The organism is Streptomyces sp. NPDC033131, from assembly GCF_055578365.1.
This window is the reverse complement of the sequence record NZ_JBVIPA010000038.1, coordinates 1-55,251: the sequence shown is the minus strand read 5'-3', so window position 1 is coordinate 55,251 and position 55,251 is coordinate 1. Positions and strand designations below refer to the sequence as shown.

52 protein-coding genes and 2 pseudogenes (1 of these 54 only partly in view) are annotated in these 55,251 nt (G+C 71.0%); 28 read left to right on the top strand and 26 right to left on the bottom strand.

Annotation, left to right across the window (positions count from 1 at the left end):
* Both ACZ5XS_RS35460 and ACZ5XS_RS35455 read right to left on the bottom strand, forming a co-directional pair.
* On the bottom strand, positions 1-744 hold the 5' portion of the coding sequence (locus ACZ5XS_RS35460) for an MFS transporter (protein ID WP_468658375.1). 459 nt of this gene lie to the left of the window's left edge; only the first 744 of its 1,203 coding nucleotides appear in the window; it begins with the start codon at positions 742-744; the stop codon falls past the left edge of the window.
* Positions 745-817: 73 nt separating this feature from the next.
* Positions 818-2,143 (bottom strand): NtaA/DmoA family FMN-dependent monooxygenase, encoded by a 1,326-nt coding sequence (locus ACZ5XS_RS35455; RefSeq protein ID WP_468658373.1) that lies wholly within the window; start codon positions 2,141-2,143, stop codon positions 818-820.
* 157 nt (positions 2,144-2,300) lie between these two features.
* Here ACZ5XS_RS35455 and ACZ5XS_RS35450 point away from each other — a divergent pair, with 157 nt between their 5' ends.
* Positions 2,301-2,879: an NADPH-dependent FMN reductase gene (locus ACZ5XS_RS35450; RefSeq protein ID WP_468658447.1), complete on the top strand. Its 579-nt coding sequence runs from the start codon at positions 2,301-2,303 to the stop codon at positions 2,877-2,879.
* Positions 2,876-3,376 (top strand): flavin reductase family protein, encoded by a 501-nt coding sequence (locus tag ACZ5XS_RS35445; RefSeq protein ID WP_307672832.1) that lies wholly within the window; start codon positions 2,876-2,878, stop codon positions 3,374-3,376. Before ACZ5XS_RS35450 ends, ACZ5XS_RS35445 begins: the two co-directional genes overlap by 4 nt.
* A gap of 885 nt (positions 3,377-4,261) precedes the next feature.
* Here the strand turns inward: ACZ5XS_RS35445 and ACZ5XS_RS35440 are convergent.
* Positions 4,262-5,455, bottom strand: coding sequence for an MFS transporter (locus tag ACZ5XS_RS35440; RefSeq protein ID WP_468658371.1), 1,194 nt, complete (start codon positions 5,453-5,455; stop codon positions 4,262-4,264).
* A 242-nt stretch (positions 5,456-5,697) separates the two neighbouring features.
* Between ACZ5XS_RS35440 and ACZ5XS_RS35435 the strand changes: the two genes are divergently transcribed.
* Positions 5,698-6,153, top strand: coding sequence for a hypothetical protein (locus tag ACZ5XS_RS35435; protein ID WP_468658369.1), 456 nt, complete (start codon positions 5,698-5,700; stop codon positions 6,151-6,153).
* A gap of 464 nt (positions 6,154-6,617) precedes the next feature.
* Here ACZ5XS_RS35435 and ACZ5XS_RS35430 read toward each other — a convergent pair whose 3' ends face one another.
* Entirely contained in the window at positions 6,618-7,916 is a 1,299-nt protein-coding gene (locus ACZ5XS_RS35430; protein ID WP_468658367.1) for an NtaA/DmoA family FMN-dependent monooxygenase, read from the bottom strand.
* 482 nt (positions 7,917-8,398) lie between these two features.
* On the opposite strand from ACZ5XS_RS35430, the gene ACZ5XS_RS35425 reads away from it, so the two are divergent.
* The gene (locus ACZ5XS_RS35425) at positions 8,399-9,793 is read left to right on the top strand and encodes an MFS transporter (protein WP_468658365.1); all 1,395 of its coding nucleotides are present in this window, start codon (positions 8,399-8,401) and stop codon (positions 9,791-9,793) included.
* Positions 9,794-9,834: 41 nt separating this feature from the next.
* Here ACZ5XS_RS35425 and ACZ5XS_RS35420 read toward each other — a convergent pair whose 3' ends face one another.
* The 4 genes from ACZ5XS_RS35420 to lnt all read right to left on the bottom strand — a co-directional run bounded on the left by ACZ5XS_RS35420 (position 9,835) and on the right by lnt (position 14,882).
* Positions 9,835-11,778: a helix-turn-helix domain-containing protein gene (locus ACZ5XS_RS35420; RefSeq protein ID WP_468658363.1), complete on the bottom strand. Its 1,944-nt coding sequence runs from the start codon at positions 11,776-11,778 to the stop codon at positions 9,835-9,837.
* Between the two features lie 76 nt (positions 11,779-11,854).
* Positions 11,855-12,664, bottom strand: a complete 810-nt coding sequence (locus ACZ5XS_RS35415; protein WP_468658361.1) for a 3-hydroxybutyrate dehydrogenase — start codon at positions 12,662-12,664, stop codon at positions 11,855-11,857.
* 54 nt (positions 12,665-12,718) lie between these two features.
* Positions 12,719-13,201: an NUDIX hydrolase gene (locus ACZ5XS_RS35410; RefSeq protein WP_468658359.1), complete on the bottom strand. Its 483-nt coding sequence runs from the start codon at positions 13,199-13,201 to the stop codon at positions 12,719-12,721.
* A 67-nt stretch (positions 13,202-13,268) separates the two neighbouring features.
* The gene (gene lnt, locus ACZ5XS_RS35405; RefSeq protein ID WP_468658357.1) at positions 13,269-14,882 is read right to left on the bottom strand and encodes an apolipoprotein N-acyltransferase; all 1,614 of its coding nucleotides are present in this window, start codon (positions 14,880-14,882) and stop codon (positions 13,269-13,271) included.
* A gap of 301 nt (positions 14,883-15,183) precedes the next feature.
* On the opposite strand from lnt, the gene ACZ5XS_RS35400 reads away from it, so the two are divergent.
* Positions 15,184-16,194 (top strand): O-antigen ligase family protein, encoded by a 1,011-nt coding sequence (locus ACZ5XS_RS35400; RefSeq protein ID WP_468658355.1) that lies wholly within the window; start codon positions 15,184-15,186, stop codon positions 16,192-16,194.
* A 45-nt stretch (positions 16,195-16,239) separates the two neighbouring features.
* Here ACZ5XS_RS35400 and ACZ5XS_RS35395 read toward each other — a convergent pair whose 3' ends face one another.
* Together ACZ5XS_RS35395 and ACZ5XS_RS35390 are read right to left on the bottom strand one after the other, a co-directional pair.
* Positions 16,240-16,785 (bottom strand): hypothetical protein, encoded by a 546-nt coding sequence (locus tag ACZ5XS_RS35395; RefSeq protein WP_468658353.1) that lies wholly within the window; start codon positions 16,783-16,785, stop codon positions 16,240-16,242.
* 137 nt (positions 16,786-16,922) lie between these two features.
* Positions 16,923-17,708: a glutamate racemase gene (locus tag ACZ5XS_RS35390; RefSeq protein ID WP_468658351.1), complete on the bottom strand. Its 786-nt coding sequence runs from the start codon at positions 17,706-17,708 to the stop codon at positions 16,923-16,925.
* A gap of 57 nt (positions 17,709-17,765) precedes the next feature.
* Here ACZ5XS_RS35390 and ACZ5XS_RS35385 point away from each other — a divergent pair, with 57 nt between their 5' ends.
* Entirely contained in the window at positions 17,766-18,944 is a 1,179-nt protein-coding gene (locus ACZ5XS_RS35385; protein ID WP_468658349.1) for a glycosyltransferase, read from the top strand.
* Between the two features lie 4 nt (positions 18,945-18,948).
* Here the strand turns inward: ACZ5XS_RS35385 and ACZ5XS_RS35380 are convergent, their stop codons facing one another.
* On the bottom strand, positions 18,949-20,181 hold the full coding sequence (locus tag ACZ5XS_RS35380; protein ID WP_468658445.1) for a TerD family protein: 1,233 nt from the start codon (positions 20,179-20,181) through the stop codon (positions 18,949-18,951).
* A 299-nt stretch (positions 20,182-20,480) separates the two neighbouring features.
* Between ACZ5XS_RS35380 and ACZ5XS_RS35375 the strand changes: the two genes are divergently transcribed.
* From ACZ5XS_RS35375 to ACZ5XS_RS35360, 4 genes are all read left to right on the top strand, one after another.
* On the top strand, positions 20,481-20,924 hold the full coding sequence (locus ACZ5XS_RS35375; RefSeq protein WP_468658347.1) for a DUF6643 family protein: 444 nt from the start codon (positions 20,481-20,483) through the stop codon (positions 20,922-20,924).
* Between the two features lie 41 nt (positions 20,925-20,965).
* Positions 20,966-21,793, top strand: a complete 828-nt coding sequence (locus ACZ5XS_RS35370; protein WP_468658345.1) for an MOSC domain-containing protein — start codon at positions 20,966-20,968, stop codon at positions 21,791-21,793.
* Positions 21,794-21,989: 196 nt separating this feature from the next.
* Positions 21,990-22,595, top strand: a complete 606-nt coding sequence (locus ACZ5XS_RS35365) for an Rv1733c family protein (RefSeq protein WP_468658343.1) — start codon at positions 21,990-21,992, stop codon at positions 22,593-22,595.
* A 108-nt stretch (positions 22,596-22,703) separates the two neighbouring features.
* Complete coding sequence (locus ACZ5XS_RS35360) at positions 22,704-25,142, top strand: right-handed parallel beta-helix repeat-containing protein (RefSeq protein WP_468658341.1); 2,439 nt, start codon at positions 22,704-22,706, stop codon at positions 25,140-25,142.
* On the opposite strand, the gene ACZ5XS_RS35355 is transcribed toward ACZ5XS_RS35360, so the two are convergent.
* Complete coding sequence (locus ACZ5XS_RS35355; protein ID WP_468658339.1) at positions 25,112-27,460, bottom strand: hypothetical protein; 2,349 nt, start codon at positions 27,458-27,460, stop codon at positions 25,112-25,114. The two genes, ACZ5XS_RS35360 and ACZ5XS_RS35355, sit on opposite strands and share 31 nt — an antisense overlap.
* Before the next feature lie 290 nt (positions 27,461-27,750).
* Between ACZ5XS_RS35355 and ACZ5XS_RS35350 the strand changes: the two genes are divergently transcribed.
* Together ACZ5XS_RS35350 and ACZ5XS_RS35345 are read left to right on the top strand one after the other, a co-directional pair.
* Entirely contained in the window at positions 27,751-28,581 is an 831-nt protein-coding gene (locus ACZ5XS_RS35350) for a DeoR/GlpR family DNA-binding transcription regulator (protein ID WP_468658337.1), read from the top strand.
* A 63-nt stretch (positions 28,582-28,644) separates the two neighbouring features.
* Positions 28,645-29,118: an SRPBCC family protein gene (locus tag ACZ5XS_RS35345; protein ID WP_468658335.1), complete on the top strand. Its 474-nt coding sequence runs from the start codon at positions 28,645-28,647 to the stop codon at positions 29,116-29,118.
* Here ACZ5XS_RS35345 and cds1 read toward each other — a convergent pair.
* On the bottom strand, positions 29,115-30,236 hold the full coding sequence (gene cds1, locus ACZ5XS_RS35340) for an L-cysteine desulfhydrase Cds1 (protein WP_468658333.1): 1,122 nt from the start codon (positions 30,234-30,236) through the stop codon (positions 29,115-29,117). The genes ACZ5XS_RS35345 and cds1 overlap by 4 nt on opposite strands.
* A 345-nt stretch (positions 30,237-30,581) precedes the next feature.
* On the opposite strand from cds1, the gene ACZ5XS_RS35335 reads away from it, so the two are divergent.
* Together ACZ5XS_RS35335 and ACZ5XS_RS35330 are read left to right on the top strand one after the other, a co-directional pair.
* On the top strand, positions 30,582-30,905 hold the full coding sequence (locus tag ACZ5XS_RS35335) for a hypothetical protein (RefSeq protein WP_468658331.1): 324 nt from the start codon (positions 30,582-30,584) through the stop codon (positions 30,903-30,905).
* A 187-nt stretch (positions 30,906-31,092) separates the two neighbouring features.
* Entirely contained in the window at positions 31,093-31,623 is a 531-nt protein-coding gene (locus ACZ5XS_RS35330) for an ATP-binding protein (protein WP_468658329.1), read from the top strand.
* A 204-nt stretch (positions 31,624-31,827) separates the two neighbouring features.
* On the opposite strand, the gene ACZ5XS_RS35325 is transcribed toward ACZ5XS_RS35330, so the two are convergent.
* Complete coding sequence (locus tag ACZ5XS_RS35325; RefSeq protein ID WP_468658327.1) at positions 31,828-32,112, bottom strand: SHOCT domain-containing protein; 285 nt, start codon at positions 32,110-32,112, stop codon at positions 31,828-31,830.
* Between the two features lie 163 nt (positions 32,113-32,275).
* Between ACZ5XS_RS35325 and ACZ5XS_RS35320 the strand changes: the two genes are divergently transcribed.
* The 6 genes and pseudogenes from ACZ5XS_RS35320 (at position 32,276) to ACZ5XS_RS35295 (ending at position 35,844) form a co-directional block, all read left to right on the top strand.
* Complete coding sequence (locus tag ACZ5XS_RS35320) at positions 32,276-32,866, top strand: TetR/AcrR family transcriptional regulator (RefSeq protein WP_468658325.1); 591 nt, start codon at positions 32,276-32,278, stop codon at positions 32,864-32,866.
* 14 nt (positions 32,867-32,880) lie between these two features.
* A complete protein-coding gene (locus ACZ5XS_RS35315; protein ID WP_468658323.1) occupies positions 32,881-33,462 on the top strand; it encodes a DUF4865 family protein in 582 nt (193 codons plus the stop codon).
* Positions 33,456-34,367: a phosphotriesterase family protein gene (locus tag ACZ5XS_RS35310; RefSeq protein ID WP_468658321.1), complete on the top strand. Its 912-nt coding sequence runs from the start codon at positions 33,456-33,458 to the stop codon at positions 34,365-34,367. Before ACZ5XS_RS35315 ends, ACZ5XS_RS35310 begins: the two co-directional genes overlap by 7 nt.
* A 136-nt stretch (positions 34,368-34,503) precedes the next feature.
* Positions 34,504-34,680: a DUF1272 domain-containing protein gene (locus tag ACZ5XS_RS35305; RefSeq protein ID WP_217240822.1), complete on the top strand. Its 177-nt coding sequence runs from the start codon at positions 34,504-34,506 to the stop codon at positions 34,678-34,680.
* 157 nt (positions 34,681-34,837) lie between these two features.
* Positions 34,838-35,092: pseudogene (locus ACZ5XS_RS35300) on the top strand (IS982 family transposase); the annotation flags it as partial.
* A gap of 32 nt (positions 35,093-35,124) precedes the next feature.
* Complete coding sequence (locus ACZ5XS_RS35295; RefSeq protein ID WP_468658319.1) at positions 35,125-35,844, top strand: DinB family protein; 720 nt, start codon at positions 35,125-35,127, stop codon at positions 35,842-35,844.
* Between the two features lie 120 nt (positions 35,845-35,964).
* Here the strand turns inward: ACZ5XS_RS35295 and ACZ5XS_RS35290 are convergent, their stop codons facing one another.
* A complete protein-coding gene (locus tag ACZ5XS_RS35290; RefSeq protein ID WP_468658317.1) occupies positions 35,965-37,662 on the bottom strand; it encodes a helix-turn-helix domain-containing protein in 1,698 nt (565 codons plus the stop codon).
* A gap of 175 nt (positions 37,663-37,837) precedes the next feature.
* On the opposite strand from ACZ5XS_RS35290, the gene ACZ5XS_RS35285 reads away from it, so the two are divergent.
* The gene (locus tag ACZ5XS_RS35285; protein WP_468658315.1) at positions 37,838-38,080 is read left to right on the top strand and encodes a hypothetical protein; all 243 of its coding nucleotides are present in this window, start codon (positions 37,838-37,840) and stop codon (positions 38,078-38,080) included.
* Between the two features lie 29 nt (positions 38,081-38,109).
* Here ACZ5XS_RS35285 and ACZ5XS_RS35280 read toward each other — a convergent pair whose 3' ends face one another.
* Positions 38,110-38,517 (bottom strand): hypothetical protein, encoded by a 408-nt coding sequence (locus ACZ5XS_RS35280; protein WP_468658313.1) that lies wholly within the window; start codon positions 38,515-38,517, stop codon positions 38,110-38,112.
* Positions 38,518-39,076: 559 nt separating this feature from the next.
* On the opposite strand from ACZ5XS_RS35280, the gene ACZ5XS_RS35275 reads away from it, so the two are divergent.
* The 4 genes from ACZ5XS_RS35275 to ACZ5XS_RS35260 all read left to right on the top strand — a co-directional run bounded on the left by ACZ5XS_RS35275 (position 39,077) and on the right by ACZ5XS_RS35260 (position 41,866).
* Positions 39,077-39,448: a hypothetical protein gene (locus ACZ5XS_RS35275; RefSeq protein ID WP_468658311.1), complete on the top strand. Its 372-nt coding sequence runs from the start codon at positions 39,077-39,079 to the stop codon at positions 39,446-39,448.
* A 98-nt stretch (positions 39,449-39,546) separates the two neighbouring features.
* A complete protein-coding gene (locus ACZ5XS_RS35270) occupies positions 39,547-40,875 on the top strand; it encodes a WXG100 family type VII secretion target (protein ID WP_468658309.1) in 1,329 nt (442 codons plus the stop codon).
* A gap of 26 nt (positions 40,876-40,901) precedes the next feature.
* Positions 40,902-41,399, top strand: a complete 498-nt coding sequence (locus ACZ5XS_RS35265; RefSeq protein WP_468658307.1) for a hypothetical protein — start codon at positions 40,902-40,904, stop codon at positions 41,397-41,399.
* A 2-nt stretch (positions 41,400-41,401) separates the two neighbouring features.
* Positions 41,402-41,866, top strand: a complete 465-nt coding sequence (locus ACZ5XS_RS35260) for a hypothetical protein (RefSeq protein ID WP_468658305.1) — start codon at positions 41,402-41,404, stop codon at positions 41,864-41,866.
* A gap of 328 nt (positions 41,867-42,194) precedes the next feature.
* On the opposite strand, the gene ACZ5XS_RS35255 is transcribed toward ACZ5XS_RS35260, so the two are convergent.
* The 3 genes from ACZ5XS_RS35255 to ACZ5XS_RS35245 all read right to left on the bottom strand — a co-directional run bounded on the left by ACZ5XS_RS35255 (position 42,195) and on the right by ACZ5XS_RS35245 (position 44,743).
* The gene (locus ACZ5XS_RS35255; protein ID WP_468658303.1) at positions 42,195-42,644 is read right to left on the bottom strand and encodes an RpiB/LacA/LacB family sugar-phosphate isomerase; all 450 of its coding nucleotides are present in this window, start codon (positions 42,642-42,644) and stop codon (positions 42,195-42,197) included.
* 179 nt (positions 42,645-42,823) lie between these two features.
* Complete coding sequence (locus tag ACZ5XS_RS35250; RefSeq protein WP_468658301.1) at positions 42,824-44,065, bottom strand: ROK family protein; 1,242 nt, start codon at positions 44,063-44,065, stop codon at positions 42,824-42,826.
* A gap of 36 nt (positions 44,066-44,101) precedes the next feature.
* Complete coding sequence (locus ACZ5XS_RS35245) at positions 44,102-44,743, bottom strand: alpha-ketoglutarate-dependent dioxygenase AlkB family protein (RefSeq protein ID WP_468658299.1); 642 nt, start codon at positions 44,741-44,743, stop codon at positions 44,102-44,104.
* A gap of 66 nt (positions 44,744-44,809) precedes the next feature.
* Between ACZ5XS_RS35245 and ACZ5XS_RS35240 the strand changes: the two genes are divergently transcribed.
* Positions 44,810-45,961, top strand: a complete 1,152-nt coding sequence (locus ACZ5XS_RS35240; protein WP_468658443.1) for a methyltransferase — start codon at positions 44,810-44,812, stop codon at positions 45,959-45,961.
* Between the two features lie 39 nt (positions 45,962-46,000).
* Here the strand turns inward: ACZ5XS_RS35240 and ACZ5XS_RS35235 are convergent, their stop codons facing one another.
* Positions 46,001-46,849, bottom strand: coding sequence for a class II fructose-bisphosphate aldolase (locus tag ACZ5XS_RS35235; RefSeq protein WP_468658297.1), 849 nt, complete (start codon positions 46,847-46,849; stop codon positions 46,001-46,003).
* A 50-nt stretch (positions 46,850-46,899) separates the two neighbouring features.
* Entirely contained in the window at positions 46,900-47,781 is an 882-nt protein-coding gene (locus ACZ5XS_RS35230) for an SIS domain-containing protein (RefSeq protein ID WP_468658295.1), read from the bottom strand.
* A 123-nt stretch (positions 47,782-47,904) separates the two neighbouring features.
* Between ACZ5XS_RS35230 and ACZ5XS_RS35225 the strand changes: the two genes are divergently transcribed.
* Complete coding sequence (locus ACZ5XS_RS35225) at positions 47,905-48,684, top strand: DeoR/GlpR family DNA-binding transcription regulator (RefSeq protein ID WP_468658293.1); 780 nt, start codon at positions 47,905-47,907, stop codon at positions 48,682-48,684.
* A gap of 84 nt (positions 48,685-48,768) precedes the next feature.
* Here the strand turns inward: ACZ5XS_RS35225 and ACZ5XS_RS35220 are convergent, their stop codons facing one another.
* Together ACZ5XS_RS35220 and ACZ5XS_RS35215 are read right to left on the bottom strand one after the other, a co-directional pair.
* Positions 48,769-49,956, bottom strand: a complete 1,188-nt coding sequence (locus ACZ5XS_RS35220; protein WP_468658291.1) for a GDSL-type esterase/lipase family protein — start codon at positions 49,954-49,956, stop codon at positions 48,769-48,771.
* 57 nt (positions 49,957-50,013) lie between these two features.
* Positions 50,014-50,598, bottom strand: coding sequence for a TetR/AcrR family transcriptional regulator (locus tag ACZ5XS_RS35215; RefSeq protein WP_468658289.1), 585 nt, complete (start codon positions 50,596-50,598; stop codon positions 50,014-50,016).
* Positions 50,599-50,745: 147 nt separating this feature from the next.
* On the opposite strand from ACZ5XS_RS35215, the gene ACZ5XS_RS35210 reads away from it, so the two are divergent.
* The gene (locus ACZ5XS_RS35210) at positions 50,746-52,572 is read left to right on the top strand and encodes a glycoside hydrolase family 15 protein (RefSeq protein ID WP_468658287.1); all 1,827 of its coding nucleotides are present in this window, start codon (positions 50,746-50,748) and stop codon (positions 52,570-52,572) included.
* A gap of 24 nt (positions 52,573-52,596) precedes the next feature.
* Here ACZ5XS_RS35210 and ACZ5XS_RS35205 read toward each other — a convergent pair whose 3' ends face one another.
* From ACZ5XS_RS35205 to ACZ5XS_RS35195, 3 genes and pseudogenes are all read right to left on the bottom strand, one after another.
* Positions 52,597-53,583: a hypothetical protein gene (locus ACZ5XS_RS35205; RefSeq protein WP_468658285.1), complete on the bottom strand. Its 987-nt coding sequence runs from the start codon at positions 53,581-53,583 to the stop codon at positions 52,597-52,599.
* Positions 53,584-53,814: 231 nt separating this feature from the next.
* Positions 53,815-53,979, bottom strand: a pseudogene (locus ACZ5XS_RS35200) (phospholipase A2); the annotation flags it as partial.
* Between the two features lie 60 nt (positions 53,980-54,039).
* The coding region (locus ACZ5XS_RS35195; protein ID WP_468658283.1) for an RNA-guided endonuclease InsQ/TnpB family protein at positions 54,040-55,251 on the bottom strand (1,212 nt) is incomplete at its 5' end.

Sequence of the window (55,251 nt, the reverse complement as noted above, 5' to 3'; positions counted from 1 at the left end):
GTGGTGGTGCGTCTTCATCTCGATCGGTGACATGGCCATCACGCCGACCATCACGGCCTGGGCGACAACCATGGAGAGCAGAGCCAGCCGGGCCGCGGGGGTGGTGGCGATCACCCGCAGTGAGCCGGTGACGCGGATCGACCGGGCGGCGGCGGTCGCGACATTGCCCTCCGCCCGGACCGCCAAGGGGTCGGGGCGTAGCCGCACGCCCACGTTGACCATCGCGCAGAAGAAGAAGAACGAGCTCAGGAGCCAGGGACCGGCGTACTTGTCGAGCCCGAACACCGATTGGCCGAGCGCCTGGGCGGGTCCGACGAGAGTCGGACCGAAGATCGCTCCGAAGGTGGCCGCGAAGAGGATCCGGCCCATCGCCCGGCTTCGCTGGTCCGGCTCGGCCAAGTCGGTCGCCGCGTACCGGGCGAGCAGGTTGGTGGCGGAGCCGGCGCCGTACAGCAGGAGGCCGCACAGGAAGAGCGCGAGGGACGAGAACTGCACGCCGGCACACGCGACAAGACCTCCCGAGGCGGCGAGTGCGTAGCCCAGCTGCATGCCGACCCGCCGTCCGCGGAGCGCCATGACCCGGGCGAGCACCTGCGCCATGACTCCCGAGCCCGCGGTGACGGCCGCGGTCGACAGACCCACCCAAGGTGTGGCGACGCCGACGATGTCCTCGACCACGAAGCCGCCGATCGTGACGGCCGCACCGAGCGCACCGGCGCCCACCACCTGCCCCAGAGTGAGCACGCGCAGGCTCCTGCGTTGGATCTCCGCGCGCTCGACCGGGGTTCGGGACATCCCCCAGGACGGGGAAGCCACGTCAGAACTCGAGCAGGTTGTCGCGGAACATCTCATAGGAGTACGAGGTCCGTGTCAGCCCGCGCTTCTGCAACTCGGGCACCAGTCCGTCGCAGACCTCGCTGATGGAGCGCCGCGTGAGGACGTCCTGGGTGAGCAGGAACCCGTCGCCGCCCACCGTGGCCATGACGTCACCCATCTGGTCGGCGACTTCGGACGGCGTCCCCAGCAGCTCGACGCGTTGTCCGGCGCTGGTGGACGACTGTGCGGCGACCTCGCGCAGCGTGCGGTCCCCGTTGTGGGCGACGAACTGCTGCAGCGAGCTCTGGTGGCCGTTGGTCACCAGCTGGGACGCCAGATCCTTGATCGGGGTGTCCAGGTCGAACACCGAGAAGTCGATGTCCGTGGCGTAGCCCATCCCGGCGAGGCGGGTCACCGGGTTGGCGGCCGCCTCCTGCTGGGCAAGCTGCCGGCGGTCCACGGCCGCCTGATGGGTCTCGCCCAGGACCGGTGACACCAGGAACAGCACCTTCACGGAGTCCGGGTCGCGACCGTGCGCCTCGGCACGGGTCCGGACGTCGTCGCGGTACTCCTTCATCTGCTCGACCGTGGTCGCCGAGGCGATGATCGAGTCGGCGTACTTCGAGGCGAAGGCACGGCCCTTGGGCGATCCGCCCGCCTGGACGATGACCGACCTGCCCTGCGGGGAGCGGGCCGAGTTGATGGGGCCCCGTGACTTGTAGAACGTCCCCTCGAAGTCCACCGGGTGGACCTTGGACGGGTCGGCGAAGATGCCGTCCTGGTCGACCACCATGGAACCGGGCTCCCAGGACTCCCAGAGCTTGACGACCAACTCGGCGAACTCCTCGGCCATGTCGTAGCGGACGTCGTGATCCGGCTGGGCGTCGTGGCCGTAGTTCTGTGCCGCACGGTCCGAGCTCGCGGTGACCATGTTCCACCCGGCCCGGCCCCGGGAGACGTGGTCCATCGTCGAGACGAGCCGTGCGAGCAGGTACGGGGGGTACTCCGTGATCGCCAGCGTCGCGACGATCCCCAGGCGCGAGGTGTTCTGGGTGAGGATCGAGGCCAGGACCGACGGGTCGAACTTGGGGACCGCGTACGCGTTCTCCAGGTAGAAGTCGTGCTTGCCCTGCCAGGCGTCGGGCACGAACGACGAGTCCTCGAGGATGAAGTAGTCGAAGCACGCGCGTTCCAGGGAGCGCGCCATGTCGACGTAGAAGTCCGGCAGCATCCCCTCGGACTTGTGCGTGCCGATCCACTGGTCCCGCCAGCCGTGCACGCGGTAGCCGTTCATGAACCAGCCCAGGTGGAACTTTTTGGCTTGCAACCCGGCCTCCCGCTCTCTTCCTGCGAGGACGGCGTACGGTCCTGCCGCCGGCCTTCGTGCTGGAAGCTAGCCAGGCGGCGTGACACCGGCAGATCACGACCGTTCCGAGGCGATTGCGCCGATCAGGCGCTTGGGCCGGCGAGGTGGCAGCGGCGCAATGGAAGGTTTACTGCCCACACCTGACCGGGAAATCCGCCGCTCCTTCACTGACGGGGTCAGCATTCGTCCGCTGCTACGGAGGACTCATATGACGGTCGTTGTCGTTGGTAACCCCAAGCCGATGTCGCGTACCCGGGCTGCCGCCGAGTTGATCGCTCGGGAACTCAGCGGGAGCGCGCCGTCCGCGGTGATCGACGTGGTGGATCTCGGGGCCGGCCTGCTCGGCTGGGGTGACCCGAAGGTGGCCGAGGCAAAGGCCGCGGTGCTGGGTGCCGACTCGCTCGTGGTGGCGTCACCGACGTTCAAGGCCACGTACACGGGTCTCCTCAAGCTTTTTCTCGACCAGTTCGGACAGGGCGAGCTGGGCGGGATCCCGACGTTCCCCGTGATGCTCGGGGCCGGACTCCAGCACGCGCTCGCACCCGAACTGACCCTGCGTCCGGTGCTGGTCGAGATCGGAGCCAGCTGCCCCGCGCCGAGCCTGTACCTGATCGACTCGGAGTACGAGACCTCGCCGGACCTGGCCATCTGGCTCGAGTCGGCCAGGAAGTACGTCCCGGCGGTGGTGACGCCGTGATCCGGGCATCCGACATGCGGTTCGACGACGGCCTGCTCCGGCAGGCGTTCGGCTGCTTCCCCAGTGGCGTGACCGCCTTCTGCGCGATGGTGGACGGCGTCCCGGAGGGGATGGCCGCCAGCTCGTTCACCTCCGTCTCGCTGGATCCGGCCCTGGTGTCCGTCTGCGTGGCGAACACGTCCTCCACCTGGCCGCGGCTGGCCGAGGCGAGTCGCCTTGGGGTGAGTGTGCTGGCCGGCGAGCACGGTTCGGTGGCGCGGTCGCTCGCGTCGAAGAACGGCCAACGCTTCGCCGGCGTCGACTGGGTCGCCACCGAGACCGGGGCGGTCCTCGTGCACGGCGCCACGCTGTGGCTCGAGTGCTCCATCTACGAGGTCGTCGTGGCAGGCGATCACGCGATCGTGCTGCTGAAGATCGAGGCACTCGACATCTATCCCGACGTTCCCCCGATGGTCTTCCACCGCAGCGGCTTCCACGAGCTCGCATCGAGCGCATGAGAGCGGGCCGCCGATCCGGACTCTCGGGTCGGCGGTCGGTCCCGCGCTCACGTCCGCCCCGGATGGCTCGCCACCCCGCTGAGTCTCCCGGCAACGCCGGCACTCGGCCTCCCGCCGATCACCGCGCATGGTCGCCACCAAAGGAACGCTCACCGAACACCTCGACGCGGCGACGGCCTGCCGTACCACCGCCTGCGCGCGACGCATCAGACGGACTCGACGAGCCGGAAGCCGCATTCCTGCTGTGCGACTTCCGGCTCGTGGACGACCTCGTAGGCCAGGCGTCGGCGGAGCCTCCCACGTGTTCGGGCAACTCTGCTCCTTCGGCAACCTGCTCGGCTCGTTCGCCGAGCAGAGCGACGCACCCGTTCGGCCGGTGCGGCCGCCGAACAAACCGAGCGGTCCCCCGGCCCGCCACGGCCGGCGCAATCGCGGTGACCGAGCGGTGTCTATCGCCTGCGTGCTCATCGGCGCCAAGTCAACTGCTGACAGGGCGAGTTACGGCCAGTGACAGTCCGCGGGGCCCGGCCGGGGGTGCCGAAGACCTGGAAAACCGTGCCGACGGGGTCGTCAGGGGCGGAGAAACAGTGGACGGCGAGGGCCGGGGCGCCGCGTAGTTGACGTTGAGCCTTGGCCAGGGGAGTCGTCCTGCCTCAGCAGAGCCTCGATCATCAGAACCGAGGGTCCGGGCGGCAGCCGCAGCCGGTCGCGGACCATCGGCGGGCGTCCGAAGGACTGTCCAGTGGGCGCGCCTCGATCCTGCGGGACGACTCGTCGCCGAACCGGGCCACCCGGCTGAGCTCGTCGATGAACAGCAGCCACGCGCCCGCCTCGCGGGTTCCGGTCTCGGGTCCGCGGGTGACCAGCCCCTCGCGGGCCGGCGGGCTACGTGATGGCCATGCGACGCCCGACGAAGTGAGTGAGCTGCACGCTGCCCAGCAGGACGACGGCGATGAGCCCGAAGAGCGCGGCCATCCCCATCTGCATGCCCAGCACGGCGCAGCCGACGGTCCCGGCGAGGACGCCGATGCCGGCCGAGATGCGGAATTTCGCCAGGCCGGCCGAGGAGTCGCCGACCTGCGCGACCACCAGCACAGGAAGGCTCGCGGTCGCCCCGGCGAGGCTGACGCCGAACAGCACCGACATCGCCAGGTAGACCGTCAGATCGGAGGTGAGGGCGAGGACGGTCGCGCATACCGTTCCCAGCGCGAACGCGGTGAGGAGCACGGCGACGACTCCGACGCGCCGGATGAGGCGGTACGCCACGGTGAGGACGGCAATCTCGCAAGCGGACATGAGCGCGATCGCGAGGGCGATCGTGACGGTGGGGTACTGGCGTGCCGCGCCCGCGAGCGGAAGAGCGGTGAACAGCACGCCACCGCGGAGGAATTCGCCGCACATCGCCAGTACGAGAGCGGCGCCGCCGCCGGTCGACCTGCCGAATCGAGGCAGGCCGAGCCGCGGTGGCGGCATACCGGGCGGCGGCGCCAGGTTCGGCAGCGCCGAGGCGAGCGCGGCGGCGACTGCCAGCGCGCAGACACCGGTGACGACGAGCGCGATCCGATAGCCCGCTTCGCCGCTGATCATCCCGGCGAGCAGCAGCCCGCCGGGCGACCCGACCGCACCGCCGAAGAGGAAGGCGGCGTTGAACCGCCCCAGGGCGCGGGCGGTTTCCCCGGCTGCCGGGCGCACGCGCACGGCAGCCTGGAGGCCGGCGCCGAGCATCATCCCGCCGCCGAAGCCCTGCACGACCCGGGACGCCATCAGCGGCACGTTGTCGTGCGCCAGTCCCATCCCGATGGACGCCACGCCGAACAGGGACAGCCCGATGGTGAGGGCGACCCTGGCGTCCAGGCCGGGGACGAGCCTGGTGCCGAACACGTCCATGAGGATGACGCCCACTGCCGATGCCAGCATGAAGAGGCCGATGTACACGCTGCTTCGCGAGAGTTCGCGGCCGAACAGCACCTCCAGCGGAGCGGTGAAGCTCATCGTCACTCCGGCGGCCGCCATCAAGGGCAGGAACCATCGCACCCGGCGCGTGCACACCGCACCCCGTTCGGCGTCCTCGATCGACACTCCCACCGGCCACCTCCCGACGTTGGGCAGTGGGAGCACCGACGGTTCGACGCCCCAGAGATCCGCCTGCGCCAGGAGACCCCGCCGACATGTCCCCGGCGATTCCTTACGGTTCTGGGCCTATTGCGCGGGCACGTCGCCACAGCCTTCAGCCGGACACCGGCGCAATCACCAACGCCAACTCCCGACACGCGGCCAAAACGATCTCCCGCTTCGATGGCGTAAAACCAAGGAGGTACGTGATGACCCGCGACAAGCGCATCCACCTCGCATGGTTCCTCGGCCACGGCTTCGGGGTCAGCGACTGGCGCAGTCCGTGGCACGGCACGGGTGGGCATGACTGGATGCGCCCCGACTTCCACCAGGACTTCGCACGGTCCCTGGAGCGTGCCTGCTTCGACTACCTGATCATCGAGGACAGCAGCTTCGTCTGCGACGCCTACGGCCAGTCGTCGGAGATCTACCTGAGCAACGCCATGACGGTGCCCAAGCACGATCCTGCGGTGCTCGCCTCGGTCATGCTGCTGGCGACGCGGAGCATCGGCATCGTCCCGACGCTGACCGTGACGGAATACCCGCAGCAGTTCGTAGGACCGCAGCCGGGCGGTGTGATCGCCCACGAAGTCGCAGATCATCAGCTCCTCCGCTCCGCTCTCGGCGCGGATCGGCGCGAGCTGCTCAAGTATCCGCTCCGGTGACCCGGGCAGATGGCGTGGCCACTGCCCCGGTTTGACGGCCACCGGTGCCGGAACGTGGCCGTGCTCGGCGAGGGCCCGCGGCGGGGTCGGCAAGGGCAGGTCGGCGGCGGGGTCGCGGCCCGCGACACGGCGGGCAGTTCGGCGCCCGCGCGCAGCAGGTCGGCCTCTTCGTCGGTCGGGGCGCAGACCGCGCTGACGGCGAGCATCTCGTACGGCACCGCCCCGCCGGAAGACGGCGCAACGCCGAGCGGTAGATCGACAGGACCGACGGCGCGTCCAGCGGATTGAGGAACGCGGCGAAGCAGTACCGCATGCCGAGCCGGCCGGCCAGGACGGCACTCTCGGCACTGGATCCGAGCAGCCAGGGCCCGTGCCAGGGCATGCCGTCGTTGCCGAACGGCGTGTTCCACTCGTTCGTCGTGAAGTTCATGAACCAGCCCATGTGGAACTGCTTGCCGACAATGTCAGAACTCCCGCAGGTGCTCGCGCAGCATGGTGGTCGTGTACTCCTGCCGAGTGCGGCCCATTTTCTGCAACGCGGGTATCAGCCCGTCGGTGATCTCGGTGACGTAGCGCCGGTTGAGCCGCATCACCGGGCTGGTGATGAGGAATCCGTCACCGCCGACCTCGTCCATCACCGCGGCCATCTCCGCGGCGACCTCCTCGGGCGTGCCGGTGAACTGGACGTTGCCGCTCAGGCCGCTGCCCGTGACCAGCTCGCGCAGCGTCTTGTCCTTGCCGCGGGAGATGAAGCTGTTCAGCGCGCCGCGTTCGCCGTTCGTCCACACCTCCGGCAGCGGCTTGTCGAGGTCGAACTGGGCGAAGTCGATCTCGGTGATGGACGAGATCTCGGCCAGCATGTACTCGATGTAGCGCGGGTCGTTGAACCACCGCTCCCGCTTGGCCAGCGCCTCCTCCCTCGTGTCGGCGACGATCGGGGCGACGATGTAGAGCACCTTGCAGTGCGCGGGATCGCGGCCATGGGCGCGCATCCGGGCGTGGATGTCGTCGCGGTAGGCCTTCATCGCCTCGACGCCGTCCGACGGAGCGACGATCGTGTCGGCGTGCTGCGCCGCGAGCTCGCGCCCCGGCGGAGACGCACCGGCCTGCGCGATCGAGGGGCGGTGCTGCGGGGACGGCGCGGTGTTCAGCGGCCCTCGAGACCTGAAGAACTTGCCTTCGAAGTCGATCGTGTGGACCTTCGTGTGGTCGGCGTACGTACCGGTCGCGTAGTCGCGCACGATCGCGTCCGGCTCCCACGACTCCCAGAGCCTGCTGACAAGCTCGAGGTACTCGCTGGCACGGACGTAGCGCTCGTCGTGCTCGTAGAGCTTGTCGAGGCCGAAGTTCTGCGCGGCCCGGTCCTCGCCCGACGTCACGACGTTCCAGCCGAACCGTCCCTTGGTGATGTGGTCGATGGTGCTGGACAGCCGGGCCAGCAGGAACGGTGGGTAGAAGCTGGTTGACATCGTCGGGATGACGCCCAGGCGAGTCGTGGCATTGCCCATCAGCAGGGCGAGCGGAACCGGGTCATGCTTGGGGTTCACCCCGTGCTTGAGGTCGTGCTCCATCGTGCCGCCGAAAGCCGTCGACACCATCAGCTTGTCCTCGATCAGCACGTAATCGAATTTGGCCCGCTCCAGATCCCTGGCCATCTCGACGTAGAAGTCACCGGTGAAGTCCCGTCCGCCGTCGCCCCAGTTCCCGTTCCATTCGTCCGCGACGAAGTTCAGAAACCATCCCAGATGAAACTTACCCGCCATGCCGTGCCTTCCTCTCGATGCGCTCATATCGAGAGGACCAGCGGACCGTTACCTCGCAATGTCTGCCCGGTACCCCCGGCATTGCGCTGCCGGAACCACGATGGAACTCAAGCCTGGACACACTCTGCTCACAGCCCCTCGGCCCGCCCGCACGTCAAGGCGCTCAGGGGTCGGTCATCACCCGTTGTCGGGCAGTGGCCGTCACTGTCGATGGCCGCCGATCTGGTCGAAGGCCCAGCGATAGGCTGACTCGCCTCCTCCGCTCGTCCAGTGGGCCGAGGACGGCCACCTGCCCGATCTCCACATAGGACATCGTGGCTTGGTTTGGGCTCTCGTAGAGGCTCCGGTGACGCCGTCATGGTGCTCGCACGCACCCCCGCACAGAGAACTATGGTGCCCCACCACATGTGCCGCTGTTCTGCGGATTCCTACGGTATGGCGACAACGAACACGTCCCCGCCAACCGCCAGGAAGTGGTACCGATGTCCTCCCCCGCGACCGCTCCCCCATCCCCGGAAACCCCCGCCAGTCTCAAGCGCATCGTCGCCGCCAGCCTCATCGGCACCACCATCGAGTGGTACGACTTCTTTCTCTACGGTTCCGCCGCGGCCCTCGTCTTCAACAAGCTGTTCTTCCCGGGCTCCGACCCGCTGGTCGGCACGCTGCTGTCGTTCCTGACGTACGCCGTGGGCTTCGCGGCGCGGCCGTTGGGTGCCCTTGTCTTCGGGCACTACGGCGACCGGCTGGGGCGCAAGAAGCTGCTGGTGCTCAGCCTGTTGATGATGGGCGGGGCGACCTTCGCGATCGGTCTGCTGCCCACGCACGCGACGATCGGAACGGCAGCTCCCGTGCTGCTGACCGTGCTGCGTCTGGTGCAGGGCTTCGCGCTGGGCGGTGAGTGGGGCGGGGCGGTGCTGCTGGTGTCCGAGCACGGGGACGCGCGTCGGCGCGGCTTCTGGGCGTCGTGGCCACAGACCGGGGCGCCCGCCGGGCAGCTTCTCGCGACCGGCGTGCTGTCCCTGCTGACCGCCGTCCTGTCGGACTCCGCGTTCGGCAGCTGGGGCTGGCGGATACCGTTCCTGCTCTCCGGTGTCCTGGTGATGGTCGGTTTGTGGATTCGTCTGTCTGTCGATGAATCACCGGTGTTCAAGCAGGCGCTGGCACAGGCCGAGGCCCGCCACACGGCAGGGTCCGGCGACGCCGAGAAGCTGCCGGTCGTCGCCGTACTGCGTCACCACTGGCGGGACGTCCTGGTGGCGATGGGCGCGCGCATGGCGGAGAACATCAGCTACTACGTGATCACCGCGTTCATCCTCGTCTACGCCACGACCTCGGCCGGCGTCTCCAAGCAGACCGCGCTCAACTCGGTGCTCATCGCCTCGGCCGTGCACTTCGCGGTGATCCCCGGCTGGGGCGCGCTGTCGGACCGGATCGGCCGCCGTCCCGTGTACCTGCTGGGCGCGGTCGGCGTCGGTCTGTGGATGTTCCCGTTCTTCGCGCTCATCGACACCGGTGGCTTCGGCAACATGATCCTGGCGGTGACGGTGGGCCTGGTGCTGCACGGCGCGATGTACGCGCCCCAGGCCGCCTTCTTCTCCGAGATGTTCGCGACCCGGATGCGCTACTCCGGCGCCTCCATCGGCGCCCAGTTCGCCTCGGTCGCGGCGGGCGCGCCCGCACCGCTGATCGCCACGGCCCTGCTGTCCGACTACGGGAGTTCCACGCCCATCGCGCTGTACGTCATCGGCGCGGTCGTTCTGACGGTCGTCGCCGTGGGCATCGCCAAGGAGACCCGCCACCGGGACCTGGCGGACGTCGAGCCCGCGGCCGACGCGGAGCCCGCACCGGCCCGGACCGCGGGCGCCCGTACCGTCTGACCCACTCGGAACCGGCCCCCGTACGCCCGTGCGTACGGGGGTCAGTGCTCTGCGGAACCCGACAACCGGTGCAGACGCAGGGCGAGTTGTATCTCCAGGGCACGCGCGGGGCTCTGCCAGTCGTCGCCGAGGAGACGGCCGACCCGTTCCAGACGCTGGGCGACCGTGTTCACGTGGACGTGCAGCTCGTCCTTCGTACGAGCCGGGCTCATCCCGCAGGCGAAGTACGAGTCGAGTGTGCGCACGAGGTCGGTGCCGCGCCGTTCGTCGTAGGCGACGACCTGCCCGATGGTGCGGTCGACGAAGCCGGCGATGTCCCGGTCCCCGGCGAGCAGCAGCCCGAGGAAGCCGAAGTCCTCCGCGGCGGCCCCGTCCCCGGCGCGGCCGAGCAGGCGCAGGGCGTCGAGACAGCGCCGGCCTTCCTCGTAGGCGGCGGCCACGGCGTCCGGGTTGGCTGCGAGGTCCTCGACCGGGGCGGAGGCCCCGACCGTGACCGCCTCGTACACGGCGGTGCCCAGATGGCGGGCGGTGCGGCGGGCCAGCTCCGTCGCGGTGTCTTCGGGTTCCAGGGGCAGCAGCAGGACGGTGCCGCCCTCCCGGGCGGCTGCCAGTCCGCGCCGGGTGGCGGCGAGGTGGGACGCGGCGGACCACAGGCGTCTGCGGGCGGCCGCTTCCTGGTCGGCGTCGGCCGCGGCGCCGTCCAGGCGGGCGGCGAGGACGACATGCACGGCGTCGAGGTCGGCATGCAGCCGGGCGGCGCGCTCGCGCAGCAGGCGCGGGTCCCGGTCGCGGGCGTCGAGCAGGTCGTCCAGCAGTTCGCCCCGCACGCGCTGTTCGGCTTCGGCGGCGGAGCGTCGGGCGAGCAGCAGCAGCGAGGTGACCATGGCGGCACGCTCCAGGGTGCGCTGGTCGACCGGGTCGAGCCCCGGGTGGCCGCGCAGCACGAGCGCGCCGAGGAGTTCGCCGCCCGCGGCCACGGCGGCGATCCAGTCGTCCGCGTGGCGCACCGCGTGTCCCTCGGCCCGGGACACCTCCAGGGCCTGCGCGGGTGCGGCGGCAGCCTCGGTGAACTCGACCGTGCTGTCGAGGACTTCGGAGACGGCGGCGGCCACGTCGTGGACGCCGCCGCCGCGCAGCACGAGTTCGGCGAGCCGGTCGTGGACGTCGGAGGCCCGTTCGATGACCCCGCTGCGGTCCCGGATGATCTCGTTGGCGCGTTCCAGGCCGGCGAGGGCCGAGCGGGTCTCGGTGAGGAGGTTCGCGGTGTCGATGGCGGCCGCGGCCAGTGCGGCGAAGGAGCCGAGCAGGGCGATCTGCTCGCGTTCGAAGACCCGTGCTCTGCGGTCCGCCGCGTAGAGGACCCCGATGACGTGGTGCCCCAGCATCAGGGGTACGCCGAGGATGGCGACCAGGCCTTCGTCCCGCACGCCCCCGTCGATGGCGTGGGTGTGCTGGAAGCGGTCGTCCTGGAAGTAGTCGTCGGTGACGTACGGGCGGGCGGTCTGGGCGACGAGGCCGCCCAGCCCCTCCCCCATACCGAGCCGCAACTGCTGGAAGCGGGCCGCGACCGAGCCCTCGGTGACCCGCATGTAGGTGTCGCCCCGCACCGGGTCGTTCAGGCTCAGGTAGGCGACGTCGGTGCCGAGCAGCGACCGGGCGCGCTGCACGATCGCCTGCAGCACCGCATCCAGGTCGCGCAGCCCGGCCAGGTCGTGGGCGGTCTCGAAGAGCGCCGACAACTCGGCCTCCCGTCGGCGCCGCCCTTCCAGCTCAGCGCGCACCCGCAGCGCGGTCAGCTTGGCCTGTTCGAGCGCGGCGACCTGCTCGGCCGGCCGGCCCTCGGCGCGGGCGAGCAGCACCGGCCGCTCGTAGGCGTCGGCGGACGCGCCGCGGGCCAGCAGTTCCAGGAACGGCGCCGAAGCGTCGCCGGCCGCTGCGGAGGCGGCATCGGAACGCTCGGCGGACTGCACGTGATCGCGGGACATGCTCACAGGATTCACCATCGCCCGACCGGCCCGTCAGCCCTGTGGAAAACTCCGCGGGCGACCGCCACCGCGGGGTTCAGTGCGCCGTCCAGCCGCCGTCGAGGACGAGCGAGGTGCCGGTCACGAAGGAGGCCTGCGGGCTGCACAGGTAGGCCACGGCCTCCGCGACCTCCTCGGGTTCGATCAGCCGCTTGACGGCGCTGTCCTGGAGCAGCACCTCGGAAAGCACGCGCTCCTCGGGGATGCCGTGCGCGCGGGCCTGGTCGGTGAGCTGCTTCTCGACCAGTGGGGTGCGCACATAGGCGGGGTTCACACAGTTGGAGGTGACGCCGTGGGGTGCGCCTTCGAGGGCCGCTGTCTTGGACAGTCCCTCCAGGCCGTGTTTGGCGGCCACATAGGCCGACTTGTAGGCCGAGGCGCGCAGACCGTGCACGGAGGAGACGTTGACGATACGGCCCCACCCCTGCCCGTACATGTGGGGCAGGGCGCCTCGGATGAGCCGGAACGGCGCCTCCAGCATCACGGTGAGCACAGTGTGGAACACCTCGGGCGGGAACTCCTCGATGGGGCGCACCAGTTGCAGCCCGGCGTTGTTGACGAGGACGTCGGTCCCCGCGGCGGCGAGTTCTGCGGCGTCCAGGTCGGTGAGGTCGAGGACGTGCGGTGCGAGGGAGCCCGCGAGGCCCCGGGCCCCTTCGGCGAGCGCATCGAGGCCCGCGGCGTCCCGGTCGACCGCTCTCACCTTGGCGCCGGCGGCCGCGAGCCGCAGCGCACAGGCGCGGCCGATGCCGCCGGCGGCGCCGGTGACGAGGGCGGTGCGGCCGCCGAGGTCGAGAGTGGGGGCGGGAGCGCCGTGGGGGCCCGGGAGGGCACTGCTAGCGGTCATGCCCCGACCCTAGGCAGCATCCGAGCCCCGCCCCATGTGGTCACCACCCACACTTCACTCGGAACTCGTGGGGTCGAACCATGTGGGTGCGTCGTCCGACAGGGCTTGCTTGATCCTGAGGTGTGCGAAGTCGTTCAGCTCGGGCAGGGCGTCCACCGCGAACCAGCCCACCTCAAGCGATTCGTCGTCGTTGACCCGTGCCTCGCCGCCGAGGGCCCGGCAGCGGAACGAGATGTCCATGTACTGGCAGACGTCGCCGTTGTCGTACATGACGGGCTTCAGCGACTGGACGACGATCACCCGCTCCACGGCGCAGTGGACCCCCGTCTCCTCCTCGACCTCCCGCACCGCGCAGGCCGCCGGCTGCTCCCCCGGCTCCGGGATGCCGCCGATCAGTGACCATGTGCCCGTGTCGGAACGGCGGTTGAGCAGCACTCTGCCCTCGTCGTCGAAGACGACGACGCTGACACCGGGCAGCCACAGCAACTCGTGGCCGACGGAGGTCCGGAGTGCACGAATGAAGTCAGGAGTAGCCATGGCCCGACCCTAACGGGCCGCTTCAGTTGCCCCGTTGCGCTGTCCGGGGCGTCCGACGGGCGTACGGCTACACGCCACGGGCGCGCCGCCCGCGCACACCGGCGCCGACGGCCCAGCCGAGTCCGCCGGCGGCCACCAGCACCAGCGCGATCTCGGGCAGGATGCCCAGCCGTGTGGCGGGCGTCTGGGAGGATCGCAGAGGCACCTGCTGCACCAGCGAGTCGGCTACGAACATGCCGGTCTTCTGCGTGATCTTCCCGTCCGGCATGATGATCGCGCTGACGCCGCTGGTCACCGGAACGGTGACCGTCCGACTGTGTTCGACGGCACGGACCCGGGACATGGCGAGCTGCTGGTAGGTCATCTCGCTGCGGTCGAAGGTCGCGTTGTTGCTGGGCACCGAGATCAGCTGCGCTCCGTCGGTGACCTCGGAGCGCACGGCCCAGTCGAACGCGGCCTCGTAGCAGGTGACCAGCCCGACCTTGGCGCCGTCCATGTCGAACACGCCCGGCTTGCTGCCCCGGCTGAAGTCCTGGCGGACCATGGAGGTCCACTTGTCGTTGATCGCGCCGATGAGCGAGCGCAGCGGGAGGTACTCGCCGAAGGGCTGGATCTGCCGCTTGTCGTACGTGTCCACGGGGCCCTTGGCCGGGTCCCACAGAATCTGCTCGTTGTAGAGCTTGCCGTCGCGTTCCACGACACCGCCGACGGAGATCGGCACGCCGATCGCCTTGACCGCCTCGTCGATGACGGCGCGCGCGTCAGCGTTGGCGAACGGGTCGATGTCGGAGGAGTTCTCCGGCCACAGCACGAAGTCCGGCTTGGCGACCTTGCCCGCCTTCACCTCGGCGGCCAGCCGCTCCGTCTCGCGCGCGTGGTAGTCGAGCACGGCTCGGCGCTGCGCGTTGAACTCCAGCCCGGCCCGCGGCACGTTGCCCTGGATGACCGCGACCGTCACCGTGCCGTCCTCGGCCTTGTCGCTCACCAGCGGACGGGCGGCCACCGCGCCCGCCACGGGCACCGCCACACTCAGCAGCGCGACGGCCGCCGCCGACCGCCGTACCGTACGCGTGCGCCGCCCCTCGACGAGCACGCGTACGACCTCGTAGAGACCGAAACCGCACAGGGCGACCGCGAAGCCGAGCACCGGGGTGCCACCCACCGCGGCGAGCGGGAGGAAGACGCCGTCCGCCTGGCCGAACGCGATCTTGCCCCAGGGGAAGCCGTTGAAGGGCACGCGCGCGCGTGCCGCCTCGCCGGCGATCCAGAGGGCGGCCGCCCACACCGGCGCACCCGGCAGCTTCGACACCGCGGCGACGCCCGCGCCGACCAGCGCGACGAAGATCGCCTCGATGACGACCAGGGCGATCCACGGGCCGGGGCCGACCTCCACACCGGTCCACACCAGCAGGGGCAGCAGGAACCCGAGGCCGAAGAGGTAGCCGAGACCGAGGCCCGCCTTCCAGCTTCGGCCGCGCAGCACCCATCCGAAGACGGCGAAGGCGGGCAGCGCCAGCCACCACAGGGTGCGGGGCGGGAAACTGACGTAGAGCAGCACTCCGGAGAGCGCGGCTGCGGCGGCCGGGACGAGACGACGCAGGAGCCGCGCCCCGCGCGATACGGGCGCGGTCGAGGGCTTTACCTGGTCCGACTCGTCCACGGAGGTTGCGGTGACGGTCACTGTGGGAGTGTACGGCGGCTGACCTCGGCGCCGACAGCGCGGTCCACCCGGCCACGGCGGTCCTCCCGCGGCACGTCGGGAGCAAACGTTCCTGCGCATCTCGGTCCAACTCGTCCACAAACCGCCCATCAGCCGTTACGGTGTGCCGGAGTCCTTGTCGTACGGGCCGGTAACGTCCGCGACGGCAGGGACCGTCACGGGTCGGGGGCGACCGGGTTCGGGGGGCGCGGTGGGTTCCACGAGGATGACGTCTGTGGCCGGTCCGGATGAGGACGGCGACAGACGCAACGTTTCTGATGCGATGGGTGTCGTGGTGCTCGGGGCCTGCGCCGTCTGGTCCCTGGTCACGGCTGCCGCGCACGACGGCCGCCCCGAGGGCGTCCTGCTGGCGGTCCTGGCCGTGGGCGCGGGCTACGCCGCCGGTCGGATCTGCGGAGCGCTGCTGCCGGTCGCCGCGCCCTCGGCCGGCGCCCTGGCCGGGCTCGGCCTCACGGTGGGCCTGCCCCATCTCACCCCCGGGCCCGAGATCGTCGCACCGCTGGGACACGCCGGTGCCACCGCCGCGCTGCTGACCCTGTCGGCAGGCGCCGCGTGCTGCGCCGCCTGGTCCGCCGGCGCGCCGGCCCTTCGGCTCGCCCTGCACGCACTGGCCGCCACCGTCGCGGTGACCGCGGCCGCTCTCGGCTCGGTCGGCGGGTTCGCCGCCTGCACCGCGGTGCTGCTGTGTTCGCTCGCCGCGGGCCGGACGCGCCGCCGTGGCCCGGGCCTGGTGGCACTGGCCCTGTCCGCGGCCCTGGTGACGGCTCTGACCTGGGTGGTCGCGGGGAACGCGGTGCCGGACGGGCTCGAGGGGTCCCTCTCGGGCCGGCTGACCGAGCACCGGATCGAGCTGTGGCACGACGCGCTGCACATGGCGCGCCACGAGGCGGCGCTGGGCGTCGGCCCGGGACGGTTCGGGGAGCTCAGCACGACGGCGACCCAGTCACTGCTGTCCGACGGCAAGCCCCACTCGGCGCTGCTCCAGCAGGCGGCCGAGCAGGGAGTCGTCGGCGTCGTCCTGCTGGCGACGGCCTTCGGCTGGATGCTGTACGCGCTGTGGCGCACCGGACGGCCGACCCCGGTCGCCCTCACCGCGGGCGCGACCCTGACGGCGCTGGCGGCGATCGCCTGTGTCGGCAACGCGCTGAGCTTCACCACGGTGTCGGCGGGCGCGGGGCTGCTGGCCGGACTGGCCACGGCACGCCCCTTCGCCGAGGAGTCACCGGGCCGCGAGAAGGACGTACGCGCGCGTGGCGGTGGTCTGGCTCAGTGACCTCGGCGGCTTCGCTGCGGGCCGGGCGTGTGCGGGCGGGGCGCCTCAGTGCGTGGCGCCCGCGGTGCCCGACCGCAGGCGGGCCCGGATGACCCGTACGGCCGCCTCCGCGTCGTCCACCGTGACGGTGAACGTGTGGCCGTCCCACAGCTGCAGGACCACACCCTCGCCACGCCGTACGACGACCGCGGTGCCCTTCTCGGGACGCCAGCGGTAGCCCCAGCCGCCCCAGTGGCGCGGGGTGACGTGCGGGTCGAAGTCGGCGCCCGCGACATGCGCCAGGGGGATGCGGCGGCGGGGCACGCCCATGTGGCCGCAGCGCACCTCCAGGCACTCCTTGTCGACCTTCAGGGCGACGTGCACGAAGGCGAGGGTGCCGAAGAGGACCAGCAGCCCGGCCGCGATGCAGCCGACGACGGACATGACGAGCGGGGCGATGCCCGACGTCCAGGCCGAGTCGACGGCCAGTTTGATGCCGAGCGCCAGGCAGGCGGCGCCGACGAGCGCCAGCAGCCACTGGATCCGGTTGGAGGCCCGTCCGGTCCAGACGTCGGGGTGCGGGGCGTTCTCGCCATGGGGGTGGTGCCTCATGTTTACGAGATTACTCAGGTTTCGCTGTGCGGGTAGAGCGTGGCGGAGAGTGACTGCTCCGGGTGGGGGCACCGGACGCGGGCGGTCCTCTTCGTCCGCGCCCGGCGCATGTCCGACGTACGAGGGCGTCCGCCGGTCTACCGGGCGGGGCTGACCGTCTTGAGGAGCCGGCCCTCCTCGTAGGCCAGCGCGGGCTCGGGCAGGCTTCCCGCGCGTCCGCTCAGCAGCACCGTCAGGGTTCCGTCGGCCGCCGCCCGGGGGGCGGGCTGCTCGCCGAGCCGGCGCAGCGCCTGGGCGGCGACCGCTCCCGCGGAGCCGTGCAGGACGAGCGGGGGGAAGCCGGGGCGCTGCACCGCGCCGCGAATGCGCTCGGAGACCAGCTCGTAGTGGGTGCAGCCGAGGACGACCGTCGTCACGTCGTCCGGGGTGAGGGCCGCGGCCGCGGCGACAGCGGCCTCGATGGCCGCCTCGTCGGCGTGCTCGACGGCCTCGGCAAGACCGTGGCAGGGCACCTCGGTGACCGCCACGCCGTCGGCGAAGTCGTCGATGAGGCCGCGCTGGTAGGGGCTCCCCGTCGTGGCGGGCGTCGCCCAGATCGCGAAGGGGCCGCCACCGGCCGCGGCCGGCTTGATCGCGGGGACCGTGCCGATGACCGGGATGCCGGGTTCCAGCCGGGCGCGCAGGGCCGGCAGGGCGTGCACGGTGGCGGTGTTGCAGCCGATGATCAGGGCGTCGGGCCGGTGCGCGGCGGCGGCCTCCGCGACGGCCACGGCGCGCCGGGTGAGGTCCTCGGGGGTCCTGGGGCCCCAGGGCATCCCGTCGGGATCCAGGGAGAGGACGAGATCCGCGTCAGGTCGCAGACGCCGTACCGCGGCGGTGGCCGCCAGCAACCCGATCCCGGAGTCCATGAGCGCGATCTTCACCCCGCCACGATAGACGATGCACCCTTGCGGGCCGGGCCCGTGGGGCAGACTGCGCGCGTGAGCGCCATCGTGTGGACTGCCGCCGGATCCCTCGCCGCCTGGCTGTGGCTGCTGCTCTGCCAGGGCTTCTTCTGGCGCACGGACGTCAGGCTGCCGCCCAGGACCGAACCCGGGGACTGGCCGTCGGTCGGCGTCGTCGTACCGGCGCGCGACGAGGCCGGCGTACTGCCGGTGAGCCTGCCCTCGCTCCTCCTCCAGGACTATCCGGGGCGGGCGGAGGTCTTCCTCGTCGACGACGGCAGTTCGGACGGCACCGGGGAGCTGGCGCACGGGCTGGCCGAGCGTCACGGAGGGCTGCCGCTGACCGTGAGCTCGCCCGGTGAGCCGCCCGCGGGCTGGACCGGCAAGCTGTGGGCGGTGCGTCACGGGATCGGACTGGCACGCGCGCGTGCCCCCGAGTACCTGCTGCTCACGGACGCCGACATCGCTCATGCGCCGGACAGTCTCCGCCATCTGGTCGCGGCGGCGCGTTCCGGCGGTTTCGACGTCGTCTCGCAGATGGCCCGGCTGCGGGTGGCGAGTCCGTGGGAACGGCTCGTCGTGCCGGCCTTCGTCTACTTCTTCGCACAGTTGTATCCGTTCCGCCGGATCGGCAGGCGGAAGGCGCGCACGGCGGCCGCAGCGGGCGGCTGTGTGCTGCTGCGCACCGAGGCGGCCGAGCGGGCGCGGATCCCGGACGCCATCCGGCACGCCGTGATCGACGACGTGGCGCTCGCGCGTGCCGTCAAGGGCGGCGGCGGCCACATCTGGCTGGGGCTGGCGGAGCGGGTCGACAGCGTGCGCCCCTATCCGCGGCTGTACGACCTGTGGCGGATGGTGTCGCGCAGCGCGTACGCGCAGTTGCGGCACAACCCTCTGCTGCTGACCGGCACGGTGGCCGGGCTGGTGCTGGTGTATCTCGTGCCGCCCGGGGCCCTGGTCGCGGGTCTGGTGACGGGACGGACGGCGGCCGTGGTCCTCGGTGCTCTCGCGTGGCTGGTGATGACGGGGACGTACGTCCCGATGCTCCGCTACTACGGTCAGCCGCTGTGGCTCGCTCCTCTGCTGCCGTTCACCGCGTTCCTCTATCTCCTCATGACGGTCGATTCGGCGGTGCAGCACTACAGGGGACGCGGTGCGGCGTGGAAGGGCCGCACCTACGCGCGGCCGGACGCCGTCGTGGGTGACGAGACCTGAGCGGTCACTTGCGGCCCGGGGTCCAGTTCATGCCCCATCCGTAGGCGTGGTCGAGGGTCCGCTGCGGGCTCACGCCGCGCTCGGGCACCAGATAGCGGGCCTCGCGCTGGACGACCAGGTCGCTGCCGGTGTTGGTGATCAGGGCGAGCGCGCACACCGTCGACGGGACCGTGCATTCGTCGAGGGAGAAGTCGATCGCGGCACCGTGCTGCGGCTGGAGGGTGACCGTCGCGTTCAGGTCGGCGAAGGACCTCGCCCCTTCGTAGATCGTGACGAAGACGAGGATGCGGCGGAAGTCCCGTTGCCGGTCGAGGTTGACGGTGAGGTTCTCGCCGCTCGCGACGGCGCCTGTGCGGTCGTCGCCGTCGAGGTGGATGTACGGAGGCAGGTGCAGGGAACCGAAGGCGTTGCCGAGCGACTGCACGACCCCTTTGCTGCCGTCGGCGAGTTCGAACAGGGCGCACAGGTCGAGGTCGAGGTCGGCGTGCATGGCGACCGCCCGGCCGAGTTTGCTGCCCCACCCCGAGAACTGCTTGCGCATCTCCCAGTTGAGGTTCACGCGCAGGGCGCCCGAGGTGCCGCCCTGTTTGGTGAGCGAGACGGACGGGGCGGCCTTGGTGAGTGTCACTTTGGTGAGGCGGACGGGGGGCGCCGAGGGAGGGGGCGGCGGCACGGGCGCCGTGACGGGCGCGGGAGTGGCGACAGGCGCGTTCTGCTGGGGCTCGTCGACGGTGATCCCGTAATCCGTGGCAAGGCCTTCCAGTCCGCTGCCGTAGCCCTGGCCGACGGCACGGAATTTCCAGGCGCCCTGACGGCGGTAGAACTCACCGAGTACGAAAGCGGTTTCCACGGTGGCGCCGGTGCTCTCGAAACGGGCGACCGCTGCAAACCGAGCGGCTTCCCTCACCTCGATATAGAGGTCCGGCACGCGCGCGAACGTGCCGCCCTCCGCGGAGGCCGCGAGGACGACGGTCTCGATCGCGGGCTCCACGCGCGCGAGGTCGACGACGAGCGTGTCGGTCACCCTGCCGCCCTCGTCCCGTTTGCCCTCGTGACGGACCGCGCCGGAGGCGTGCGCCGGCTGGTTGTAGAAGACGAAGTCGGCGTCGGAGCGGACCTTCCCGCCGACGAGTAGCAGCGCCGAGGCGTCCACGTCGGGGACGCCCGGACCGGAACGCCACCCCAATTCGACGCGCAGCGCAGTCGACGGCACCGGAACATTTGAACCTTTGAGCATTTGCATGTCCGCCGTCCTCACGTGTCACCCGCGCCGGATACGCCCCGGCAGTCGCCTCGGGATGCCTACCCCGTCAACCTATTCCGCGGGGCTGCGAACTCCCATGAGCAGCGCAGGAAGACCGATGATCAACCGCCGGTAACGTCCCGGGAACTCTGCCTTTACATGAGAAACGCCTTGCGCGGTGCCCCTTTTTGCCAAGTTCGCTCGCATTGGGGGTCCCACGTCACTGCCGACACGGAAAACAACCCTCTTATCGGTCTCCCCAACCAGCACATCGTGGGCTTAACTTATGTGCCATGACCTCCCCCCGCTCCACTTATGGCGGCGGCTACTACTCCGCCTCCTTCCCGGACACTCCGATCTACGACAGGCTCGTGGCCGAGCGGGGGACCCCGCAGATCGCTCCGATCCGGGTCCCCGCCGAGTACGACACGCCGCGCAGCTATCTGCCCGCGCTGCCGTCGGCACTCCCCGCCCTGCCGGCCGGCCCGTCCCAGCCCGCCTACGGCTATCCGCAGGCCCAACAGCCCGCGCCCCTGCAGCAGGCACCCGGGGCGTACATCCCGCAGCAGGCCGGCGCGCCACGGGGTTACCCCGGGCCGCAGGCACAGCAGCAGCCGCGGCCGGCTGGCCCCGGCATGGGCACGGGGTACGAGGCGATGCGCCCGGCGGCTCCGCGCCCCGCTCCGGCCGCCTACCAGGACCCGTACAACAACCAGCAGTACCGGGGCGGCTACTGATTTCTTTCCGGGCTGTAGGCGGTGGCTGGCACGATGGCCTCATGGGGAACGCGCAGCTGCAGTCGATTCACGTTCATCCGGTCAAGGCGTTCCGGGGCCAGGCGCCCCGGGAGGCCGTCGTGGAGCCCTGGGGGCTGGCCGGTGACCGACGCTGGGTACTGGTCGACGACGGGGGAAAGGTCGTCACGCAACGCGAGCAACCGCGCCTCGCGCTGGCCGCCGCCGAGCTTCTGCCCGGCGGCGGCATTCGTCTGTCCGCGCCCGGCATGGACGCGCTGACCGTGCCCGTGCCGCGACCGGACGGCACCGTGCCGGTGAACGTCTTCCGCGACAAGGTCGAGGGGGTCCCGGCCGAGGGCACCGCCGCGCATGCCTGGTGCAGCGCATACCTCGGTGCGCGGATGCGCCTGGTCCACATGGCCGACCCCGCTTCGTGCCGGCCCGTCGACCCGGAGTTCGCGCTGCCGGGCGAGACCGTCTCGTTCGCCGACGGCTACCCGCTGCTGCTCACCTCGGCGGCCTCGCTCGATGCCCTGAACTCCCTGATCGCCCAAGGTGATCACGCGGCCGAGGGCCCGCTGCCCATGAACCGCTTCCGGCCCAACGTGGTGGTGTCGGGCACCGCCGCCTGGGCCGAGGACGACTGGTCGCGCGTCACCATCGGTGACGTCGCCTTCCGGGTCGCCAAGATGTGCGGGCGGTGCGTCGTGACCACCACCGACCAGAGCACCGCCGACCGCGGCAGGGAACCCCTGCGCACCCTCGGCCGGCACCGGCGCTTCGGCGGCAAGCTCGTCTTCGGGCAGAACCTGGTGCCCCTCTCCCCCGGCACGATCCGGGTCGGCGATCCGGTGACCGTTCTCGAGTAGGGCGGACCGGGCCCGGCAGGACCGGTCGGGAGGCGGCGCGGGTTCATGGGAACCCGCGCCGGGGAGCCGGGCGTTGGGTTCGTGAGAAGTTCATGAGGGGACCCGGCCGCAGGTGATTTCGCTCTCTCTTCGGCCCGGCCCGCGCGTGAACGACTCCGCCGGGGGTTATCACGGAGCGGGAAGGGGGTGCGAGACGGTGCGAGCGATCAGCGGACTCTGGCGCTGGCGGCACAATCCGCTGCGCCGCGCGACCGATCTGGCCGAGGCATGGGCGGCTCTCGTGGCCCTGTTGCTGATTCTGGTCGTCGGCCCCGTGATCGGCGCGCTCGTCGGCGGCGTCGCCCAGGACGCGTTGCAGCGGTCCGTGCGGGAACAGCGCGCGTCGCGTCACCTGGTGACGGCCACCGTGGTCCGCAAACTGGACCGCTCCGCTCTGGAGGCCGACCCGGAGACCTCCTCCGGCCGGGATCTGCGCAGCCGGGTCGAGGCCGACTGGACCGCTCCGGACGGCACCGCGCACCACGGCACGGTGACAGCCGCCCTCCGGACACCGCACCGCGGCGACCACTTCACGCTGTGGACGGACGAGCACGGCCGCGTCGCCCCCCGACCTCTCGACTCCGCCACGGCGACCACGCACGCCGTCCTCGCCGGTGTCGGTGCGGTCCTGCTCACCACGGGCCTCGTCGAGGCGGGCAGACGGCTCACGGTGTGGCGCATGGTCCGCCGCCGGTACGCCCGTTGGGACCAGGCCTGGGAGCGGGCGGGCCCGGACTGGGGCAGGACCGGCACCGGCAGCTGACAGCCTTCCGGCTCTGGTCAACCCACCGCCTGCGCGCACGCTACGGTGGACCGGCCGAACGTATTCGGCATCAACCCGCGTACCACGAGGTGGGGGCACAGCAACGCCATGGCACAGGGCACGGTCCAGGTGACGCACACCGGCACATCGCGCTGGCGGCGCCGCACGGGTGAGTACGCATCGCTCGCCGCCGCCCTGGAGGCCGCGGCCGAAGGCGATGTCCTCACCGTCGCCCCCGGCACCTACCGGGAGAACCTCGTCGTGCAGCGGGCGGTGACCCTGCGCGGCCCCGAGGGCTCTCCCGGCTCGGTGCGCATCGCGCCCCTGGACGGGGTGCCGCTGACCGTGCGCGCCTCGGCCGTGGTGCAGGACCTGCACGTGGAGGGCCAGGACGCCGCAGCACCCGCCCTGCTGGTCGAGGAGGGCACGCCGGAACTCACGGACATCCGGATCGTGACGCGGTCCGCGGCAGGTATCGAGGTGCGCGGCGGCGCGCGGCCGACCGTGCGGCGCTGCACCGTCGACAACCCGGCCGGCATCGGCATCGCCGTGGTGGACGGCGGGGGCGGGGTGTTCGAGGAGTGCGAGGTCGTCGCGGCCGGCCAGGCGGGCGTCGCGGTGCGCGGCGGCGGGCACCCCCGGCTGGACCGCTGCCGGGTGCACCACACGTCGGGCGTCGGCCTGTCGGTGACGGGCGAGAACTCCGCGCTGGAAGCGGTGGGTTGCGAGGTCTACGAGGTCCGGGGCAGCGGCGTCCAGGTCACCGGCCGGGCCACCGCACACCTCACCGACTGCGATGTGCACCGCACCACGGCGGACGGCGTCACGCTCGACACGGACGCGGTGCTGACGCTGGCCGACTGCCGTATCCACGACATCCCGGAGAACGCGGTCGATCTGCGCTCGCGTTCGGTGCTGACGCTGACCCGGACGACGGTGCGTCAGTTCGGCCGCAACGGACTGTCGGTGTGGGATCCGGGCACGCGCGTGGACGCCAACCAGTGCGAGATCTTCGACAGCACCGGCGACTACCCCGCCGTCTGGGTCAGCGACGGCGCCACCGCGGTCCTCGACTCCTGCCGGGTGCACGACGTGCCCGACGCCCTGTTCGTCCTCGACCGCGGCTCACGCGCGGACGTCGTCGACAGCGACCTCTGGCAGGTGCGCAACACGGCCGTGTCGGTGAGCGACGGGGCCACCGCGCAGCTCGACGACTGCCGCATCCGCGACGCGGCGACGGGTGCCTGGTTCCGCGACCACGGAAGCGGCGGCACACTCAACAACTGCACGGTGGACGGCACCCAGACCGGCGTGATCGTCACCAAGGGCGCCGACCCCACGATAGAGCGCTGCACGGTCGACTCCCCCGCCGAAGCGGGCTTCTACGTCTCCGCCGGCGGCCGGGGCAGCTTCCTGAACTGCCGGGTCACGGGCAGCGGAGGCTACGGCTTCCATGTGCTCGACGGCTGCCGTACGACGCTGAAGAAGTGCCGCACGGAGCGGTGCGCGCGCGGCGGCTACGAGTTCGCGGACGCCGGCCCGGACGCGGGATCGGGTGCGGGCCCCGTGGTCGAGGACTGCACCAGCGACGAGAGCGGCGCCCCGCGGCAGCCCACGGCGGCCGAGACCGCCGTACAGACGGTGGCCCAGTCGCCCGGCCTGCTGGGGGCGATCCCCGGGCAGCGCGCCACCGAGCAGGAGCCGCTGGTGACCGGCGCGGAGCCGGAGAAGCCGGCGCGGACCTCGAAGGCCGTGCTCGGTGAACTGGACGCGCTGGTGGGCCTGGACAGTGTCAAGCGCGAGGTCCGGGCACTCACGGACATGATCGAGGTGGGCCGGCGCCGGCAGGAGGCCGGCTTGAAGGCGGCATCGGTCAAGCGCCACCTGGTCTTCACGGGCTCCCCGGGCACCGGAAAGACGACGGTCGCCCGTCTCTACGGCGAGATCCTCGCCTCCCTCGGCGTGCTGGAGAAGGGGCACCTCGTGGAGGTGTCCCGTGTCGACCTGGTCGGCGAGCACATCGGATCCACGGCGATCCGCACCCAGGAGGCCTTCGACAAGGCGCGCGGCGGTGTGCTGTTCATCGACGAGGCGTACGCGCTGTCGCCGGAGGACTCGGGCCGGGACTTCGGCAAGGAGGCCATCGACACGCTGGTGAAGCTGATGGAGGACCACCGGGACGCGGTCGTGGTGATCGTCGCGGGCTACACGGCCGAGATGGAGCGGTTCCTTTCGGTCAACCCCGGTGTGGCGTCCCGCTTCTCACGGACCATCACCTTCAGCGACTACAACGCCGAGGAACTGCTGCGGATCGTCGATCAGCAGGCCGAGGAGCACGAGTACCGGCTCGCGCCGGGCGCCTCTCAGGCCCTGCTGGCGTACTTCACGACGCTCCCCAAGGGACCGGCCTTCGGCAACGGCCGTACCGCCCGTCAGACCTTCGAGGCCATGGTCGAGCGGCACGCGAGCCGGGTCGCCCAGGTCGCCGACCCGGACAAGGACGACCTGACGCTGCTCTACGCGGAGGACCTGCCCGAGTCCTCCTGAGGCCGCTGCGCCGGTACGTCCGGCCGCAGCCGGGCCAGCAGCCGTTCCCGTTCCTCCGCGAACGCCGGGTCGGCCTGGTAGTCGGAGTGGCCGAGGATCGGCGCGGGCAGAGGGTGTTCGTCGGTACGGCCGTAGGCCAGCGGGTCCCTGAGCGCCTCGCGGTCCACCTCGGGGCCGCATGCGCCGGCCAGCCGGACCGGGCCGCCGATCGGGTCGGTGGGCCGGTGCAGGTTGCGCCAGCAGTCGACGTCGTGGTGCAGCGAGCTGAGCGCTGCGGGGCCGAAGTGAGCCGGGAACCAGCGGCCGTAGAGGCGTTCCAGCGGGGAGCCGTACGTCAGCAGCGCGACGCGTTTGCGGACGGACGGCTTGAGCTGCCAGGCGGCCGCGGCGGCGAGCACGCTGCCCTGTGAGTGTCCGGACAGGACGAGCCTGCCGCCGGTGGCGTGCGTCCAGGTGGCCATGCGCCAGGTCAGGTCGGGCACCGCGCGTTCGGCGTAGCAGGGCGGGGCGAAGGGGTGGGCGGCACGTGGCCAGAAGGTTCCGACGTCCCAGAGGATGCCGATGGTGCGGCGCGCGGAGGCGTCCTTGTAGGCGCGTCGGCCCCAGGTGACGAACAGGATGAAGCCGAGTCCGATCAGCCAGGAGCCCAGTGCCTGTGCGGTCTCGGCGGCCCCCTCGACGAAGGTGTGCGTCCACCGTGCGGCCTCGGCGGGTGCCCGGTCGGTGGTCATCGCGCCGACCAGGGCCCCGGCGCCGAGCAGGAGGGTCGTGGTGGAGGTGACCGCGACGAGCAGGGGTCCGCGGTCGGTGAGCGTGGCCGCCGCGCGGATCCGTGCGATGCGACGGGTGCGGGTGGTGTCCTTGGGTTCGCCCGGGTAGTCCCGTTCCACGGTGGCCAGTTCGGCCCGGCGCAGGAGCCAGGTCCGCCACGCCAGCCAGCCGCAGAGCGCCAGCAGGACGACGAGCAGCGGCGGGATGACGGACGCCTGCCAGGTGAGCAGAACGGGCGGGCCCGGGATGTTCGTGCCGGTGCCGTCCAGCCAGTCGGCGACGCGCTGGGAGACGCCGCCGGACATCACCCCGCCGAGTGCGCAGGCCAGCATCGCGACGGCGGGCCCGCCCAGCCCGCGCATGGCGGCGCGCGGGTCGGGGTGAGCGCGGTAGAGGACATGGGCGACCGCTGCGAGGGCGATCACGAGCAGGCCCTGGAAGAGGGCGATGCCGCCGAAGGTCGCGTCGCCCGGCAGCCGGTCGGCCGACTCCCATCCGGGGCGCTCCCAGCCGGCGTACACCGCGGCGAGCACGAGCAGGAGGACGGCGGTCAGCGGCAGGGCTCGCACGAGACGGGCGTCGAGCTCCTGGTCGAGGCGGTGTTCGCTGCGGCCCCGGCGGCAGACCACCCACACCACGCCCACCGCGGCGGCGACCAGCGCGCCTTCGAGGAGCCGGCCCAGTGCGTCGAGCGGCGCGGGACCGCCGGGCCGGTGGTCGAACCGTGCCGCGGCCGTGCCGACAGCGGCGGCGACGGTCAGCAGTCCGGCGGCGGTGTGGGCGGCACGCAGCCGGGCCACCAGGCGGCGTCCGTACCAGAAGCCGGGGCGGCCGAGCGCGGTACGGCCGGTCTCCTCGTCGGGTTCGGGCGTGCGGGACATCGGCTGCTGGGACTCGTACGCGCTCCACGTGCGGTGCGACAGGTACCACAGCAGCCAGGTGAGCGCCGCCGGGACCAGTGCCGCGAGGGCAAGGCGGCGGCCGGGCCTGCTCCACCAGCCGCCGTCCGAGACGGTGGGCGACAGGAAGCCGAGCCAGGAGTGCCGCTCGGCACACGCGCGCGTGCCCGCGCACTGCCAGGCCGCGAGGTCGAGGGCGACCTCGCAGACGGCGGCGACGAGGAGCACGGTCAGGGTCAGGCCCGCGAGCCGCACCAGCAGTCCATAGAGACGCACCGTCCGTCTGCGCCCGCGTGCGGTGGGGCGCATCCAGTGGGCGAGGTTGACGACCATGAACGGCAGCAGCAACAGCCACAGGGCGCGGGTGCCGTTGCCGGAGGTGAGGTTGCACCAGACGTACGCCTCGGGCACCGGCCGGCCGCGGTGGTCGTGCGGTCGTGACTCGGCGTCGGCGTCCTCGGCGCGCCGGAAGACGGCCGCCGTGTCGTCGCCGGTGATCCGGACCGTGCGCGGATCGTCGAGCATCTTCTCGGGTGTGGTCCCGCCGACTCCGTGGACGAGGAGTTCCAGGGCGGTTCCGGATTCGTCGGGCCTGGTGGCGGAGCCGTCGGCCCCGGCGGTCGAGGCGTGTTCCTTCGCAGGTTCCACTGTTCGCACTTCCCCCGTGACGCGCTGTCGGCATCTGTTTGTGCGGGCACAAGGATCGCCGTTCGGTGTGTGCCGCACACCTCTCGTCACGGAATCTCCCCGATCGGTGTGACAGTCGGTGGCGTGGATGTCACCGGGCGGCACGCGCGCGTCGGGACGGTCGGTGGCGCGACCCGCACCGGCGCGTGCGAGGATGGGACGTCCGCGTACCGGGGCCCGGCAAAATGTCCTTGTCACAGGCGGTGCGCAGGGCGGGTCGGACGGGTTGAGGCGAAAGGACCGGAGCGTACGTGAGCGAGAATACGAACCTCCTCGCGGAGCAGCGACGTGCCCTGATCCTGGACGAGGTGCGCCGCCGCGGCGGCGTCCGTGTCAACGAGCTGACCCGCAAGCTCGGCGTGTCGGACATGACCGTACGACGTGACCTCGACGCGCTGGCCCGGCAGGGCGTGCTGGAGAAGGTGCACGGCGGCGCGGTCCCGGTGGTCGAGGCGAGCACGCACGAGCCGGGCTTCGAGGCGAAGTCGGGTCTGGAGCTGACCGCCAAGGAGGACATCGCGCGGGCCGCTGCGGAGCTGGTGGTGGCGGGCAGCGCGATCGCGCTGTCGGGCGGTACGACGACGTTCGCGCTGGCGCACCGGCTGGTCGACGTGCCGGACCTGACCATCGTCACCAACTCGGTGCGGGTGGCCGACGTCTTTCACGTGGCGCAGCGCACCTCGGGACCGCGGCAGGGCGCGGCCACGGTCGTGCTGACCGGCGGGGTGCGCACGCCGTCCGACTCGCTGGTGGGGCCGGTGGCGGACCAGGCGATCGCGGCGCTCCACTTCGATCTGCTGTTCCTGGGTGTGCACGGGATATCGCTCGAGGCCGGCCTGTCCACGCCGAACCTCGCCGAGGCCGAGACCAACCGGCGCCTGGTGCAGTCCGCGCGGCGGGTCGTGGTGGTCGCCGACCACACCAAGTGGGGGACGGTGGGCCTGAGTTCGTTCGCCGCGCTGGAGCAGGTCGACACGCTGGTGACGGATGCCGGGCTGCCCGGCGAGGCGCGCGCGGAGATCGCGGAGCATCTGCGGCGGCTGGTCGTGGCGGGCGAGCCCGGCGAGGGTGCAGACGAGTGACTGACCGTCAGCTAAGGTGACGCTGCCCGGTCAACGCCCGCCTCCCCCAAGGGGGTTCCGCCCATGGCCCGTCAGCTGCGCCCGGTGGGGATCGAGTTCGTCGAGACCGCCCCCGTACGGCTGGTCTTCGCGCGGGAGATCTCCGCTCCCCCGGTGACGGTCTTCCGCGCACTCGCCGAAGACGTGCCCGGCTGGACCGACTGGTTCGGGGCGGTGACGCTGGCCCGGTGCTTCGACGACGGGGCCCGGCGCGAGATCCGGCTCAGGGGCGGGACGCGTTTCCTGGAGACGGTCCTCGCCGCCAAGGAGGCCGAGGTGTACGCCTACCGCGTGGACGAGACCAACGCGCCCGGCGCTCGCGCGCTGGTCGAGGAGTGGCGGCTCGTCCCGGCGGGCGCCGGCACCCGCGTGCAGTGGACCTTCGCAGCGGACGGGCCGGCGGCGTTCCGGCTGGCTCTGACCTTCGTGCGCGGGGGCCTCGGGCGGGCCTTCCGGGAAGCCGTCACCTCGCTCGACCGGCGACTGACGGCACGCTAGCGCCAGACGCCCGACTCCAGCAGCGAGGCGATCGCCGCCGTGTACGGCGCGATGTCCAGGCCCTGTTCGGCGAGCCAGGCGTCCGAGTAGTACTTGTCGAGATAGCGGTCCCCGGGGTCGCACAGCAGGGTCACCACGCTGCCCTGCCGACCCTCCGCGACCATCTCGGCGGTGATCTTCAGCGCGCTCCACAGCCCGGTGCCCGTCGATCCGCCCGCCCTGCGGCCGATGGTCTGCTCCAGGGCGCGGACGGCGGCGACGCTGGCCGCGTCCGGGACCTTCATCATCCGGTCGATCGCACCGGGCACGAAGCTCGGCTCCATGCGGGGCCGGCCGATGCCCTCGATACGGGAGCCGCAGTCGCACGTGACGTCCGGATCGCCGGTGGTCCATCCCTCGAAGAAACACGAGTTCTCCGGGTCGGCGACACAAATGCGGGTGTCGTGCTGCATGTAGTGGACGTAACGCGCGATGGTCGCGGAGGTGCCTCCGGTACCGGCTGTCGCGACGATCCACGCGGGCTCCGGAAACCGCTCCAGCCGAAGCTGGCGGAAGATGGATTCGGCGATGTTGTTGTTGCCGCGCCAGTCCGTGGCCCGTTCGGCGTAGGTGAACTGGTCCATGTAGTGGCCGCCGGTCTCCACCGCGAGGCGGGCGGACTCCTCGTACATCTTCCGCGGGTCGTCCACGAAGTGGCACTGGCCGCCATGGAACTCGATGAGGCGGATCTTCTCGGCGCTCGTCGTGCGGGGCATGACGGCGATGAAGGGCACGCCGATCAGTTTCGCGAAGTACGCCTCGGAGACGGCCGTCGAGCCGCTGGACGCCTCGATCACCGGGCGGTCGGGACGGATCCAGCCATTGCAGAGGCCGTACAGGAAGAGGGACCGGGCGAGCCGGTGCTTGAGGCTGCCGGTCGGGTGGGTCGACTCGTCCTTCAGGTACAGGTCGATGCCCCATTTCTCGGGCAGCGGGAAGCGGAGCAGATGCGTGTCGGCGGAGCGGTTGGAGTCGGCCTGGACCTTGCGCACGGCCTCTTTCAGCCAGCCGCGGTAGGCCGGGTCGCTGTGGTCGACGTCGAGGGTTTCGCCGGTCCGGGTTCTTTGCGGGGTACTCACGGCGGGGCTCCTTAAGCTGCGCGCCGACGGCGCGTCGCGCGGCCGCCACCTCGATCATAGACATCTTCCGCACGCTCCTCACCTGCATAAACACACCTTTGAGCACCTCAAAGGCACCCCTGGGGCAGAACGGCACCGGGATGTGGGGGCGCATTCGCGCGAGTGCTCCGGGCGCTCTCGGCGAGGGGTCCGTGCGCACTGGTGCGAGACGTCGCAGGCGGGCAGACTGCCCGACGGGACGAAGGTCTCCCACGGGGGCGCACACTGGATCACGACACGAACAGGTCAACGGCCCACTCCGCAACCGGGCCGGGGACACCCACACGCACAAGGGGGCGGGGCGCGATGGCGGAGCCGGAGTTCACGGCCACGGGCGTGCGGATCGGGAAGCGGCTGCGCTCGCTCACCCGGGCCGGACAGGTCCGGATCAGCGACGGCCGACTGGAACTGCTCACCAGTTACGGCAGTGAGATCGACAGCGCACCGGTGCAGGCGGTGCGTGCCTCCAAGCCGTGGTTCTCCCCGGAGGACCGGGCCCTGGCGGATCTCAACGGCAACCGTTACCTGCTGACCCTGGGCGATCACGACCCCGCTCCGGGCGAGCCCGGGCCGCCGGCGGCGCGCCGGTTCATCGAGGCCGTACGGCGGGCCGCAGGGCGTAGCGACTGAAGCACCGCGAGTTGCGGGACCGCACCCCCTGGGTCACTCTGTTCTCACGTCACTCTGGGTTTACCGGCGATAACGCTGCGAACCAGCCCGCCGGGCCACGACAGCAGGCGGCCGTTTCACGCAAGGCACGCTGCTGGATCGATCCGAACTCCGTGTTCTTCCGGACCTACGTCGGGGAGTCGCAGCCGTGATCAGTCACCCAAGCAGGCACTGCGCGGTGGAGCTCCAAGCCCTGCCGTCGCGGATCGGCCAGGTCCGCAGAATCGTATCGGCGCAGTTGCGCTACTGGCATCTGGATCCCCTCATAGACCGAGCCGCGCTCGGCGTGACGGAGTTGTTGACCAACGTCCACCGCCATGCCCAGCCCGACAAGACGTGCACCGTGGAGATCGAGCTGCTGCTCGACCGTCTGATGGTCTCGGTGCGCGACCACGACCCGCGGCTGCCGGTCGTGGAGGACGCCGAGACGTTCGCCACGTGCGGGCGCGGGCTCGCGATGGTCGCCGCGGTCAGCGAGAGCTGGGGCGCGCGGCCGGAGGGCGAGTCCGGCAAGGTCGTGTGGTTCACGCTGCCGACGCCCCCGTCCGCGCGGCCCGCCACACGCCCGCCGCGACGCGCGGTCGCGGACAAGCCGGCGCACCGGTTCGCGGAGGTCGCGCACACCGTCGACCTGCGCAGGCCCGAACACGCTCCCGCCCGGTCGGCCGTTGCCGGCTGATCGGGCGGTGACCCCTCTTTCGGTCCGTTCGCCCACGGGGCGCCCAAGCCGGTGCGACTCTCTCACGGTGGGCGTCGGTGGGCTCTTGCCCTCATTCGGTGGACTTGGCCGGCAGGACGTCCGGGAGGGCCGCGGGCCGGGCCGGGCGCAGGCCCGCGAGGCCGAAGGCGCTGCCGCTCGTCCCGGTCGTGGCGGTGGTGGTGGTCATGCCGCACCGCCCTTGCCGGTGCGGCCGAACTGCTCGTCCAGGGACGACAGTCGGCGCCAGTACTCGTCCTCGTCGATCTCACCGGAGGCGAAGCGGTGGCCGAGGACGGTGATGGGCGAGTTGTCGTCGACGGTCGGCCGCCGACGGGGTCCGCCGCGTCCTCGCCACACGGTGCGGCGCAGCAGGGTGATGCCGCCGATCACGACGGCCGCCCAGATCAGGGGGAAGAGGAGGATCCACGGGCCGGGACCGCCGTCGCCGATATGCGCCAGGGTCTGCATGTCGATTCATCTCCTTCACGGGATGTCCTTGATGCCTCGACGGTGACTCCTGGGAGGAGCTCCGGTCGTCGTCCGGCCGGCGGCAGTGCGCATACCTCGCGGGGAGTACCGGGGCGGGTCGCCGCCGCTGGTTCACAGCTCCTCGACGCCTGTAACTACTAGTATGTACAGTGGCGGCATGAGCACCTCGGAGCGACTGATCGAGTCCACCCGTGAGCTGTTGTGGGAGCGCGGCTACGTGGGCACCAGCCCCAAGGCGATCCTGGAGCGCGCGGAAGCCGGGCAGGGCAGCATGTACCACCACTTCAAGGGGAAGCCCGACCTCGCCCTGGCCGCGATCCGGCGGACGGCGGAGGAGTTGCTGGCCACCGCCGAGGGAGTACTCGACGGGCCGGGGACGCCGTACGAGCGGATCGAGGCGTATCTGCGGCGGGAGCGCGACGTGCTGCGCGGCTGCCCGATCGGGCGGCTGGCGATGGACCCGGAGATCATCGCCAGCGACGAACTGCGCGCGCCGGTCGACGCGACGCTCGACCGGATCCGCGAGCGGATCGCCGGAATCGTCGAAGAGGGCAAGGAGCAGGGCCGGTTCGCGCCCTCGCTGGACGGCGAGGAGATCGCGGCAGCCGTCCTCGCGACGGTCCAGGGCGGCTACGTCCTCGCCCGCGCGTCCGGTTCGCCGGCCGCGTTCGACACGGGCGTCCGAGGGCTGTTGTCGCTGCTCGCGTCGGCCCGCCCCGACCACACGGCTTGAGGAGACACCACCCGATGCACGCCATGCAGTACGAACTCACGCTGCCCGCCGACTACGACATGGGCGTCGTCCGTGACCGGGTCGCGCGAAAGGGTCGTCTGCTCGACGGCTGGGAGGGCCTGGGCCTGAAGGCGTTTCTGATGCGCGAGCGGGGCACCGACGGGTCGCCGGTCAACCAGTACGCGCCGTTCTACCTGTGGAACACCATGGAGGGCATGAACACCTTCCTGTGGGGCGGTGCTTTCCAGGTGATCCCCGACGACTTCGGGCGGCCCCCGGTCCGGCAGTGGACGGGGCTGGCGTACGAGGAGGGTGCCGCGGCCGGCTCCCCCGCGCGGGCCGCCCTGCGGCGGCAACGGGTGCCGGACGGGCTGCGGTTGGCCGAGGTCATGGAGGACGCGGCGGCCGAGGCGGAGCGGCTCGCGGCCGGGGACGGAGCGGTGCTGGCGGCGGCGGCCGTGGACACGAGCCGCTGGGAACTCGTCCATTTCTCGCTCTGGGAGGGCGACGCGCCGAAGGCCGAAGGTGAGGTGTTCGAGGTGCTGCACCTGTCGTCGCCGGGGCGCGACCGCCTGCCGCGGGGACGGCGATGGTGAGCCGGGTCCGTACCGTGCTCGGGGATGTGCCCCCCGCGGCCCTGGGCGTCTGCGATGCGCACGACCACCTGTTCTTCAGCAGTCCCCGCCTGCCGGGACAGGAGATGCAGCACGCGTCCGCCGCCCGCGCCGAGTTGGCGGCGTTCGTCGCCCAGGGCGGCAACAGCGTGGTGCAGTGGACGCCGTACGGGCTGGGGCGACGGGCCGCCGATCTGCCACCGCTGTCCCGGGAGACGGGGGTGCTCGTGGTGGCCGCGACCGGGCTGCACCAGGCCGTCCACTACGACGACGAGACGCTCGCCGGGCTGCGGGGCCGGCTCGCCGAGGTCTTCGTCGCCGAACTGACCGAGGGCATCGGCACGTCGGGGGTCCGCGCGGGCCTGATCAAGGTCGCGGGCGGCTTCCACGCCCTCGACGCACACGCCCGCTGGACGATGAGAGCGGCGGCCGAGGCCCACCATGCGACGGGAGCGCCCATCGCCGTCCACCTGGAGCTCGGCACCGGTGCCCTGGACATACTTGACCTGCTGTGCGGCGAATCGGGGGTGCCGCCGCAGCGGGTGATCCTGGGGCACCTCAACCGCTCCCCCGACGTCGTCGTGCAGCTCCAGGCCGCGCGGACCGGCTGCTACCTCGCCTTCGACGGGCCCTCGCGCGCCCACCACACCACGGACTGGCGGATGCCGGGCGCCCTGCGGGCACTCGCCGACGCGGGATACGGCGACCGGCTGCTGCTCGGCGGCGACACCACGACCGCGGCGGCCCGCTCGGTCAGCGGCGGGCCGGGAATGCCGTATCTGCTGCGGCGGGTGCGGCCTCGGCTCGAAGCCGAGCTGGGCGAGGAGACGGTGGAGCGGATCCTCACGCGGAACCCGGGCGCGGCGTTCGCGGTGGACTGGCGCTGACCTGCGCCTTCTCCGGGTGCGGGCATGACGATCACAGTGGCCCGATCGTGTGGGTATGTGGCCCTCGGGCGACTGTCGGCCAGGCCCGGCGCCCCCAGGATGGAGGCAGCGGGAATGCGACGAGGAGGACGACGACATGGCCTTGGAGATGCGCGGGCGCTGCGAACGCTGCGAGACGGCCACGCTGCCGCCGGACGCACCGGCCCGGATCTGCTCGTACGAGTGCACCTTCTGCGTGCCGTGCGGCGAGGCCATGCGGGACGTCTGTCCCAACTGCGGCGGGGAGCTGGTTCCCCGGCCGCGCAGGAACTGACGGGAACCGGGAGGAGGACTTCCGCGATGCCCCGCGTGGAGTCGATCCTGATCCCCGCCGACGCCGCGTTCCAGTCCTGGCCGGCCATGACGGCACCCACAGCCCTGGGGCGCAGTACCGGCGGGTCACCGAACTCGCCCACAGAGGCCCTGGATGACACCTCGTATGCACCCCGGGGCCTGCCCATCGCGTTCGCCCTGAAACTGGGGCCAAGGCCAACGAGCGCGAGACCTTGAACTACTTCGGCCACGACCTCGAACACCAACTGGCCAAACAGGACATCCGGCTGCTGCGGCCGGCCCGCAAAGGCGAGCCCGAGCGGCCCGGCGCACTCCTGTTCAAACCACTAGTCCGGCACAACGATCACACCAGTCACCCCGTCCTGCGCTCCCCCACTGCCTACGACCACTGACCCCTTGAAATCGACCATCTAGTATGCGGAGCATGACGCGGTATATCGACGAGGATCTGCACGGTGCGGAGTTCCGCGAGTGCGACCTGACCGGGGCACGCCTGATCGGCGTCGTCATGCAGGATGCCGTGATCGACGGGCTCATCACCAACCTCGTGGTGAACGGTGTCGAGGTCACCCAGTACGTCGAGGCAGAGCTCGACCGGCGTCATCCGGTGCGGGTGCTGATCCGCTCCGAGGACCCTGCCGATCTGCGTGAGGCCTCGCGTCAGCTCCATGCCGGCTGGGCCGCCACGATCGAGCGAATCCGCCGTACGCCCGGCATCGAGCGCCGCGGCGTGAACGACGAGTGGTCGGCGGTGCAGACGATGCGCCACCTGGTCTTCGTCCACGACTCGTGGTTCCGCCGCTGCTGCCTGGGCTCGACGGAGCCGTTCACGCCGATGGGCATCGGGACGACCGTCGAGCCCTACCGTGGAGCGCACGGGCTTGACCTCTCGCTCGATCCGGCCCTCGACGAGATCGTGAGCGTGCGTGATGCACAAGCCGCCGAGCTCGAGGCCTGGCTCGACGAGGTCACCGCTGTGCAGCTCGCAGCGCGAGCGCCGGTGCCCGACGACGATGTGTGGCCGCCGTACGCCCGGGGCCGCTTGGTGGGGCAGTGCCTCGGCACGGTGCTCAACGAGACCTTCGAGCACCATGGCTTCTGCGTCCGCGACCTCGACCTGATCGAGGCACAGGACGCCGAGTAGGGCCGGCTGCAGACTCAGCACCGACGCCACCGCGCACCCCTCGACCACTAAGCGGAACAAGACGCCGAAACCCTGCCGCAGTCCGAGCGGCGCCGTGCCTGACCAGTGGAAACCAACTGATCATCTTCGGTTGAGGTACGGCTTCTCAGTCGTCCAGGCCGGCTCGTGACTCGCTGGGCGAAACGGGCTCACGCTCTGAAGGAGTACACCTGGAGTCAAGCAGCGATTGGCTCCGCCGGGATCAGCACGTGGACCCTGTTCGGTTACCACCAAGGCGTGGACGAGGTCGTGTATACCCGAGCCCGTCGTCAGCAGGTCCCGGTTGAGCAGGCGTTCGGCGGCGCGCAGGTGTGCGCGTATCGTGTTGCGGCTCAGTGCAAGGGCTTCGGCGGTCCGTTGGGCGTCGGTGTTGTGGTCGATCCAGGACGTAATCGTGGGGTAGAGGCCGCGGTGTCCTGCGTTCCGGAGTGGCGCTAGGAACGTTGACGCCCACGCGGTGGCCGCCGGGGTGGCGAACAGTTGTTGAAGGGTCGGGGCTGCGGTGGCAGGAGCGGTCGGCAAATCGGAGAGAGACAGGGCCAGGTCAAGTTCGGCGCGGGCACGGACGTCACCGAGGTCTAGCCCCAGGGCCTTTTCCGCGCGGGCGCAGTGTGCCGTCACAGTGGTGCGGCTGATGTGCAGCAGGCGGGCCACCCCTGCCCGGGGGAAAGTGACCACCAGGCGCGTGATGTCCCTGGTGAGTCTGGATTCGGCTTGGAGAGGCTCGACGTAGGCGCGGGCCCAGGCGACGCCGGCCGGGCCGGCCAGCACGTGGATCAGTGAGGATCGACCCTGGTAGGCGGCCACACGGTCAGGAGAGTTGCGGGCCACGGCCAGGGCGTGCAGGGCCTCGCCGTACGCTTCGCCTGTCGAGGCCAGCGGGTGGGACCTGCTGACACCGAGCGCGTAGCCCGGATTGTCGCGGACGAGTCGGCGCAGCTCCCGGCCGTGCAGTGTCTGGCCCCGCCGCAGCCGATCGCCGGGGTGCGCGTCGTCTGAGACCGGGCAGATCAGGTGATTGGGGAAAGCGGGGCAGTGCACCATCAAGCCGAAGCCGTGGTAGCCCGAGGCGTCCTGGTAGGTCCTGGCCAGCCGGTCCCGGTCGGCGGGCGGACAGTGCAGGAGGTGGATCCGTGCGTACTCGGCGTCCAGTAGCGGCGGGACGTCTTCGTTGGTCATCCGCCGGGCCAGTGTGACGTCCCCGGCCATCAGCGCGGTCAGCACCGCAAAACGCAGGACACGGGCCTTCGCCTCATACCCGTGCGCACTGTCGTCGGCCGCCAGCGCACTGCTCAGCAGCTCGAGCAGCCCGCCGGCCTGTGACGCCAGCGCCGCCTCCTCCCGAGACAGCGCCGACGCGCCGACGGTCACGAGCACGGAGCGTGGCGTGTGCCTGCCGAACGCCTCCAGCCGCACTTCCCGTTCGCCGAGTCGCATCGTGGCGGCGGCGAGGCCGCCGTGCGCGAGCCGCCCCACCTGATCACTCAAAGCCTGCACGACCTTGGGCGAGAATCCCGACGTCGCCGCGTTGATCGCTCCCCCGGAGCCGACCCAGGCGACGCTGGCGCCGATCCGTCGCCCGAGCCACTCCAGCACCTCGCCCGGGTGCGCGCGCCTCTGTGCGATCCGCAGCAACTCGTCCAGCCCCTCCCCACGCGCTGGCACCTCCACGACTGCCCCCGCCTTCTGTTTCACCCCGGCCACCAGTCGTCCGCCGGCCCCGCAGCCTACCGAAAGCCTGTTCACGGTGGTGCACACCCGTTTGCGTCGGGCGGACATGGTCACCTCGCACACTCACGGGCGCGTCAGAGAGGTGTGCGCACCGTGCTCAATGCGTACGGAAACGTTGCCCGGGGCCACCCGAGCAGGAGCAAATCTGCATCGAGCGGGACGGGTCGAGGTCTGCGAGTTCCCGGCATTTCGGCCCACGCTCACCTCAGGGCATCCGCGACCTGTGATCCAGACCCGCACCGGCCGCTCCCAAGTCACGTGCCACGCGATCGACTTCGTGTGGGACCTCGCCCTCACCGGCACCCAGCAGAACGTGTACTACGTCTGGGTGCAGGCGAACGCGGCGCTGATCGAACGGGTGCGGGTGTTCGTACACGCGCGAGGCTTGGACACCTTGGGGCACATCCCTGGAGCCGCGGCCGACCGCGTGGTGCTTCGCGACCGCGGCTCCAGGACAGACCCATGACCTCGCAAGGGCTCGTGTGAGCCCGCGGGTCAGGAGACGCCGCAGGTCTTGTAGCCCCATCCTGCCCACTCGCCGGAGCTGGCCTCACCGAAGCCCGCCTGGATGCAGACGCCCGTGCCCTCGGGGTACCTCTTGTTGACCTCCTTCACGGAGCCCTTGCCGCCCGAGTTCCAGATGCTGAAGTCGTAATGGTCGCTCGACGAGCCGTACGGCGCGACGTCCACCTTGACCACTGCGGAGAAGCTGTCGGCACAGGTGTCCTCAACCTCGAAGACCTCGCCGTAGTGCTCGAACGTGACCCGCGAGCTGTTGTTGCACTCCGTCCTGATGCTCTGCCCCCACGACGTCACGCTCGTACCCGCCGAGGCCGGCGACCCGGCCATCGCGACCACCGCCGCAGCAGCGAACGTGACTCCCCCGACGCGGAACTTGTTCATGTGTGAGAACTCCCTGGTCATGCGGTCTAACGGGTCGTTCGACCTGTGTTGATCACGCTAGGCGGCCGTGTCCCGTCCGGGCCACCGTGCACGGTGATCACATTCGCGCGCCGGGTGTGCACGGTGATCAGTCACCACCACGGCATGAGACGAGGTCGTGGGGGACCCGGGCCGGTCAGCAACAGGTCACGATTGAGGAGGCGTTCAGCCCGGAAACGGGTGGCCGGCGAGCGGCCCCCCGGTCGGCCGAGCGGCGAGCCGGAGTTCGGAGGCGCATCAGGCCGAGTGGCGACACGCCGGCCCGGCGTTCAGCCACTATGAGCGAGGTGTCCTGTCTTCAATGGCCTGAGTACGACCGCGTCTCGCGGGTTCCGATCTCTTGATCGAACAAGGTGGAGACACATGAGACGCACGGTGTGGAGGCACTACGGTACGGCTTGGCGATTGAAACGGAACTGCCGCGCGTTGCTTGCGTGGTACGGCGACACGGGGAGGCAGAGTCATGGCAGGGCCGGAACCAGGACAGACAGGAAGTAACTTGACGGGGAATCCCGTCGGGATGCGACTGAACCAGCTGCCTGCCGACACCGGAGGACCAACTGCCAACGGGCCGAGGGATCTTGCTTCCTCGCCGAGTGAGAAGAAGGCCGCAGCCAGGGCGATCGAGGATCACATAGAGCCCGAAACCCGCAAGGCCGGGGACTGGGCGGACGCGGAGACCGCCGAGGCCGTCAAGGAGTTCCGTGACGGATGGCTCGCGTCGGGCGCCTTGAAGAAGGCGCACGAGACATGGGGTGAGCAGGTCCAGAACCTGATGAACCGACTCGCGTCAGAGAAGCAAGCGCTGCGCAGTGCCAACACCGTCTTGCAGGGCACGGATATCCAAACAGGGGGAAGTCTGCGCTCCACGTCGGTGATCGACGGGTATTGACCGGACCGGATGGAGCGCTCAGCCATGGACAGCGGCTCCAGCTGTCAGGTCGACACGGCAAAAACAACGGGGAACCCATGCCGACGTATCGCGAGGTCATGACGACTGACCTGTCCACGCTCACCGCGGCTGCCGGCCGCTGGGACGGGATGGCAAAGGAGTTGCACAAGCAGGAGAGCGCCTACAAACGGGATGTCTACGGCATCTCCATGGGCCAGACCTGGATGGGGCTGAGCGCGGACGCCGCCAACCGTCGCTTCGCCATCACTCTCAAGGAGTTCCAGAACGCCCAGGCCGAGGCGAAGGCGGTGGCTTCGCTGCTGCGCGACGCTCACAGACAGTTCACGGACCTGCGCAAGAAGCTCGAGTCGGCCCGAGCCGACGCCCTCGAGGCCGGCATGGCGGTCTCACACGAGGGCGTGGTCTCCTACGACACCGCAAAGCTCAGCCAGGGTGAGCGCACTGCACTGCACCACGACCCCGACTATCAGCAGTCCGTACGCACAGCCGTCGCCTCCTGGCAGTCGCGCATCGACCAGTTGGTCAAGGATGTCGGCGAAGCCGACACCGGCGTCGAGATCGCCCTCACAGCAGTAGTGATCGACTCCAACCTCAACGACGGCACTCTCACCGGCTTCAACGGCCAGGCGCAGGGCGACATCGAGAAGTACGAAGCCGAAGCGGCGGCGGCCAAGGACACCCGCACGCAGACCGACGGATGGAAGTCGGAAGGCAACGCCAAGCTGACCGGGCCCGATGTCGGCCTCACCATCACCGCCGACCCCAAATACGGCAAGGAAGCATCGGTCAAGGCGTACGCCGACCTCTTCCACGCGACCGCGGACAAGACGCTGACCAAGGGAGACTGGAAGCTTTCCGGGATAGCCGACGCTTACGGGGGAGCCAGGGCCACCGCGAATTACGGCTTCAACGAAAAGGGCGTCGTCGGCAAGGCCGAGGCCTCCGCAGGGCTGCGGGCACTGGGCGAAATGAGGGCGGAGTACGGGCCCTACGCCGGTGGCTACGGCCGGGTCGAGGGCTTCGCCGGTGCTGAGGCCGGCGTCAACGCCAAGGTGACCAAAGAGGAGGTCACCGTCGGGGCGAAGGCCTTCGCCGGGGCAAAAGGAACCGTCGCCGGTGGCGGGGAGGTAGCCGGCATCGGCGTCGGCGCAGCAGCCGAGGGGTGGGCCGGTCCCGGCGCGGAGGCCTGGTGGGGCTACAAGAAGGACGACGACGGAACGTTCCGCCTCGGCGGCAAGGCCGGCGTCTCCCCCATCCTCGGAGGCTCGGTCGGATTCGAGATCACTCTCGATCCGGACAAGCTGAGCAAATCCGTCGGCGACGCGGCGGACGCGGTGGGGGATGCAGCCGACGCGGTCGGCGACGGCGCCAGCTCCGTCAAGGACAACATCACCGACCTGTTCTGATCTACTTCGTCTGGAAGGAGGCCCACATGCCCACGACACTGCCGATGCCCATCGCGTTCCGCTTGCCGGAGGGATGGCGCCCGGCCCGGCCGCAAGGGTTCGAGACCGAGAACGTGGCCTTCGCTGCCCTGCATCCGCAGCCGGATACCGGGTTCGCCGCGAATATCACCATCGACGGTGAGATACCACCGGACGCGGACACCCTGGGCAACCTGGCCAACGAATCGGTGGATCGCCTGCGCCAGGTCGCCGAGTCGGTAGTGGTGGCGCACCGCCGCGAGGTCGGCGCCGCTGACGCGCCCGCCCTGACCCAGCGGCTGACCTTCTCGACCGTCATCGACGGCGTGCGCCGCGACCTCGTCCAGTCACAGGTGTACCTGTCCCTGTCGGACATCGAAGATTCACACAAGCGCGCGGTGATACGGCTGTCTCTGACCGCCACCGCGGCCCAGCACGACGCCGTCCTGGGAGACTTTCAAGACTTCGTCCGCACAGTTCGCCCGGACACTGGGGGTGGGGTCTAGAAATGGGCCGTCTTTGGGACAAACTGACCGGCACTCAGCGCCCTGCCAGCGGTGTCGCACCGCTGCACAGCGGGGAGGTTCAGGCCGCGCTGCTCGCGCTCAACGGACCGGACGTGCTGTACCACGTGCGCAACGCTCTCCCGGCCGAGAAGGCCGACCTCGTCGCGGAGTGCAAGATTCCGAGGGTGGGTGTCACCCTCAAGACGCGGATGCGCCTGATCCCTGAGAAGCGCGAGGTACGTTTCCTCGACGAGCGGTGGGAGAACCGTTCGTCTGGCAACGCCGAAGCCCAGTACGGACGTGGGCACGCGCCAGCGGTGTACCGGCAGTGGGAGACCAAACAGGATCCCGACGGCAGTCGGCGCAAGGTCGAGACCTTTCGCTTCGACACGCGGGAAATGACAGATCCCCTGCGAAAAGCGGTCCTCGGCTCCGGATGGACCTACCGAGGCGTGTTCAAGCTCTGACCGGCCGACGACACACGGCACGGCCACCAGGCGGGGCGGAAACCCGCCCCAGTGCCACTCTGAAGGGCTGGCAGCTGGTGCGGAACCTCCGCACCAGCACCACATGCTCCAGGCCATCCTTACTCTTCTCTGACCCGACACCCTCGTGAGCCGTGCAAGACGGATCTGTTGAGCGGTTGGTGCCGGATGAGTAACCCGACGGCCACGAAGGGCTATTGACGCTCGTCGCCCCCCCCGATGGGGTTGTGCGTGCGGCGGGCCGATCTGCGCCGGCCGTTGGTGGCCGCGTTGTGGAGCCTTACCGCACCGGGGAGCCAGTAGTGCTTCGTCAGGTCCTGCCGAGGTCGAGGCGTGCGATGCGGGCGACGTTCTCCCGGTCCTCCGCGTCCTCGCCGGACGTGGCGGCGAACCAGGCGTCGAGGATCTCCTTGAGCAGCGGCTCGGACGTCAGCCGCAGACTGAGGGCCAGCGCGTTGGCGTCGTTCCAGCGGCGGGCGCCGTCGGCCGTGTAGGCGTCCGTGCACAGGGCGGCGCGTACGCCCGGCACCTTGTTCGCGGCGATCGACGCGCCGGTGCCGGTCCAGCAGCACACCACGGCCTGGTCCGCGGTGCCGGCGGCGACCTCGCGGGCGGCGGCCTCCGAGCAGACGGCCCACCGGGAGTCGTCGCCGGGGTTCAGCGCGCCGTACGGCACCACCTCGTGGCCGCGGTCGCGCAGTTCCGTGACGAGAGCGCGCGCCACGGGTTCGTCCATGTCCGAGGAAACGGAGATCCGCATGTCACGAGCCTACCCGGGGGTGACTCGGGGTCCCAGGGCACGGAGTCGCGCACACCGGCCTCAGGTGGCCCCGCCCGGTGTGCTCGGTGCCGTGCGTGCGGCGGCCGACGGAGCGACTGTTCCGGCCTCGGCGAGCACACCGACGAGGGAGACGGACCGGCCGGGAAGAGGCGCCGGCGTCACTGGGCCAGCGCGCCCAGCGGATCGTCCAGTACCGGCTGCCACGCCAACTCGGCCGCGCCGACCAAACTGTTGTGGTCGAGGGTGCACGCCAGGATGGGGACGCCGCCGCTCTGCCCCCACAGACTGCGGTCGGCGACGACCGCGCGCAGGCGGTGCGGGTCGGCGCCCAGCAGGGTGCGGTGCAGGCCGCCGAGAATGATCCGGTCCGGGTTGAGGATGTTCACCAGGCCGGCCAGACCGAGGCCGAGGCGGTCGATCAGGGCCTCGGTGGCGGTGCGGACGTACGGGTCGTCGTAGTGGTTGCGGATGAGGTCGTTGGCCTGCTGGAGGAGGGACACCTCCGGGCCCGGGTCGCGGTCCGCGGCGGTGAGGAAGGCGAGCGGGTCGGCCTCGACGTCGAGGCAGCCGCGGCTGCCGCAGTGGCAGGGGCGTCCCTCGGGGTTGACGGTGAGGTGGCCGACCTCGAGGGCCAGTCCCGCACTGCCGGTGTGCAGACGCCCGTCGAGCACCAGCGCGCCGCCCACGCCCCGGTGCCCGGTGGCCACGCACAGCAGGTCCCGGGCGCCGCGGCCCGCGCCGTGCCGGTGCTCGGCGAGCGCGGCGAGGTTGACGTCGTTGCCCGCGAAGGCCGGTCCGCCGATCCCGGCCGCGCGCACGCACTCCGCGAAGATGCGGCGGACCGGGGCGCCCACCGGCCACGCCAGGTGCAGCGGGTTCAGGGCGAGTCCGTCCGGTTCGGCGACCGCCGACGGCACGGCGAGCCCGGCTCCCACACACCGCCGTCCGGTCGTGCGCAGCAGTTCGGCGCCTGCTTCCACGACGGACACGAGGACCTTCGCGGGATCCTCTTCGACGGTCTCGCAGCCGGGGGCGGTGGCGACGATACGGCCGCCCAGACCGACCAGCGCCGCCCGGAACCCGTCGGCGTGCACCTGTGCGGCGAGGACGACGGGCCCGTCCTCGGCGACCGCGAGCCGGTGCGAGGGCCGCCCCTGCGAACCGGCCGCCGCGCCGGGCCGGGCGTCGACCCGGATCAGCCCGAGCGCCTCCAGTTCGGCGGCGACCGCGCCGGCGGTGGCCCGCGTCACGCCGAGCTCGGCGGTCAGGACGGCGCGGGTCGGCGCGCGTCCGGTGTGCACGAGCTCCAACGCGGGCCCGAGAGCCCCGCGCCCCCGGTCCAGCCGCGCTCTCGAGGTGGTCCCTTCCCCCGCCGTACGGGGGTCCGCCTTGCCGCTCATGAGGGCGAGTCTCCCATGATCCGCAGCCCCGGCGGCCTACAGGCCACTCGCCCGAAGCGTGATGTTCAGCCGCCCGGTCAGCCCCAACTCCGGCGGTGCGGTACCCGCATGGACCCGGGGTACCCCGTGGTACGCGAGCCGGGACGGCCCGCCGAACACGAAGAGGTCGCCGCTGCGCAGTTCGACGTCCGTGTACGGCCGGGTCCGGGAGTCGGGGTTGCCGAAGCGGAACACGCAGGTGTCGCCGAGGCTCAGCGACACCACCGGCGCGTCCGACTTCTCGTCGCTGTCGCGGTGCATGCCCATGCGGGCGTCGCCGTCGTAGAAGTTGATCAGCGCGATGTCGTAGGGAACCGGTTCGGCGCCCAGGGCCTCACGCGCCGCGTCCCGGCCCAGGTCGCCCAGCCAGTCGGGGAACGGCTTCACGGGGGTGCCGTCACCGTCGACGACCGTGCGGGCATAGGCGTACGGATACCAGTGCCAGCCCAGACAGACCTGGCGGGCGGTCATCGTGCCGCCGCCGGGTGTGCGGACCGTTCTGAGGCCGGCGGGCGGTCTGGCCCACTCCCGGCAGGCTTCGAGGAGCTCGCGCTGCCGGGCCGTGTCCAGCCAGTCCGGCACGTGCACCGCGCCGGGCGCGACCTCCGTACGGGCTCTGGGAAACAGCTCGCTGTCCATGGTTCCATCCTGCCCGACAGGGCTGAGCTGCTGCTCCGCTAGCCTGGGGGCACGATGACCGACCGTATGACGACTCCCTGGGGCGAGCTCACGCTGTCCCGTTTCCCCGAGGATCCGCGTGACCAGCTGCGCGCCTGGGACGCCTCCGACGACTACCTCCTCAGGCATCTGGCGGACCAGGACGTGCCGCTGTCCGGCACGGTCGTGGTGGTCGGGGACCGCTGGGGCGCGCTGGTCACGGCGCTCGCGGCGCACCGGCCGGTGCAGATCACCGACTCGTACCTGACCCAGGAGGCGACCCGGGCGAACCTGGCGCGGGCCGGTGTCGAGACGGGTGCGGTGCAGCTGCTCACCACGCAGGATCCGCCGCCCGGGCGGGTCGACGTCCTGCTGGTGCGGGTGCCGAAGAGCCTGGCCCTGCTGGAGGACCAGCTGCTGCGGCTGGCGCCCGCGGTGCACGAGGGCACGGTCGTCGTCGGCACCGGCATGGTGAAGGAGATCCACACCTCGACGCTGCGGTTGTTCGAGCGGATCCTCGGTCCGACCCGCACCTCGCTCGCGGAGAAGAAGGCCCGGCTGATCTTCTGCACGCCGGAGCCGAAGCCGTCGCCGTCGCCGTCGCCGGAGCGCACCACCAGTCCGTGGCCGTACAGCTATGAGCTTCCCGGCGGTGTCGGCCTCGTCTCGGGCCGTACGGTCGTCAACCACGCGGGGGTCTTCTGCGCGGACCGCCTCGACGTCGGCACCCGGTTCTTTCTGCAGCACCTGCCGGGCAGCCGTGGCGGACAGCGGGTGGTGGACCTGGGATGCGGCAACGGTGTCGTCGGTACGGCGATGGCGCTGGCGGATCCGGAGGCCGAGGTGCTGTTCGTGGACGAGTCGTTCCAGGCGGTGGCCTCGGCGGAGGCGACGTTCAAGGCGAACGGCGTGCCGGGGCATGCCGAGTTCCGGGTCGGGGACGGGCTGGCGGGGGTGCCGGCCGACAGCGTGGACCTGGTGCTGAACAACCCGCCGTTCCACTCCCACCAGACGACGACGGACGCCACCGCCTGGCGGATGTTCACCGGGGCGCGGCGCGCGCTCAGGCCGGGCGGCGAACTGTGGGTGATCGGCAACCGTCATCTCGGCTACCACCTGAAGCTGCGCCGGTTGTTCGGCAACAGCCAACTGGTCGCCAGTGACGCGAAGTTCGTGGTGCTGAAGGCAGTCAAGAGGTAGCGGCGGCAGGCCGTGCGGCGTACGACCGCGCCGGTCCCGTCAGCCGAGGACCCGGATGATCCCGGCCACCGCCCGCACCATCGCCTCCCGGCCCACTCCGAGGTACGCCCGCGAGTCGACCGCCTCGGGGTGCGTGGCCAGGAACTCGCGGATCGCACCGGTCATGGCGATGTTGAGGGCCGTGCCTACGTTGACCTTGGTGATGCCTCCCGCGGCGGCCTTGGTCAGCTCGCCGTCCGTCACTCCGGACGAGCCGTGCAGCACGAGGGGTACGTCCAGGGCGGCGGTCAGGCTCTCGAGGAGGGCGTGGTCCAGGGTCGCGGTGCGGGCGGTCATGGCATGGGAGCTGCCGATGGCCACGGCGAGGGCGTCGACGCCGGAGTCTGCGACGAAGGAGCGGGCCTCGGCGGGGTCGGTGCGGGCGCCGGGTGCGTGGGCGTCCCGCGGCGACTCGCCGTCCTTGCCGCCGATTCGGCCCAACTCGGCCTCGATCCACAGCCCTTGGGCGTGCACCCAGTCGGCGGCGGCTCTGGTCGCGGCAAGGTTCTCGTCGTACGGCAGACGGGCCGCGTCGTACATCACGGAGCTGAATCCGGCGTCGGGTGCCTGCCGCAGCAGGCGGTCGCTCTGCACATGGTCGAGGTGCAACGCGACGGGTACGGAGGCGTGTTCGGCGGCGGTGACGGCGGCGCGGGCGAGCGGAAGCAGGCGTCCATAGCGGAACTTGACGGCGTTCTCGCTGACTTGGAGGACGACGGGCGAACCCACCGACTCCGCACCGGCGATGACCGCCTCGACGTGCTCCAGCGTGATGATGTTGAAGGCGGCGACGGCGGAGTGCGCGGTGGCGGCGCGCGTCACGAGCTCACCGGTGGTGACGAGGGGCACGGCTGATCCTTCCGAAAACTTCAGAGGGCGCCAGAGGGCATCAAGGGGCGTCAGGGGGCGAGGATCACCGAGCGGGTGAGGTGGCGCGGCCGGTCGGGGTCGAGGCCGCGGGCCGCTGCGACGGCGACGGCGAGCCGCTGGACGCGGACCAGTTCGGCGAGCGGGTCGAGGCCGCCCGCGACCCACAGCGCGCCCGTGTCGCGGACCTGTTCGGGCAGGCCGTCCGGTGCCTCGCCGAGCATCCAGGTGGCGGTGCCGTGGGTGGTGACGCTGATGGGGCCGTGCCGGTACTCCATCGCCGGGTAGGCCTCGGTCCAGGCGAGGCAGGCCTCACGCATCTTCAGCCCGGCCTCGTTGGCCAGCCCGACCGTCCAGCCGCGGCCGAGGAAGGTGAACTGCGAGCAGTCCACAAGCCCTTGGGGCAGCTGCGCGCGGAGCGCGGTGCGGGCGTCGGCGACGACGGCGTCGGTGTGCAGGCCGAGGTGGGCGCGGAGCAGGGTGAGCGCGGTGGTGGCGAACCGGGTCTGCACGACGGACCGTTCGTCCGCGAAGTCGAGGACGACGAGGTCGTCGGCGGCTGCCACGACAGGGGTGTCGGGGTCCGCGGTGATGGCGGTGGTGCGGGTGCGTCCCCGCAGCTCGCCGAGGAGTTCCAGCACTTCGGTGGTGGTGCCGGAGCGGGTGAGGGCGACGACTCGGTCGTACGAGCGGCCGTACGGGAACTCGGAGGCGGCGAAGGCGTCCGTCTCGCCCTGGCCCGATTGCTCGCGCAGGGCCGCCACGGCCTGCGCCATGAAGTAGGAGGTGCCGCAGCCGACGATCGCGACCCGCTCCCCCGGCGCCGGCAGCGCCGCGCCGTGTTTCGGCGCCCGCTCAGCCGCGCGTGTCCAGCACTCGGGCTGGCTCGTCAGCTCGTCCTCGACATGGGTCATGCCACACCTCTCTACTTTGCTTGTTTGTGCAAGATATAGCGTTGTTTCGAGCAGAATCAAGCATTCAGCTCAAAGTGGGGGTGCGCTAGGGTCACCGGGAGATCGAGGAAGGGAGGGGCGCGGATGTCACGCGACGCCCGGTGGAAGACGCTGCTGGAACTGCTCGTCGAGCGCGGCCGCCTGGACGTCGAGGAGGCGGCCGCCGAGCTGGCGGTCTCGTCCGCGACCATCCGGCGCGACTTCGACCAGCTGGCCGAGCAGCAGATGCTCGTGCGTACCCGGGGCGGCGCGGTCGTGCACGGCGTGTCGTACGAGCTGCCGCTGCGCTACAAGACGGCCCGCCACGCCTCCGAGAAGCAGCGCATCGCGAGGGCGGTGGCCGACCTCGTCGCCCCCGGCGAGGCGGTGGGCCTCACCGGCGGCACGACCACGACCGAGGTGGCGCGGGCGCTGGCCGTGCGCGCCGACCTCGCGGCCGGTTCACCCGCGCTGACCGTGGTCACGAACGCGCTGAACATCGCCAACGAGCTGGCCGTACGCCCGCAGTTCAAGATCGTGCTGACCGGAGGGGTCGCGCGCCCGCAGTCGTACGAACTCGTGGGGCCGCTCGCGGACGGAGTGCTCAGCCAGATCACGGTCGACGTGGCGGTGCTCGGGGTCGTCGCCTTCGACGTCACGCACGGCGCCTCGGCCCACGACGAGGCGGAGGCGGCGATCAACCGGCTGCTGTGCGAACGCGCCGAGCGTGTGGTCGTCGCCGCGGACTCCAGCAAGCTGGGGCAGCGGGCCTTCGCCCGGATCTGCGCGACGGAGTCCGTGAACACCCTGGTCACGGACGCGGCGGCCGCGCCGGAGACGGTACGGCGGTTCGAGGACGCGGGGCTCAGGGTCGTGTCGGTCTAGGGGCGGGACCGGCGGTCGGCGCGCCGCAGGGGGTACTTGGGGCACGCATGGGGCACGTGACGCACTCGGGGCGCCGACGGGGACTCAGCTGCCGCCGTCGTCCGCGAAGGCCCCGCCGGCCGCGAAGGCCAGCTCGGCGAAGCGTTCCCCGATGAGGCGGTGGGTGGCGGCGTCCGGGTGGAGGTTGTCGGGCAGGGGGCGCTCGGCGGAGTCCGGCTCGCCGTACAGGTCGCGGCCGTCGAGGTAGTGCAGATTCGGGTCGTCGGCCGCTCGCTGCGCCACGATCCGGGCCAGCTCGTCCCGTATGACGCCGAGGGTGAGTTTCCCGCTCGCGCGCTCCGCCGGATCGCCCATGGCCACGAACCGCAGTTGCCCGGAGCCGAGATCACCGAAGTCCGGGGCGGCGGGGCCGGGCGTGTCCTCGTGGATGGGGCACAGGATGGGCGAGACGACCAGCAGCGGGACGGTGGGGTGCCCTTCGCGGATGGTGTCGAGGAACCCGTGGACGGCGGGGGTGAAGGCACGCAGGCGCATCACATCCAGATTGACCAGGTTGATTCCGATCTTGACGCTGATCAGGTCGGCGGAAGTGTCCCGCAGGGTGCGCGCGGTGAACGGGTCGAGCAGGGCGCTGCCGCCCAGGCCCAGGTTGATCAGCTCCACACCGCCCCTGGCGGCGGCGAGTGCGGGCCAGATGGCGGTGGGCCCCGCGGCGTCGGAGCCGTGGCTGATCGAGCTGCCGTGGTGCAGCCACACCCTGCGGCCCGAGGGCGGGGCCACCTCGACGGGGGCGTCGGTGCGCAGGGCGACGAGCTCGGTGGTCTCGTTGTGCGGCAGCCAGATCTCGACGTCCTTGACGCCCTCGGACAGGCCGGTGAAGAGGAGGGTGCCGGGCTGTCCGGGCCGTCGCTCGAAGCTCCCGGTGGTCATGTCGATCGTCAGGGTGTGCCCGTCCGTCACACTGCCCCGGCCCGCCGGGCGGCCGTCGACGAGCAGTTCGTAGACCCCGTCCGGGCGAGGTGGGGCGCCCACGTAGACCCGCTTGGTGGGCAGGGTGTCCAGTTCGACGGCGGTCGCCCGGGTGCGGAAGACCAGCCGTACGCCGGAGGGCTGGGACTCGGCCATGGCCAGTTGCCCGTCGCTGTACTGGGCCCGGGCCCGGGCGGGCAGCCGGTGCGGCAGCACACCGTGCTCGGTGCGCTCCAGGTCGAGGGCTCCGCGCAGGAGGTCCATGGTGATGGGCGTGGTGATCCAGTAGTCCTTGGTGTGCATGACCCCAACCTGTTGATCGACGTGTCTGAACTGCGTGGACGGTGCGAACCGGGCGGACTACACGGATGGCGTGGGCGGCGCGGGCCAGTTCCGCAGCAGCGCGTCAAGTGCGTCCAGGACTCTTGACCAGGTCTCCTGTGAGTCGGGGGCGCTGTGACTGAACCCTCCCCCCAGTTCCAGGCTGACATAGCCGTGGAAGACGCTGCCCAGCAGCCGGACCGCATGCGTCTGGTCCGGCTCCGTCAGGTCGTAGCCGCGCAGGATCGCCCGGGTCATCTGAGCGTGTCTGCCACCGGCACTGGCGGCCGCCGCCTCCGGGGAGAGCTTCAGCTGGGCCGCCGCGTAGCGGCCGGGGTGCTCGCGGGCGTAGTCGCGGTAGACGTTGGCCAGGGCGGTCAGGGCGTCCTTGCCGGCCCGGCCCGCGAGCGCGGCCGCGCCTCGGTCGGCCAGCTCCTCCAGGGCGAGCAGGGCGATCCCCGTCCTGAGGTCCTGGGAGTTCTTCACGTGCGAGTACAGACTCGCGACCTTGACGTCGAACCGCCTGGCGAGCGCCGAGACGGTCACCTGGTCGAAGCCGACCTCGTCGGCCAGCTCGGCCCCCGCCCGCACGAGGCGTTCCCTGGTGAGCCCTACGCGCGCCATAACCAACCCTCCCTTTACCTTAAGTCATTGTGCACTTGCCTAATAACTGTAGGCAAACCGCCAATCTCCTGCCACGACTCCTGGGCGCCGGGCGCGCCGCTCCCCCTAAGCTGAGGCTGAGATGCGTGCCGGGCCGGGGAGGCTGCGATGGTTGCAACACAGCATGTGTCCGGGGCCCCTCGCTATCTGCCGATCGCCGAGCACGGTCTGATCGGCGACCTGCGCAGCGTGGCCCTGGTGGGGACCGACGGCACGATCGACTGGTACTGCTGCCCCTCCTTCGACGCCCCGAGCGTCTTCGCCTCGGTCCTGGACGCGGACAAGGGCGGCCGCTTCGAGCTGGCGGCGAGCGTGCCGGCCCGCACCAAGCAGTTCTATTTCCCCGACACCAACGTTTTGATCACCCGGTTCTTCACCGAGGACGGCGTCGGTGAGGTGCAGGACTTCATGCCGGTCGACGGCGACTCGGTGGAGACCGAACGCCATCGGCTGATCCGCCGGGTGCTGTGCGTGCGCGGCTCCATCCCCTTTCGGACCCGCGTGGCGCCGCGCTTCGACTACGGCGCCGAGCCGCACACCGTGCGCATGGTCGGCGACGTCGCGGTGTTCGAGTCCGCCAAGCTGTCGCTGGGGCTGACCGCGACCGTGCCGCTGGAGGTCGACGGGCTGGACGCGCGCGCCGACTTCAAGCTGACCGAGGGCGAGTCGGCGGTGTTCGCGCTGGACCAGGTGGGCGGCGAGGTGGCGCCGCGCCGGTGTGCGCGGACGGAGGCCGAGGAGCAGTTCACCACCACGGTGGCGTACTGGCGCACGTGGCTGTCCGCGTCCAAGTACCGCGGCCGCTGGCGGGAGATGGTGCACCGTTCGGCTCTCACGCTGAAGCTGCTCACCTACGCGCCGACCGGCGCGATCGTGGCCGCCCCGACGACCAGCCTGCCCGAGAAGCTCGGCGGCGAGCGCAACTGGGACTACCGGTACGTGTGGGTACGCGACGCCGCCTTCTGCGTGTACGCGTTGCTGCGGCTGGGCTTCACCGGCGAGGCCGAGGCGTTCATGAACTTCGTGACCCGGCACATCAGTCCGGGCGACGGCAAGCCGTCCGGCCCCCTGCAGATCATGTACGGCATCGACGGCCGCACCGACCTGCCCGAGCGTGAACTCTCCCACCTGGAGGGACACCAGGGCTCCGCGCCGGTACGGGTCGGCAACGGCGCCGCCGAGCAGCTGCAGCTCGACATCTACGGCGCGCTGATCGACTCGATCTACCTCTACGACAAGTGGGCCAAGCCGATCTCCAGCGACCAGTGGGACGACGTGTCCGCGCTGGTGGACTGGGTGTGCGAGAACTGGGACCAGCCCGACGAGGGCATCTGGGAGACCCGCGGCGGCCGCAAGAACTTCCTGTACTCGCGGCTGATGTGCTGGGTGGCGATCGAACGGGCGATCCGCATGGCCAACCGGCGCGGCCTGCCCGCCGATCTGAACCGCTGGCGGGAGTGCCGCGACACGATCTACCGGCGGATCATGAAGCGCGGCTGGTCCGAGACCCGCCAGGCCTTCGTGCAGACCGAGGACGGCGACGTCCTCGACGCGGCCGTCCTGATGATGCCGTTGACGAAGTTCATCGCGCCGACCGACCCCAAGTGGCTGTCCACCCTGGACGCGCTCACCCACGACCTGGTCTCCGACTCGCTGGTCTACCGCTACGACCCGCTGGAGAGCCCCGACGGACTGCACGGCGACGAGGGCACGTTCTCCATCTGCTCGTTCTGGTACGTCGAGGCCATGGTGCACGCCGGACGGATCGACGAAGCGCGGCTGGCCTTCGAGAAGATGCTCACCTACGCCAACCATCTGGGCCTGTACGCCGAGGAGATCAGCCACACCGGCGAGCAACAGGGCAACTTCCCACAGGCGTTCACCCATCTCGCCCTGATCAGCGCGGCGTTCAACCTGGATCGCGCCCTGGGCTGAGGAGCCGCGGCGCGACTTCCGGGGTCAGTGCCCGTGGTCGTCCGAGGGCGCGTCGCCGAGGGGGGACTCGGGTACGTCGCTCGGCTCGTCGTCCGCGACCGCGCCCGCCGTCCCCGCCCGGACCGTGAACGCCGCGGTGTGGACCGTGTCGCCGTGCTTGAAGTCGAGGAAGAGCCGGTAGGTGCCGCTGCTCGGCGCGGTGGCCGCGAACGAGATGTCCGGGCCGGGCTCGGTCGTGCCGTCGCCGGGTTCGCCGTTCGGGTGGACGTGGAGGTAGGCGAGGTCGCCGGAGCGCAGGGCGACCAGATGGCCGTACGCGCCGAGGTAGGGCTGGAGGTCGGTGACCGGCTTGCCGTTCCGGGAGACGTTCAGGGTCAGGTTCCTTGCCGTGCCCGGGCGCAGGGTGCCGTCCAGCGCCACCTCGTAGCCGTCGACCTCGGCCGTGGCATTCGGCGCCGGAAGGTCCTTCGGCGCGTAGGGGCCCGAGGCCGCCAGATCCGCGCCGAGGGTGAGGTTCTCGGCGTTCTTCCTCGCCGGGGTGAAGTCGGCGAAGACCCGGTAGCCGCCCGCGCGGGGCAGGTCGACGGGGATGCTCCAGGTGCCGTCGGCGGCGCGGGCCGGGTGCAGGTGGCGGTAGGTGACCAGGTCGCGTGAGGCCACGATGAGGTGGAGTTCCTTGTCGTGTTCGCGCTGGTAGGCGGTGACGGCCCGGCCGCTGTCGTCCCGTACGACGAAGCGCAGGTCGGACGGGCGCCCGGCGGTGACCCGGGTGGTTTCGAGGTCGAGGGTGTAGCCCTTCTCGGAGATCTGCAGTCCCCCGGCCGGCTCCGCCTCGTGCCCGCCGTGCCCCTCCCCTCCCTCCGGTGGCGGCGACGCCTCGCTGTGGCTCTCGTGACGCGGGGGCGCACTGTCCTCGCCGACGGGGTCGAGGCCCTTTCCCACTCCGTAGGCGGTACCGAAGGTCGCGGCGAGCGCGGCCGCGAACGTGGTGATCTTCAGTCCGGCATGCATGGGTCGGCTCCCGGGAGACACGGCCTCGGGCTTCGAGCGAGGCCTCGATACGTCCACCATACCCCCAGGGGGTACCCAGTCAAGCCTTTGGGGTACTCGTTCGAGATACAGGGTGGGGGTATCGAGGAAGCCGCCCACCGGCACCGGAACCGGCACCTCGGCCGGCGAGGTGCCGGTGCTCGCTGGAGGCCGTCGCGTCCGGTCGGGGGCGCCCCCGACCGGGCGGACCTCTCAGCCGAAGGCCTTCACGGCCTGGTAGTACGTCCATGCCGTGCTGTTGCAGGCGGTCCTGGTGCCGCCCGTGTACTTCGCGCACACTCGCTTGAGGTCCTCGTGGAAGGCGCTGTCGAGCCGGGTCTTGTGGGCACTGAAGGCGCCGGCCGCCTTGTAGTTGCGTTGACTTGCACCTTGCCCTGAAGGGCGAGGATTCTGGCCTTCTCGATCGTTGCTGTGCCGCTACGCGGCACAGGGTGCGGTCGAGGATCCGTGGCTTCCTGTTTCTTCGCGCTGTGCCGGGATTGCTCCAGGTCTTACCGGCGCTCCGCAGGCCGATACCGCCAGTCCGGCGGCCGTCTTCACGTTGATCGCGGCGTTGATGTCCCGGTCGTGGACGGTGCCGCAGGCGGCACAGGTCCATTCCCTCACGTCGAGGGGTTTGGGCCCGTCTTTGACGCCGCAGGTGGAGCAGGTCTGGCTGGTCGGCTCGAACCGGCCGATCTTGATCAGGGTCCGTCCGTACCGCTCCGCCTTGTACCGGAGCATGTTGACGAATGAGGCCCAGCCGGCGTCGTGGACGGACTTGGCCAGCCGGGTGCGTGCCAGTCCCGTCACCGACAGGTCCTCCACGGCGATCCCTTGGTTCTCGGAGATCAGCTTTGTGGAGAGCTGGTGGTGGAACTCATGGCGGGCATCGGTGACCCTGGCGTGGGCGCGAGCGACCTTGAGCCGGGCCTTGGCGCGGTTCTTCGAACCTTTCTGCTTGCGGGACAGTTCCCGCTGGGCCTTCTTCAGCTTCTTCTCCGCGCGGCGCAAGAACCGCGGGGAGTCGATCTTCGTGCCGTCGGACAGGACCGCGAAGTGCGTGAGGCCGAGGTCGATGCCGATGGTGCGGTCGGTGGCGGGCATCCGCTCGGCATCCGCCTGTGGGTCGGTGTCGATGACGAAGGAGGCGAAGTACCGCCCGGCGGAATCCTTGACCACGGTGACCGAGGTGGGGGTGGCGGGCAGCGTGCGGGACCACTTCACCTTCACCGCCCCGATCTTGGGCAGGTTCAGCCGTCCGCTGTCGGTGATCTTCCAGCGGGCGTTGGCGGTGAACCGGATCGACTGGCGGGTGTCCTTGCGGGACTTGAACCGCGGCGCACCCAGTTTCAGGCCCTTGCGGGTGCCCTTGAGGGAGGCGAAGAAGTTGCGGTACGCGGTCTCGGCGTCGCGCAGGGACTGCTGCAGGACGACCGCGGAGACCTCGCCCAGCCAGGACCGCTCCACGGTCTGCTTCGCCTGGGTGATCAGCCGTGTGGACAGCTCGCCGATCTTCGGAAACGGCTTCCCGGCCTCGCGGGCGTACACGGCGTCGTTGAACACGACGCGGGCGCACCCGAACGTCTTCGCCAACGCGGTCTGCTGGCCGGGGTCCGGGTACAACCTGAAGGCGTACCTGAGCTGCAT

What these genes read in the sequence shown, in the direction of transcription:
- ACZ5XS_RS35360 (WP_468658341.1), top strand. Translation starts at nt 22,704, where the DNA reads ATGGCACAGGGCACGGTCCAGGTGACGCACACCGGCACATCGCGCTGG.
- ACZ5XS_RS35275 (WP_468658311.1), top strand. Translation starts at nt 39,077, where the DNA reads ATGCGACTGAACCAGCTGCCTGCCGACACCGGAGGACCAACTGCCAAC.
- ACZ5XS_RS35240 (WP_468658443.1), top strand. Translation starts at nt 44,810, where the DNA reads ATGACGACTCCCTGGGGCGAGCTCACGCTGTCCCGTTTCCCCGAGGAT.
- ACZ5XS_RS35280 (WP_468658313.1), bottom strand. Translation starts at nt 38,517, where the DNA reads ATGAACAAGTTCCGCGTCGGGGGAGTCACGTTCGCTGCTGCGGCGGTG.
- ACZ5XS_RS35260 (WP_468658305.1), top strand. Translation starts at nt 41,402, where the DNA reads ATGGGCCGTCTTTGGGACAAACTGACCGGCACTCAGCGCCCTGCCAGC.
- ACZ5XS_RS35395 (WP_468658353.1), bottom strand. Translation starts at nt 16,785, where the DNA reads ATGAGGCACCACCCCCATGGCGAGAACGCCCCGCACCCCGACGTCTGG.
- ACZ5XS_RS35270 (WP_468658309.1), top strand. Translation starts at nt 39,547, where the DNA reads ATGACGACTGACCTGTCCACGCTCACCGCGGCTGCCGGCCGCTGGGAC.
- ACZ5XS_RS35415 (WP_468658361.1), bottom strand. Translation starts at nt 12,664, where the DNA reads ATGACCGCTAGCAGTGCCCTCCCGGGCCCCCACGGCGCTCCCGCCCCC.
- ACZ5XS_RS35435 (WP_468658369.1), top strand. Translation starts at nt 5,698, where the DNA reads ATGACCCGCGACAAGCGCATCCACCTCGCATGGTTCCTCGGCCACGGC.
- ACZ5XS_RS35305 (WP_217240822.1), top strand. Translation starts at nt 34,504, where the DNA reads ATGGCCTTGGAGATGCGCGGGCGCTGCGAACGCTGCGAGACGGCCACG.
- ACZ5XS_RS35250 (WP_468658301.1), bottom strand. Translation starts at nt 44,065, where the DNA reads ATGAGCGGCAAGGCGGACCCCCGTACGGCGGGGGAAGGGACCACCTCG.
- ACZ5XS_RS35295 (WP_468658319.1), top strand. Translation starts at nt 35,125, where the DNA reads ATGACGCGGTATATCGACGAGGATCTGCACGGTGCGGAGTTCCGCGAG.
- ACZ5XS_RS35265 (WP_468658307.1), top strand. Translation starts at nt 40,902, where the DNA reads ATGCCCACGACACTGCCGATGCCCATCGCGTTCCGCTTGCCGGAGGGA.
- ACZ5XS_RS35230 (WP_468658295.1), bottom strand. Translation starts at nt 47,781, where the DNA reads ATGACCCATGTCGAGGACGAGCTGACGAGCCAGCCCGAGTGCTGGACA.
- ACZ5XS_RS35225 (WP_468658293.1), top strand. Translation starts at nt 47,905, where the DNA reads ATGTCACGCGACGCCCGGTGGAAGACGCTGCTGGAACTGCTCGTCGAG.
- ACZ5XS_RS35325 (WP_468658327.1), bottom strand. Translation starts at nt 32,112, where the DNA reads ATGCAGACCCTGGCGCATATCGGCGACGGCGGTCCCGGCCCGTGGATC.
- ACZ5XS_RS35255 (WP_468658303.1), bottom strand. Translation starts at nt 42,644, where the DNA reads ATGCGGATCTCCGTTTCCTCGGACATGGACGAACCCGTGGCGCGCGCT.
- ACZ5XS_RS35430 (WP_468658367.1), bottom strand. Translation starts at nt 7,916, where the DNA reads ATGGCGGGTAAGTTTCATCTGGGATGGTTTCTGAACTTCGTCGCGGAC.
- ACZ5XS_RS35290 (WP_468658317.1), bottom strand. Translation starts at nt 37,662, where the DNA reads ATGTCCGCCCGACGCAAACGGGTGTGCACCACCGTGAACAGGCTTTCG.
- ACZ5XS_RS35345 (WP_468658335.1), top strand. Translation starts at nt 28,645, where the DNA reads ATGGCCCGTCAGCTGCGCCCGGTGGGGATCGAGTTCGTCGAGACCGCC.
- ACZ5XS_RS35380 (WP_468658445.1), bottom strand. Translation starts at nt 20,181, where the DNA reads ATGCTCAAAGGTTCAAATGTTCCGGTGCCGTCGACTGCGCTGCGCGTC.
- ACZ5XS_RS35210 (WP_468658287.1), top strand. Translation starts at nt 50,746, where the DNA reads ATGGTTGCAACACAGCATGTGTCCGGGGCCCCTCGCTATCTGCCGATC.
- ACZ5XS_RS35400 (WP_468658355.1), top strand. Translation starts at nt 15,184, where the DNA reads ATGGGTGTCGTGGTGCTCGGGGCCTGCGCCGTCTGGTCCCTGGTCACG.
- ACZ5XS_RS35335 (WP_468658331.1), top strand. Translation starts at nt 30,582, where the DNA reads ATGGCGGAGCCGGAGTTCACGGCCACGGGCGTGCGGATCGGGAAGCGG.
- ACZ5XS_RS35420 (WP_468658363.1), bottom strand. Translation starts at nt 11,778, where the DNA reads ATGTCCCGCGATCACGTGCAGTCCGCCGAGCGTTCCGATGCCGCCTCC.
- ACZ5XS_RS35320 (WP_468658325.1), top strand. Translation starts at nt 32,276, where the DNA reads ATGTACAGTGGCGGCATGAGCACCTCGGAGCGACTGATCGAGTCCACC.
- ACZ5XS_RS35410 (WP_468658359.1), bottom strand. Translation starts at nt 13,201, where the DNA reads ATGGCTACTCCTGACTTCATTCGTGCACTCCGGACCTCCGTCGGCCAC.
- ACZ5XS_RS35215 (WP_468658289.1), bottom strand. Translation starts at nt 50,598, where the DNA reads ATGGCGCGCGTAGGGCTCACCAGGGAACGCCTCGTGCGGGCGGGGGCC.
- ACZ5XS_RS35375 (WP_468658347.1), top strand. Translation starts at nt 20,481, where the DNA reads ATGACCTCCCCCCGCTCCACTTATGGCGGCGGCTACTACTCCGCCTCC.
- ACZ5XS_RS35245 (WP_468658299.1), bottom strand. Translation starts at nt 44,743, where the DNA reads ATGGACAGCGAGCTGTTTCCCAGAGCCCGTACGGAGGTCGCGCCCGGC.
- ACZ5XS_RS35370 (WP_468658345.1), top strand. Translation starts at nt 20,966, where the DNA reads ATGGGGAACGCGCAGCTGCAGTCGATTCACGTTCATCCGGTCAAGGCG.
- ACZ5XS_RS35425 (WP_468658365.1), top strand. Translation starts at nt 8,399, where the DNA reads ATGTCCTCCCCCGCGACCGCTCCCCCATCCCCGGAAACCCCCGCCAGT.
- ACZ5XS_RS35205 (WP_468658285.1), bottom strand. Translation starts at nt 53,583, where the DNA reads ATGCATGCCGGACTGAAGATCACCACGTTCGCGGCCGCGCTCGCCGCG.
- ACZ5XS_RS35450 (WP_468658447.1), top strand. Translation starts at nt 2,301, where the DNA reads ATGGAAGGTTTACTGCCCACACCTGACCGGGAAATCCGCCGCTCCTTC.
- ACZ5XS_RS35310 (WP_468658321.1), top strand. Translation starts at nt 33,456, where the DNA reads ATGGTGAGCCGGGTCCGTACCGTGCTCGGGGATGTGCCCCCCGCGGCC.
- ACZ5XS_RS35220 (WP_468658291.1), bottom strand. Translation starts at nt 49,956, where the DNA reads ATGCACACCAAGGACTACTGGATCACCACGCCCATCACCATGGACCTC.
- ACZ5XS_RS35315 (WP_468658323.1), top strand. Translation starts at nt 32,881, where the DNA reads ATGCACGCCATGCAGTACGAACTCACGCTGCCCGCCGACTACGACATG.